The organism is Paraburkholderia dipogonis, assembly GCF_042680985.1.
Classification (GTDB): domain Bacteria; phylum Pseudomonadota; class Gammaproteobacteria; order Burkholderiales; family Burkholderiaceae; genus Paraburkholderia; species Paraburkholderia phytofirmans.
In genome coordinates this window covers 57672-114014 of sequence record NZ_JBHUFR010000013.1, presented here as the reverse complement: position 1 = coordinate 114014, position 56343 = coordinate 57672, and the positions used below count along the sequence as shown (strand labels likewise).

52 protein-coding genes and 7 pseudogenes (2 of these 59 running past the window's edge) are annotated in these 56343 nt (G+C 61.2%); 33 read left to right on the top strand and 26 right to left on the bottom strand.

The features are described 5' to 3' along the window. From ACFSNN_RS18075 to ACFSNN_RS18020, 12 genes are all read left to right on the top strand, one after another. Nucleotides 1-209, top strand: partial view of an aromatic ring-hydroxylating oxygenase subunit alpha gene (locus ACFSNN_RS18075; RefSeq protein ID WP_244322920.1) — the end only. Its footprint begins 1108 nt before the window's first position; only the last 209 of its 1317 coding nucleotides appear in the window; its start codon lies off the left edge, out of view; its stop codon occupies nt 207-209. 16 nt (nt 210-225) lie between these two features. Continuing rightward, nucleotides 226-633 (top strand): hypothetical protein, encoded by a 408-nt coding sequence (locus tag ACFSNN_RS18070; protein WP_134462633.1) that lies wholly within the window; start codon nt 226-228, stop codon nt 631-633. A 43-nt stretch (nt 634-676) separates the two neighbouring features. Then, complete coding sequence (locus tag ACFSNN_RS18065; protein WP_134462631.1) at nt 677-1081, top strand: cupin domain-containing protein; 405 nt, start codon at nt 677-679, stop codon at nt 1079-1081. 14 nt (nt 1082-1095) lie between these two features. Beyond that, complete coding sequence (locus tag ACFSNN_RS18060; RefSeq protein ID WP_134462629.1) at nt 1096-1488, top strand: cupin domain-containing protein; 393 nt, start codon at nt 1096-1098, stop codon at nt 1486-1488. Nucleotides 1489-1498: 10 nt separating this feature from the next. Next, on the top strand, nt 1499-2884 hold the full coding sequence (locus ACFSNN_RS18055) for an NAD(P)/FAD-dependent oxidoreductase (RefSeq protein WP_134462627.1): 1386 nt from the start codon (nt 1499-1501) through the stop codon (nt 2882-2884). Then, a complete protein-coding gene (locus ACFSNN_RS18050) occupies nt 2881-3528 on the top strand; it encodes a nuclear transport factor 2 family protein (RefSeq protein ID WP_244322919.1) in 648 nt (215 codons plus the stop codon). The genes ACFSNN_RS18055 and ACFSNN_RS18050 overlap by 4 nt, the downstream gene beginning before the upstream one ends. Beyond that, complete coding sequence (locus tag ACFSNN_RS18045) at nt 3525-4412, top strand: dihydroorotate dehydrogenase electron transfer subunit (RefSeq protein WP_134462625.1); 888 nt, start codon at nt 3525-3527, stop codon at nt 4410-4412. The genes ACFSNN_RS18050 and ACFSNN_RS18045 overlap by 4 nt, the downstream gene beginning before the upstream one ends. Continuing rightward, nucleotides 4406-5344 carry a dihydroorotate dehydrogenase gene (locus ACFSNN_RS18040; protein WP_134462623.1) on the top strand — a complete coding sequence of 313 codons (939 nt, stop codon included), beginning with the start codon at nt 4406-4408 and terminating at the stop codon, nt 5342-5344. Before ACFSNN_RS18045 ends, ACFSNN_RS18040 begins: the two co-directional genes overlap by 7 nt. Then, complete coding sequence (locus ACFSNN_RS18035) at nt 5341-5748, top strand: non-heme iron oxygenase ferredoxin subunit (protein ID WP_134462621.1); 408 nt, start codon at nt 5341-5343, stop codon at nt 5746-5748. The genes ACFSNN_RS18040 and ACFSNN_RS18035 overlap by 4 nt, the downstream gene beginning before the upstream one ends. 1 nt (nt 5749) lies before the next feature. Further along, nucleotides 5750-6835, top strand: coding sequence for an asparaginase (locus ACFSNN_RS18030; RefSeq protein ID WP_134462619.1), 1086 nt, complete (start codon nt 5750-5752; stop codon nt 6833-6835). Between the two features lie 56 nt (nt 6836-6891). Further along, nucleotides 6892-7593, top strand: a complete 702-nt coding sequence (locus ACFSNN_RS18025) for a hypothetical protein (RefSeq protein WP_134462617.1) — start codon at nt 6892-6894, stop codon at nt 7591-7593. Nucleotides 7594-7664: 71 nt separating this feature from the next. Next, complete coding sequence (locus ACFSNN_RS18020) at nt 7665-8369, top strand: maleate cis-trans isomerase family protein (protein ID WP_134462615.1); 705 nt, start codon at nt 7665-7667, stop codon at nt 8367-8369. 538 nt (nt 8370-8907) lie between these two features. On the opposite strand, the gene ACFSNN_RS18015 is transcribed toward ACFSNN_RS18020, so the two are convergent. After that, entirely contained in the window at nt 8908-9378 is a 471-nt protein-coding gene (locus ACFSNN_RS18015; RefSeq protein ID WP_377779184.1) for a hypothetical protein, read from the bottom strand. Between the two features lie 318 nt (nt 9379-9696). On the opposite strand from ACFSNN_RS18015, the gene ACFSNN_RS18010 reads away from it, so the two are divergent. Together ACFSNN_RS18010 and ACFSNN_RS18005 are read left to right on the top strand one after the other, a co-directional pair. After that, nucleotides 9697-10818 carry a YncE family protein gene (locus ACFSNN_RS18010; RefSeq protein ID WP_134462611.1) on the top strand — a complete coding sequence of 374 codons (1122 nt, stop codon included), beginning with the start codon at nt 9697-9699 and terminating at the stop codon, nt 10816-10818. A gap of 883 nt (nt 10819-11701) precedes the next feature. Next, nucleotides 11702-12394, top strand: a pseudogene (locus ACFSNN_RS18005) (hypothetical protein). A 533-nt stretch (nt 12395-12927) separates the two neighbouring features. Here ACFSNN_RS18005 and ACFSNN_RS18000 read toward each other — a convergent pair. From ACFSNN_RS18000 to ACFSNN_RS17970, 7 genes are all read right to left on the bottom strand, one after another. Next, nucleotides 12928-14547 (bottom strand): methyl-accepting chemotaxis protein, encoded by a 1620-nt coding sequence (locus ACFSNN_RS18000; RefSeq protein ID WP_134462607.1) that lies wholly within the window; start codon nt 14545-14547, stop codon nt 12928-12930. 111 nt (nt 14548-14658) lie between these two features. Continuing rightward, on the bottom strand, nt 14659-15786 hold the full coding sequence (locus ACFSNN_RS17995; RefSeq protein WP_134462605.1) for a porin: 1128 nt from the start codon (nt 15784-15786) through the stop codon (nt 14659-14661). A 190-nt stretch (nt 15787-15976) separates the two neighbouring features. Next, the gene (locus tag ACFSNN_RS17990; RefSeq protein ID WP_134462603.1) at nt 15977-16651 is read right to left on the bottom strand and encodes a response regulator; all 675 of its coding nucleotides are present in this window, start codon (nt 16649-16651) and stop codon (nt 15977-15979) included. 10 nt (nt 16652-16661) lie between these two features. Then, on the bottom strand, nt 16662-18032 hold the full coding sequence (locus tag ACFSNN_RS17985) for a sensor histidine kinase (protein WP_134462601.1): 1371 nt from the start codon (nt 18030-18032) through the stop codon (nt 16662-16664). A 100-nt stretch (nt 18033-18132) separates the two neighbouring features. Next, nucleotides 18133-18993 (bottom strand): ABC transporter permease, encoded by an 861-nt coding sequence (locus tag ACFSNN_RS17980; protein WP_134462599.1) that lies wholly within the window; start codon nt 18991-18993, stop codon nt 18133-18135. 27 nt (nt 18994-19020) lie between these two features. Then, nucleotides 19021-19818: an ABC transporter ATP-binding protein gene (locus ACFSNN_RS17975; RefSeq protein WP_134462597.1), complete on the bottom strand. Its 798-nt coding sequence runs from the start codon at nt 19816-19818 to the stop codon at nt 19021-19023. 92 nt (nt 19819-19910) lie between these two features. Continuing rightward, nucleotides 19911-20924, bottom strand: coding sequence for an ABC transporter substrate-binding protein (locus tag ACFSNN_RS17970; RefSeq protein WP_134462595.1), 1014 nt, complete (start codon nt 20922-20924; stop codon nt 19911-19913). Between the two features lie 438 nt (nt 20925-21362). Between ACFSNN_RS17970 and ACFSNN_RS17965 the strand changes: the two genes are divergently transcribed. The 4 genes and pseudogenes from ACFSNN_RS17965 to ACFSNN_RS41365 all read left to right on the top strand — a co-directional run. Beyond that, nucleotides 21363-21725 (top strand): DUF3579 domain-containing protein, encoded by a 363-nt coding sequence (locus tag ACFSNN_RS17965; RefSeq protein WP_134465546.1) that lies wholly within the window; start codon nt 21363-21365, stop codon nt 21723-21725. A gap of 405 nt (nt 21726-22130) precedes the next feature. Next, nucleotides 22131-22355 (top strand): response regulator, encoded by a 225-nt coding sequence (locus ACFSNN_RS17960; protein WP_134462593.1) that lies wholly within the window; start codon nt 22131-22133, stop codon nt 22353-22355. After that, a complete protein-coding gene (locus ACFSNN_RS17955; protein WP_134462591.1) occupies nt 22355-23089 on the top strand; it encodes an IS6 family transposase in 735 nt (244 codons plus the stop codon). Before ACFSNN_RS17960 ends, ACFSNN_RS17955 begins: the two co-directional genes overlap by 1 nt. Nucleotides 23090-23145: 56 nt before the next feature. Beyond that, nucleotides 23146-23244, top strand: a pseudogene (locus tag ACFSNN_RS41365) (site-specific integrase); the annotation flags it as partial. Between the two features lie 52 nt (nt 23245-23296). Here the strand turns inward: ACFSNN_RS41365 and ACFSNN_RS17950 are convergent. Both ACFSNN_RS17950 and ACFSNN_RS17945 read right to left on the bottom strand, forming a co-directional pair. After that, nucleotides 23297-24439 (bottom strand): FAD-binding oxidoreductase, encoded by a 1143-nt coding sequence (locus tag ACFSNN_RS17950; RefSeq protein ID WP_134462589.1) that lies wholly within the window; start codon nt 24437-24439, stop codon nt 23297-23299. 5 nt (nt 24440-24444) lie between these two features. Further along, entirely contained in the window at nt 24445-25707 is a 1263-nt protein-coding gene (locus ACFSNN_RS17945) for an aromatic ring-hydroxylating oxygenase subunit alpha (RefSeq protein ID WP_377689681.1), read from the bottom strand. Nucleotides 25708-25957: 250 nt separating this feature from the next. Between ACFSNN_RS17945 and ACFSNN_RS17940 the strand changes: the two genes are divergently transcribed. Both ACFSNN_RS17940 and ACFSNN_RS17935 read left to right on the top strand, forming a co-directional pair. Beyond that, nucleotides 25958-26887, top strand: coding sequence for a LysR substrate-binding domain-containing protein (locus ACFSNN_RS17940; protein WP_134462587.1), 930 nt, complete (start codon nt 25958-25960; stop codon nt 26885-26887). Between the two features lie 144 nt (nt 26888-27031). After that, a complete protein-coding gene (locus ACFSNN_RS17935) occupies nt 27032-28264 on the top strand; it encodes a M24 family metallopeptidase (protein WP_134462585.1) in 1233 nt (410 codons plus the stop codon). Nucleotides 28265-28517: 253 nt separating this feature from the next. Here the strand turns inward: ACFSNN_RS17935 and ACFSNN_RS17930 are convergent. The 3 genes and pseudogenes from ACFSNN_RS17930 to ACFSNN_RS17920 form a co-directional block, all read right to left on the bottom strand. Next, nucleotides 28518-28670: pseudogene (locus ACFSNN_RS17930) on the bottom strand (Rid family hydrolase); the annotation flags it as partial. Between the two features lie 476 nt (nt 28671-29146). Further along, entirely contained in the window at nt 29147-29536 is a 390-nt protein-coding gene (locus tag ACFSNN_RS17925) for a carboxymuconolactone decarboxylase family protein (RefSeq protein WP_134462581.1), read from the bottom strand. A 276-nt stretch (nt 29537-29812) separates the two neighbouring features. Continuing rightward, nucleotides 29813-30103, bottom strand: coding sequence for a DUF1330 domain-containing protein (locus tag ACFSNN_RS17920; RefSeq protein ID WP_134462579.1), 291 nt, complete (start codon nt 30101-30103; stop codon nt 29813-29815). A gap of 196 nt (nt 30104-30299) precedes the next feature. On the opposite strand from ACFSNN_RS17920, the gene ACFSNN_RS17915 reads away from it, so the two are divergent. The 6 genes from ACFSNN_RS17915 to ACFSNN_RS17890 all read left to right on the top strand — a co-directional run bounded on the left by ACFSNN_RS17915 (nt 30300) and on the right by ACFSNN_RS17890 (nt 36679). Next, the gene (locus tag ACFSNN_RS17915) at nt 30300-30902 is read left to right on the top strand and encodes an amino acid synthesis family protein (protein ID WP_134462577.1); all 603 of its coding nucleotides are present in this window, start codon (nt 30300-30302) and stop codon (nt 30900-30902) included. Then, nucleotides 30871-31689 (top strand): alpha/beta fold hydrolase, encoded by an 819-nt coding sequence (locus tag ACFSNN_RS17910; protein ID WP_134462575.1) that lies wholly within the window; start codon nt 30871-30873, stop codon nt 31687-31689. The genes ACFSNN_RS17915 and ACFSNN_RS17910 overlap by 32 nt, the downstream gene beginning before the upstream one ends. Then, a complete protein-coding gene (locus tag ACFSNN_RS17905; RefSeq protein WP_134462573.1) occupies nt 31690-32628 on the top strand; it encodes a flavin reductase in 939 nt (312 codons plus the stop codon). Between the two features lie 10 nt (nt 32629-32638). Next, the gene (locus ACFSNN_RS17900; protein WP_134462571.1) at nt 32639-33676 is read left to right on the top strand and encodes an LLM class flavin-dependent oxidoreductase; all 1038 of its coding nucleotides are present in this window, start codon (nt 32639-32641) and stop codon (nt 33674-33676) included. A 12-nt stretch (nt 33677-33688) separates the two neighbouring features. Further along, a complete protein-coding gene (locus ACFSNN_RS17895) occupies nt 33689-35158 on the top strand; it encodes an aldehyde dehydrogenase (RefSeq protein ID WP_134462569.1) in 1470 nt (489 codons plus the stop codon). A 105-nt stretch (nt 35159-35263) separates the two neighbouring features. Beyond that, nucleotides 35264-36679, top strand: coding sequence for a purine-cytosine permease family protein (locus ACFSNN_RS17890; RefSeq protein ID WP_244322918.1), 1416 nt, complete (start codon nt 35264-35266; stop codon nt 36677-36679). Between the two features lie 72 nt (nt 36680-36751). On the opposite strand, the gene ACFSNN_RS17885 is transcribed toward ACFSNN_RS17890, so the two are convergent. From ACFSNN_RS17885 to ACFSNN_RS17845, 9 genes and pseudogenes are all read right to left on the bottom strand, one after another. Next, complete coding sequence (locus ACFSNN_RS17885) at nt 36752-38326, bottom strand: methyl-accepting chemotaxis protein (protein WP_208949562.1); 1575 nt, start codon at nt 38324-38326, stop codon at nt 36752-36754. Nucleotides 38327-38354: 28 nt separating this feature from the next. Further along, nucleotides 38355-39674: an MFS transporter gene (locus tag ACFSNN_RS17880; RefSeq protein WP_208949561.1), complete on the bottom strand. Its 1320-nt coding sequence runs from the start codon at nt 39672-39674 to the stop codon at nt 38355-38357. A 93-nt stretch (nt 39675-39767) separates the two neighbouring features. Then, the gene (gene gabD, locus ACFSNN_RS17875; RefSeq protein WP_134462565.1) at nt 39768-41228 is read right to left on the bottom strand and encodes an NADP-dependent succinate-semialdehyde dehydrogenase; all 1461 of its coding nucleotides are present in this window, start codon (nt 41226-41228) and stop codon (nt 39768-39770) included. Between the two features lie 97 nt (nt 41229-41325). Further along, a complete protein-coding gene (locus ACFSNN_RS17870) occupies nt 41326-42033 on the bottom strand; it encodes a GntR family transcriptional regulator (protein WP_134462563.1) in 708 nt (235 codons plus the stop codon). 12 nt (nt 42034-42045) lie between these two features. After that, nucleotides 42046-43134, bottom strand: a complete 1089-nt coding sequence (locus ACFSNN_RS17865; protein ID WP_134462561.1) for an ABC transporter ATP-binding protein — start codon at nt 43132-43134, stop codon at nt 42046-42048. A gap of 28 nt (nt 43135-43162) precedes the next feature. After that, the gene (locus ACFSNN_RS17860) at nt 43163-43957 is read right to left on the bottom strand and encodes an ABC transporter permease (protein WP_134462559.1); all 795 of its coding nucleotides are present in this window, start codon (nt 43955-43957) and stop codon (nt 43163-43165) included. A gap of 1 nt (nt 43958) precedes the next feature. Continuing rightward, nucleotides 43959-44843: an ABC transporter permease gene (locus tag ACFSNN_RS17855; RefSeq protein ID WP_134462557.1), complete on the bottom strand. Its 885-nt coding sequence runs from the start codon at nt 44841-44843 to the stop codon at nt 43959-43961. A gap of 50 nt (nt 44844-44893) precedes the next feature. After that, the gene (locus ACFSNN_RS17850) at nt 44894-45925 is read right to left on the bottom strand and encodes an ABC transporter substrate-binding protein (RefSeq protein WP_134462555.1); all 1032 of its coding nucleotides are present in this window, start codon (nt 45923-45925) and stop codon (nt 44894-44896) included. Between the two features lie 132 nt (nt 45926-46057). Next, a pseudogene (locus tag ACFSNN_RS17845) lies at nt 46058-46504 on the bottom strand (flavin reductase); the annotation flags it as partial. Nucleotides 46505-46961: 457 nt separating this feature from the next. Here ACFSNN_RS17845 and ACFSNN_RS17840 point away from each other — a divergent pair. Beyond that, the gene (locus tag ACFSNN_RS17840; RefSeq protein WP_134465543.1) at nt 46962-47648 is read left to right on the top strand and encodes a GntR family transcriptional regulator; all 687 of its coding nucleotides are present in this window, start codon (nt 46962-46964) and stop codon (nt 47646-47648) included. A gap of 595 nt (nt 47649-48243) precedes the next feature. On the opposite strand, the gene ACFSNN_RS17835 is transcribed toward ACFSNN_RS17840, so the two are convergent. Beyond that, nucleotides 48244-48600, bottom strand: coding sequence for a hypothetical protein (locus ACFSNN_RS17835; protein ID WP_134462551.1), 357 nt, complete (start codon nt 48598-48600; stop codon nt 48244-48246). Nucleotides 48601-48809: 209 nt separating this feature from the next. Here ACFSNN_RS17835 and ACFSNN_RS17830 point away from each other — a divergent pair. After that, nucleotides 48810-49076 (top strand): annotated as a pseudogene (locus ACFSNN_RS17830) (IS6 family transposase); the annotation flags it as partial. Here ACFSNN_RS17830 and ACFSNN_RS17825 read toward each other — a convergent pair. After that, nucleotides 49044-49516: pseudogene (locus ACFSNN_RS17825) on the bottom strand (DDE-type integrase/transposase/recombinase); the annotation flags it as partial. The pseudogenes ACFSNN_RS17830 and ACFSNN_RS17825 overlap by 33 nt on opposite strands. A gap of 459 nt (nt 49517-49975) precedes the next feature. On the opposite strand from ACFSNN_RS17825, the gene ACFSNN_RS17820 reads away from it, so the two are divergent. The 3 genes and pseudogenes from ACFSNN_RS17820 (at nt 49976) to ACFSNN_RS17810 (ending at nt 51241) form a co-directional block, all read left to right on the top strand. Continuing rightward, a complete protein-coding gene (locus ACFSNN_RS17820) occupies nt 49976-50209 on the top strand; it encodes a type II toxin-antitoxin system Phd/YefM family antitoxin (RefSeq protein WP_134462549.1) in 234 nt (77 codons plus the stop codon). After that, nucleotides 50209-50587 (top strand): annotated as a pseudogene (locus ACFSNN_RS17815) (type II toxin-antitoxin system VapC family toxin). Before ACFSNN_RS17820 ends, ACFSNN_RS17815 begins: the two are co-directional and overlap by 1 nt. 102 nt (nt 50588-50689) lie before the next feature. After that, the gene (locus ACFSNN_RS17810; protein ID WP_377747608.1) at nt 50690-51241 is read left to right on the top strand and encodes a GIY-YIG nuclease family protein; all 552 of its coding nucleotides are present in this window, start codon (nt 50690-50692) and stop codon (nt 51239-51241) included. A 218-nt stretch (nt 51242-51459) separates the two neighbouring features. Here the strand turns inward: ACFSNN_RS17810 and ACFSNN_RS17805 are convergent, their stop codons facing one another. Next, nucleotides 51460-51927, bottom strand: coding sequence for a universal stress protein (locus ACFSNN_RS17805; protein WP_134462545.1), 468 nt, complete (start codon nt 51925-51927; stop codon nt 51460-51462). 382 nt (nt 51928-52309) lie between these two features. Between ACFSNN_RS17805 and ACFSNN_RS17800 the strand changes: the two genes are divergently transcribed. Further along, complete coding sequence (locus ACFSNN_RS17800; RefSeq protein WP_134462543.1) at nt 52310-53419, top strand: ABC transporter substrate-binding protein; 1110 nt, start codon at nt 52310-52312, stop codon at nt 53417-53419. Between the two features lie 53 nt (nt 53420-53472). Then, a complete protein-coding gene (locus ACFSNN_RS17795) occupies nt 53473-55236 on the top strand; it encodes a sensor histidine kinase (RefSeq protein WP_244322917.1) in 1764 nt (587 codons plus the stop codon). A 15-nt stretch (nt 55237-55251) separates the two neighbouring features. On the opposite strand, the gene ACFSNN_RS17790 is transcribed toward ACFSNN_RS17795, so the two are convergent. Continuing rightward, a protein-coding gene (locus ACFSNN_RS17790; RefSeq protein ID WP_134462539.1) for a lactonase family protein crosses the window boundary here: on the bottom strand, nt 55252-56343 show its 3' portion. Its footprint extends 9 nt past the window's final position; the window shows 1092 of its 1101 coding nt (coding positions 10-1101); its start codon lies beyond the right edge, outside the window; the stop codon is at nt 55252-55254.

The following is a 56343-nucleotide window of genomic DNA, read 5'->3' as shown; positions in this document are numbered from 1 at the left end:
GCCGCTTCTTCCTCGAATACATGAAGGTCGCCCTGCGCGACGTGTTGCTGGAAGACTTCAGCACGCTGGAGCGCACCCAGCGCGCCGCCGAAACCGGTGCGAAGAAATTCATGGTCCTTCAGGATAACGAACTGCTCGTTCGGCACGCGTACCACGTAGTCGAACGCATCCTGTGTGAAGGGGCCGCAAACGCCGCCGAGGCGTCCTGAATCCGGAGATATCGCAATGCAAACTGAAATTCAAGCTCAGCCGATCGCGTTTATCAAAAGAGGCGCGCCGGTCGCCCGGCCTCTCCCCGAGGGATTCGAGTCGCTCGCGCCGTTCGTCGATGTCTGGGCGCTCGAAACCGAAACCGAACGCAACGCACGCCGCCATACCGTCGGCATGGACGCGATCCTCGCATTCCGGGACGCCATCCTGCCGCAAGTCGACGACGTCGTGGCCTATCTGAACCGGTACGCGCTGACGACGCTGAACGAGCATCCGCAAGCCATGACGATGCTGCTGCTGCTCCTCTCGCTTGCGGAGATCGCCCCGGCGATCGAGTTCTATAACCAGCCGGCGGTGATCGACGGCTATGAGTCGTCGCGCTTCAAGGCGGACGAGTCGTTCGTGATGCGCCCGCTGCCGTGAACCGCATAGCGGGAGTCGACGCGCAGTAGTCAAGGAGCCGGAAATGGCGAAGTGTCGGGTGTTCGGTATAGATCACGGTTTGAAGACCGTTGTCGAAAACGGGTTGTACATGAAGACGATGATCGGCGAGACGATGAGTGTCGCCGTCATCAAGTTCGTCGAGCAGGCAGGCACGCATCTGCCGGCGAAGGCGCACGATCACGGTGAAGAAGCGTCGCTGCAAGTGCTGGGTTCGTGTTCGATTTTCGAAGTCCGGCCTGGTTCATCTGACGTCGAGCGACCCCTCGCGCAGGGCGACGCGATGATCATTCCAGGCGGCCTGAGTCACTACGGCAAGAACCGCTATGGCACAGAGGGCGTCAGCATGCGTCTGAACGTGGTCTCGCCGCCGCGCGCTGAATATAGCGCGCAGGACGACACGCCGTACTACCCGTTGGCGAATCGGTGAGCGCGGAGATGCAAATGCAAACAGTCAACCAGACCTCCGAAGGTGGCATGTACTGCACCTCGGTGAAAGCCGGCGAGCGCTGGCGCGATACGGCGGCAACTAGCGGGAGCATCCGCGCGGAAGGCGCATTGCTGTCCACCGAGTTCTCGGTGTTCGGCCCGGGCGAGATACGTGAACATCCGGCAAACAGTGTCGGCGAGGAAGTGGTGGCCATCCTCGAAGGCGAGTTCGATATCGACGCAGCCGGAGAACATTACCGCCTTGTTGCCGGAGAAGCGATCCTGATTCCGCCGCGTGAACCGCGCCGCTTTTCCTGCGCCACCGCGAAGGGCGTGCTCTATCGCGCCGCTGTGTTGCTCGACGCGAACCCGGCAAGGTCCGGCGCCGCGTCCAGACAACCCGACTGAAGGCTTCATCATGACTCACGATACTTCCGCTGCAGGCGCACCCGGGCACATCGTCATAGTCGGCGCGGGACATGCTGGAGGCCGCGTCGCGCAGCAGTTGCAGGCGCTCGGCTTTCCCGGCCGCATCACGTTGATCGGCGACGAACGTCACGCACCGTATGAACGTCCGGCCTTGTCGAAAGAGTGGCTCACGAGCAAAAGCGAACCGTGGACGGATGGCCCGGCCGCCGCCTCAACCGATGCCGCTGCGCTCTTCGGCACGCCGGCATCGTCGCTGACGCTCGCGCCTGCTGCGTTCTGGGAGCGCTCGGCGTTGCGCGATGCACGCGTCGAGCGGGTGTACGACCGCGCGCTTGCGCTGGATACGACGCAACGCCGGTTGACGCTCGCAAGCGGCGCTGAGGTCGGCTTCGACCGTCTGGTAGTCGCCAGCGGCGGGCAGCCTCGCGACGGCGGGATCGTGGGCGCCGGCCTGCCTGGCGTGCATAGGCTGCGCACGATCGACGACAGTCTGTCGCTACGGCGCGCGCTGCGAGCAAGCCGCGGGCTGGTCATCATCGGTGCGGGCGTTATCGGCATGGAAGTCGCGTCGTCGGCGCTCGATCTCGGTGTGCCAGTCACGGTGCTCGAAGCTGGCGACCGTGTGCTCGCGCGCTGCCTGCCGCCCGTCATGTCCGATTGGCTATTGCGCGAGCATCGTGCACGCGGCGTGCGGGTCGAACCGGGTGTTGCAGTCGACGCAATCGTCGCGAATGCAGACGCCGCGGACAATCCGAACCATGCCATCGCGCAGCTTCGCTACGTGGTGCGATGCAGACGAACCGGCCCAATCACAGAAACCTTCGACGTAGCCGCCGACACGGTGCTGATCGCGATCGGCGTCGACTGCTCGCCGGCCTTTCTAGCGGGCACGGGGCTCGCCGGGCGGCACGGCGTCGACGTCGACGAATGCTGCCGCAGCCCTCGCGCACCCTGGCTCTACGCCGCCGGCGACGTCGCGCACGTGTTGGGCCACGCAGGCGAAGGCTCTGCTCCCGGCGGATTGCGGCAGGAAACGTGGCGCAATGCGGAGAACCAGGCGCTCGCGGTGGCCGAGGCGCTCGTCGGCCGTCCGCGTCCGTATCGCCAAACACCGTGGATGTGGACCGACCAGCTCGGCTACAACATTCAGGTGGTCGGTCAGACCGATGCGCGCGACGAAGTCGTGTTGCGCGGCGAACCGGGCGCGGGTCCCGCGCTGGCGTTCAGTTTGCGCGACGGCAAGGTGGTCGCGGGTGTGCTCGTCAATGCAGGACGCGAGCGGCGCTTTCTCGAGAAGCTCATCGGAAACGGAACGCCGGTGGACCCGATGCGTCTTGCCGATGCGCAAGTGACGTTGCGAGAGCTGACCTCATGAGCGCGATATCGATGTGGGATCTCGGCGTGACCGCCGCGGGCGATGGGCGCTCGGCGCGCGCCGAAATCACCACCGCTGCGCTGGCCGAACGCGTGGCCCGGCTCGAAGCGATCGAGGCGATCCGCACGCTGAAGGCACATTACGGCGCATTGGCCGACGCCAAGTACACCGCCGACTATCGAAAGATCGACGCCGACGCGCTCGCCCAAGTTGCTCGTGAGCAGGCGGCATGCTTCACCGAAGACGCCGTCTGGGCCGGCGGCAACGGCTTCGGCGGCGATCTGGTGGGCCGCGAAGCGATTGCTCGCTGGTTCCTGGCGTCGCCGTGGCGCTACGCCATTCACTACTACGTGAGCGAAGCGTTGCGTGTCGACGCCACGGCTGGCGAGGCGGAAGCGACCTGGCGTCTGATGCAGGTCGCGCTGCGCGACGGCGACGACGCCGATGCACACGCGGTCTGGCTCGGCGCGGTGACCACGGAGCGTTACCGGCGCGATCTAGCCAGTGGCCGCTGGCTGATCAGTTACATGACATTTACCGATCTGCAGATGATGACGCTCGCCGACACACCGCTGCCGATTGCCCGAAACTTCGCGGGACTCGACGCCATTCGCGCGGCTCGCACACTGGACATTCCCCAATGACCGAAGCCCTCTTGCCGTATTGCGCTACACACGATGCGTCAGACGCACCAACAGCCGCAGACTGCGGCGGCGCGGCGCGGGATATCGCCGAACATGCCTGCCAGGTGCTGGTCAACCAGCCCGTCAACGCCGAATACCGGCACATGGTCGTCAGGGCGCCGGCCGGCGCGTCGCTCGCTCAGCCCGGCCAGTTCTTTCACCTCGCCTGCCCGCCGGGTGCGTCCGGAAGCACTTTCCTGCGCCGGCCAATGAGCGTCTACGGCGCGGACCCGGTGCGGCGGACCGTCGAATTCCTCTACAAGGTGCAAGGCGCCGGCACGCAAGGTCTCGCCACTTTGCAACCGGGCGACACGCTGGACGCGCTCGGGCCGCTCGGCAGCGGCTTCTCGTTACCCGACTGCACGCAGCATCTGTTGTTGCTCGCGCGCGGCGTCGGTCTTGCCACGCTGTCGCCGCTTGCAGCGCATGCGGTTGCGCGCGGCGCGCGGGTCACGGCCGTGCTCAGCGCGCGCAGCAAAGCGCTGGTGATGTCGGCGCAGCGTTGGCGTGCGGCCGGTGCAACAGTCCACATCGTCACGGACGAAGACGGCGACAGCGACCCGCTGCAACTCGAAGCGTACTTGCGCGACCAGCATGCGAAACAACCGTTCGACTTCCTCTCGACCTGCGGTTCGAACCGCCTGCTCGTGTTGCTGCAAAAACTGGGTAACGAATGGGACGTGGCGGGCCAAACCGCGATCGAGCAGCACATGGGTTGCGGCATGGGTTCGTGTTACGCGTGCGTGCGGCCGTTTCGCGAAAGCGCCGGCTCCGACCGCCTGACGTTCCGGCGCGTGTGCTGGGACGGCCCCGTCTTCGATCTGCAGGAAACCACGTCATGGTAGATCTCAGCGTCAAGGTGGGCAGCCTCACGCTCGCCAATCCCATCATGCCCGCCTCCGGCACGTTTGCCGACGGCAACGCGCGCGTGTTCGATCTCAACTGTCTTGGCGCGATCGTCACGAAGACGATTACCGCGGACATCCGCGAGGGCGTGCCGCCGCCGCGCGTCGCCGAATTCAAGGATGCGACGCTGTTCTCGATCGGCATTCCGAGCAAGGGCGTGGATTACTTCGTCGACACCACCGTGCCGTTTTATCGTCAGTACTCTCCGCCTATCGTCGGCAGCATTTCGGCAAACTCCGTTGAAGAGTTCGGTCAACTGGCAAGACGGCTCGGCACGAGCGGTATCGCGGCGATCGAAGCGAACGTGTCGTGTCCGAACCTGAAAAAGAATGGCAAGGCATTCGGCATGGACCCGGAAGCCACCTTTCAGGTCATCCGCGCGATGAAATCGAGCACCCCTATTCCGGTATGGGTCAAGATGACGCCGAACGCGGGCAACATCGTGGAAGTGGCGCTCGCCGCACAAGCCGCCGGGGCCGACGCACTGGTCTGCTGCAATGCGATTCTCGCGATGGCGATCGACGTCGACACATTCAAGCCGCGCGTCGCCAACGTCATGGGCGGACTGACCGGCGCAGCCACCAAACCGATCCTGCTGCGCATGGCGTATCAATGCGCCGAGGCCGTCGAGATTCCGGTCATTGGCTGCGGCGGGATTAGCACGGCGGACGACGCCATCGAATTCATGCTTGCCGGCTGCACGGCGGTGCAGATCGGCACCGCCAACTTCGTCACGCCCAACGCGATGCCGCGCGCGATAGAGGGCTTGCGCGCGTTCTGCGAACGGCGCGGCATCGCTCGGATCAGCGACGTGATCGGCGCGATGAAGCAGCACGACGTGATCAATCTGCAAAAGGAGTACGCGCTATGAAAGTGATTCCGATCGCGTCCGTGTGCGGACGCTCGCTGTCTGCGCCGGAAGCCGCCGTCGCATTCGCCGCGGGCGGTGCGGAAGTCGCCGACGCATGGCATCTGGTCGGCGCCGTGGATGTCTGCTTCGACGGCAAGGACTGTCATGGCGTGACGATTGCGTCGGTGAAAGTGGGCCTGTTTCGCGTCGGCGGCGAAATCTATGCGCTCGATGATATTTGCACGCACGGCAACGCACTGCTGAGCGAAGGTTTTCTCGACGAACACCAGATCGAGTGTCCGCTGCATGCAGGCCTCGTCGACATACGCACGGGTAAGGGCACCGCGTCGCCGATCGTGCGTGATACGCGCCGGCATGACGTGCGCGTGGACGACGGCAATCTGTACGTGCGGCTGAGTCACTGACATGATCCAACGTTCCTCGCATGAAGCAGCCCGACAACCCGACGCTGCGCCAAGAATTGCGGTGATCGGCACCGGCGGCACCTTCGCCATGCACGCGCGCGATCCATTCGACTGGATCGAGTATTCGGAGAGCGGTGTCGTGCATTCCATCGATACGTTGCTCGATACGCTCGGCGAACTCGCACCCGATGTCGAACTGCTGCCGGTTACGTTCCGCGCGCTCGGCAGTGTCGCGATCAAACCCGACGACTGGGTCGAACTGGCACGCCTGATTCATCGCACGGCGCAGAATGATCCGTCGATCACTGGATTTGTCGTCACGCATGGCACCGCCACGCTCGAAGAAACCGCGTGGTTCCTGCAACTCGTTCATGGCATTGACGTGCCGGTCATCGTGACCGGCGCGCAGCGTCCGGCGAACACCGCGGGCAGCGACGTGCTGGTGAATCTGCGCGCCGCCATCGCTGCCGCTCGCGATCCGCTGAGCGCGGAACACGGCGTGCTGGTCGCCATGGACAACTGGCTGTTCTCGCCGCGCGACGTCACCAAGGCGGCCAGCTTCGAGCTGGGCGCGTTCGAGTCGCCGGGCTTCGGGCCGGTTGCGCGCGTCGAAGCGGATGCACGCATTACGTGGCGACGCGGCGCGTGGCCCCGGCGTGCGGCTGCGAACGCCGCGCCCTGGTTCGATCGTGCAATCGTCGAGTCGAACGAGGCCATGACCATGCCACGCGTCGATATCGCGATGTCCTACGCGGGGGCAGACGGCGTTGCGGTCGATGCGCTCGTCGCCGCCGGCAGTGTGGGCCTGGTGAGTGCCGGGCTTGTTCCCGGACGTCCGGCGGCGGCCGAGATTGCCGCGTACCGGCACGCTGTCGAAGCGGGCGTGGTGGTGGTCCAGTCGAGCCGCGCCGCGCGGGGCGTCGTGCCTTCCCAAGCGTTTCTCCAACGCGACGGCATCGTCGCGGGTGGCGATCTCGCGCCCGTCAAAGTCCGGATTGCGTTGATGCTTGCGCTAACCTTGTCTGACCATGCCGCAAACCATGCTGAACGTCGCGAACGGATCCAGAGCATATTGCAGACTTTATAGCGTGAAGCCCTGCACGGTAAAACCTCTCATCGCTCCGCTCGCATAAAGGCCCTTACATGCGCTTCTCCTACCTCCTCACGTTCATCCACCCCGAACCGAACGCCCGGATCGCCGATGACGATCTTGCCGTCATCACCTCGATTGCCATCACGATTCCGGCGCTGTCGCGTGCGCGTCTTTACACGCCTGAATCGGCGGACGACTACTACACCAGCGACGGTCCGTCGCCGATCTTCGCGATGCAGCTCGATTACGAAAGCCTGTTCGACCTCGAAGCCGCGATTGCAGAGAACGGCCGTTTGCAGTCGCTCGCGAAGGCAACGCTTGCGAGCCTCCAAGGCTGCCGCGTCGAACAGCAGGCCATGGTGCGCCGGCCGTTTCCCGTGGCCGATCCCGTCGCGCGCGTGGTAGACGGCGTGCTGCCGTGCCAGTTCCTCGTTCACTATCCTGGCGAGGCCCTTGATCTCGACGAGTGGCTCAACTACTACCTGTCGCATCATCCGCAGATCATGTTCGATTTCCCGGGTGTGCGCGAGATCGAGATTTTCACGCGGATCGACTGGCTCGACGCGATGCCCTGGACGCGTGTCCACTATATGCAGCGAAACAAGCTGATGTTCGACAGCGCCGCGGCCATCACCGAGGCGATGCATTCGCCGGTGCGCCACAGAATGCGAAAGGACTTCGAAGCATTTCCGCCGTTCGAAGGCAGCAACGTCCATCATCCGATGCTGGCTCGCACCTATACCTTTGACTGAGGCGTCGCCGAAGTGCGAACACGCGCGTACTCTGACAGGCGAATGCGGAGCACGCACTGGAGAACTTTTTTATGAGCATCGGTTTCGGTTTTCTCGCACGAATTGGTCATCTGTATCCGTCAGGCGGGCTGTGTGACTTCGAGATTCAGGCGATGGCGCCCGAAGGCGTGCAGTTCGTCACGACCCGCTTGCCGTTTAGCGACACGTCGATCGATTCGGACCGGAGTTTGATCGCCGATCTCGAGTTGCATGCGTCACTGGTTGCCGATGCGCGGGTCGATCTGATCGCGCTCAACTGCACGGCAGCGGGTGTGGTGAGCGGTCCGGAGCAGATCAACGAGCGCATTCGCGCCGCCACCGGCATTCGTGCGGTGACGACAATCGAAGCCGTGCTGGCGGCCTGCAAGGTGCTGCAGGCTCGCCGGATCGCTCTTCTCACGCCCTACTCTGACGACGTGGTGGCCGCAGAAATCGCATTCTTCGCCGAGCGCGGCATCGAGGTCGTATCGCATGCCAGCCGGCCTTGCCGCACGCCATTCGAGCAGGCCATGCTCGATCCGCAAACGTGGGTCGAACTCGCATCGGAACTGCCCGTTGCATACGATGCTCTGTTGATCAGCTGCGCAGGCGTGCGCGTGAGCACCGTGATCGAGCCGATCGAACAGATGGTCGGCCGGCCCGTCATCACGAGTAACGCGGCATTGCTGTGGCATTGTCTGAGAACGCTCGGAATCGAACAGCGATGTGCTGGTTATGGATGCCTGATGCGTCGCTAGGCACTTATGCATTTTTTGCACCCGCGCCCTCTACTTTGCATCCCACGCGGTTCGCCTAATGTAGATGAGTCATCTGCCAACGTCGGTATGAGGCGTCGCGCAGCTTGCGAGCACATAGCCATAGCGGTCATTGTCAACCAGCGCGTCGCTGATTACCGCCGACCGCTATACGCTGTACGCCTTGGAGAATGGCCCGCCGAACACCACGCTTGCACAAGTAAAGTTGTTAGCATTCCTGCCAGTGGATGGATTGCCGCAACCCCTTACTGGACAATCGTTTCCGCAGACTTTGAAGCCCCACCCACTGGAAGCGAGCGGCACCAGTTTCCCAACAAAACGGCCACATTTTGTGGCATAAGTTCGGCAATACAACACGAGGCGGGTAATGACGCGGGCCCGCGCCGGTCCGTCACTGATCAGCCACAGCCGGCGAACGCTTGAAGAAGCGTACCTGCGTCCTTCGCATAGTTCGGGTCCGCCCAAGCGGTGATATGGTTCGCTGACATACCCCAAAGACCAGCGGCGCTCAATAGTGCACTCAGGTGCATTGGTGGCGCACCTCTCTAATGATCCCAGGATTGACTTCTCCTCCGCAGTCGGTCAGCGTCTGAAGCAGGACTTTCGCTCCAGAAGCGCTCTCGGCGAAGGCTGCAGAGAAGATGGCAGTCGTTGCGTCAAACCCGGGAACCTGCATATCAATACCCGCTCCGGCCAGGAGCTTGCTGATCTCGATAAATGTGCCAACACTGAAGTCGCCCGACCGCCGAATTTCTTCGAGAACCTCTGCGGCCTGCGACTCCTCCTTTCGGTGTACAAGCTCTTTTAGCACGGCCGCACAAGGGTCAATGTTGCACCGAAGAGAAAAACGCGCGTGCCAGGCGCGATCGACAATGTCTTTAGTGATGCCCTCAGCCAATCGCCTGTGTGACCTAATATGTGTGGCTAACTGCACTCCACCACGACGCCCAGAGCCGGCAAAAAATTCGCAGCGCGAGATTGCAGCCGGCATGTGACCGCCGCGCCTACGGAAGTTTCAGATTCATTACGGGTATAGCGTCCGCGTAATGCAGACCATAAATAAGTTTTACTTTTCGATTTTCCGTCGCGCCGCCATTGTGTAAGCCAGACAGCCAGTCTGTCGCCACAATTCATACGCTGCGCAACCGAATCCATGAAAAATGTGGTTGTTTCTTCAGATGCCAATTTCTTATGATTCCTTAAGAAATGGCTCCTTGATAATGGTTGTTCTCAAGTTGGATAGATTTCAAAACGCGGCCCGATCAACGCACCAACGGTCTGGCCGATAAACAGAAAAGGAGACGAATCGATGAAAAAGCGCTTGATGACCTTGATGTTGCTCACTGCGACTGCATTGGCCGCCTGCGGGGGCGGAGATAACGTCAGTGCACCGACACCGCCAAAGCTGCTGACGAACATCGCCGTGCCCAATGCTTCCAGCCCACCATTTAGTTTCGACATCGGTTACGTCGAGGGCGGCAAGTACTTCCTTACCGACCGTAATAACAAAGCAGTCGACGTCGTCGACACCAGATCGAATACGTTGATCGCACAGATCCCAGGGCCATTCGTCGGCGCCGGCGCCACAACCAATGAGTCCGGCCCCGACGGAATTGTGGGCATTACCGGCACGAACACGATCTATGTGGGCGACGTCGACTCAGTCAAGGTGATCGATACAGCCGCGCAAAAGACAGTCAACACAATCGCCGTCAGCAATTCCGGATCGCGCGTCGACGAGGGCTGCTACGATCCTGACGATCATCTCGTCATGTATGCGAGCCCCGGAGACTCGCCGCCGTTCGTCACGTTCATCTCCACGCTGACGCAAACGGCGGTGGTAAAGCGTCCTTTCAACGGTTCGTCTGGGCTCGAAGCGTGCACATATGATCCGGCCTCGAAAAGCTTTTTGATCAACAATGACGGGACCTCCGCCAATCCTGACGGCGAGCTCGACGTTATCACTGCCAGTTCCGTGGTAGCAGGCAGTCCTACTGTCAGCAAGTCGTTTCCACTAGGGAAATGCGGCCCATCGGGGATCGTCCTTGGCCCGAATAACGACGTGCTCATTGGGTGCGATCCGCCGGCAGGCGACCCGCTAATCACGCTCATCCTCGACCGTGCGAATGGCGCAATACAAGCCAGCCTGCCATTTGGCGGAGTAGACCAGGTCAATTACGATCCAGCATCCAACCGCTACTTCCTGCCGGCTCGGCACTACGTCACCAGCGGTACCGCTGCAGCCTCGGGATTTAGCCCGCAGATGGGCGTAGTCGATGGCGCGTCACGGCAGTTGCTCTTTAAGATTCCGGTGGGAACAGGGGCGCATTCTGTCGCCATCGACAGCACACTTGGGCAGGTGTATGTGCCGTTCCAGCCCGGCGCGGCAGGATTCCCCAACGGCGGTATCTCCGTGTTCTCGACCCGCTAGTCTGCCGAACCGGGTTATGGTTCGACGGCCTGGACTGGATAACGGTCGCCACTGAGACGATTCGACAAAGTCGGAGGGTGCTCCACCGGCGCTCCACGATCCGGTAGTTACGGGTCTGGAGCGCCGGCTAACGCCGACTGTCATTGTCGCTGGGACGGTCGCTCGCAGGCACGTCCTCCATGGCTCACTCTGGACGAGTTCCGCCCGGCGCGCGAAGAACTTTTCGGCGATTACACGTCGTGAAGCAGCTGAGTCATTCCGGTAAGTCCGGGCGTCAACTCGGCCAACGCGATCTACACCTATCCCTTGTTCACCATCACGCCGCACGAAAGCACCGCTTCAGTCGTGTGCGTGCGTGACTCTCACACCCATCCGTGGAAGTTGTCATTTTACGAGCCGCCCGCTCTGCGCCTATCCGCAATCGCTATCGATCGGCCAGATGAAGCTGCACATGCAACAGGACAAACCAGCGGTACGCACGTGGGGCGCGATGTAGACGACAGCGGCACGGCGCGCCCTCGATCAGAACCTCCCGCGCACGGACGACGCCAACAAAGGCTTTACCTGCGTCCTTGCGGGCCTAGCCGTAGCCATGACGAGCGTCTGGCTACCAAAGAGTTCGAAGGCCGTGGCGAGCACAACCTGACCTGTTGCGTGTAATGCGAGCGAAAGAAGCAGCGTGACCGCGAGCGTCAGCAGTTCAGCGACGAGATCCGACGAGACCGAAAGTTGGCTCCGCCTCGATCCGCACGCGCATCAGTCAATCTTCGGGCGCCACGGGACCCTACCTTCTCACAGACGGCGGCGGTGACACGGCCGAGCCAGACGCACGCGAAAGCGTCGGGCGCGGCGTTTGCTTCCATGTCCTTACGATGTGAACCCGATGAACGACGACGAACTGATCGAGCCCGAAACCGCTGTCAGCGATGCCGTCGAGCGGTCGTGGATCAGCCGTCTGGGTCCCGGACTGATCACAGGCGCCGCGGACGACGATCCCTCGGGCATCCGCACGTATTCTCAGACCGGCGCGCAGTCCGGATTCAACCTGCTATGAACGATCCTGCTTACATATCCATTGATGACCGCCATCCAGCTGGCGAGCGCGCGCATAATCCGGCATGGCTGCTGTACAGCGCGGTCGTCCTGCTCATACTCGCCAATAAATCAACATCGCCGCCGACCTGTCGGCGATGCGCGGCAATCGGATTGCTGCTGCGGGGGCCGCAGCAGTTCTATGTTGTCGTGCTCGGTGTCTTCTCCGCCGTCCGATGGCGCAGCCGGTCTTGCGTTGCATCTCACGATCGTGCGTCAATTCTATGCGGTGATCGCACTGGCGATCGTCGGTGGCGTGGCCATCACGGTCATGCACTTCGACCCGATCCGCGCACTGTACTGGAGCTCGGTGATCAACGGCGTTGCTGCCGTGCCGATCACGATCACGATCATCATGATGCTGATGGCTCGAAGCCGGCGTGTGATGGGACAGTCCGCTGTCACCGGCCTGCTGGCCTGGGGAGGATGGCTGGCCACGCTCGCCATGGCGATCGCGGCCCTGGGAGTCTTCGTGCCGGCATAAGAAATGTCTGCCGCTTCGCCACCGTGCGATGACCACTTACGGTGCCTGGACGGAGGACTGGTCCCATCCATGGCGAACGGTGGTATTGCGGCAAGCCGGCCGCAAACCGGCGCTTCTGGATCCCGCAGTCCCTCCGGTAGACGGCAACGGCCCCGATCGCGTTTTCAGTTGGCCACCCGGTGGCCTCGCATCCATGCCCAGCCGACCACTGTCGCGCCGAACGAGCCGTCCGTAGCCGGCAGGCGGCGGGCCCATGAACATCATTCGGTTCGGTGCGGTACGTCGTTGGGAAAAGGATACGGTGCATGCGGGCCCGGCCATTCCGGAGCAGGCGGTCCGGTGAATGCGTTGCACCCTGCGAAGCTCGCCAGAAGCAGGCATGCGAGCAAACCAGCCCCGAGGCGCCACACGGTTGTTCGAGCGTCCATCCCGCCCTCCTGGAACAGCACATTGGTTGGACCAGCGACTGAGCCATGGGGTTCGCCGCATAGCCCTGAGACCACCGCGCCTCACAGTGTTCGATAGGTCCATGCTCAGGTGATGGACAGTTCTGACTCCACCCAGTCCCGACTGCGGTGTCCCTCGCTCTGCGGCTCCCGAGACTCATGCATCCGGAACACGGCAACTGCATCATCGAGCGCGCCCGCCTGGTCTCCGAGCGACGCCGCCGCGGCAGCGGCCTGCTCGACCAGCGCGGCGTTCTGCTGGGTGACGTTGTCCATCTGCATCACCGCGCGGGTGATCTGCTCGATGCCGCGCGACTGTTCCTCCGACGCCACGCTGATTTCGCGCACGATACGGGTTACGTTGCGCGCAGCACTGACTATTTCTGCCATGGTGGCCCCGGCGTGGGTCGCGAGTTCGGCTCCATTCTGAACCTTTGCGACCGAGCCACTGATCAGTTCCCTGATCTCTTTCGCCGCTGCCGCCGAGCGTTGTGCCAGTGCACGGACTTCGCCTGCCACTACCGCGAATCCACGTCCTTCGTCGCCAGCCCGGGCGGCTTCGACGGCGGCATTCAGAGCGAGTATGTTGGTCTGGAATGCGATACCTTCGATCGCGCCAATGATATCGACGATCCTGCCCGATCCAGACGCCATCTCCGCGATCACCTCGATGACCTGCTCGACGACTCCGCCGCCTCGCACAGCCGATTGCGACGCGTTGTCGGCGAGCGTGCTGGCTTCCCGTGCATTATCGGCGTTCCGCCTGACCGTCGCAGTCAACTGCTCCATGCTCGACGCCGTTTCCTCCAGCGTCGCCGCCTGCTGTTCGGTGCGCGTCGACAGGTCGGCATTGCCGCTGGCGATTTCACGCACGCCGTGTGCGATCGCCGCCGTCCCGTAACGAACCCGGCCGACGGCAACAGCGAGACTCTCCTGCATACCTGCAAGCGCTCCCATCAAGCGGCCCATTTCATTCGTGCGCAGGCTGGCGATCCGCCCCGTGAGGTCGCCGGCCGCGATCCGCTCGAAGTGCTGGATCGCCGCGTTGATCGGCCTCACGATCGACGCTGTCACCATAATGCGCGCGAACAGGCCAAGTACGATCGCGACAAGCCCGATGGCTCCAAACACCCAGCACAGCAGATGAAAATGCTCCTGAGCCTGATTGAAGCGCGCCTTCTGCTGCTGCACCTGAACATTCTCCAGCGCGAACTGGGCGTTTCTATAGTCGCTGAACACCGCCTCGGGCGCCTGGCGCTCCGTGGTCCGGAAAGTAATGAAATCGTTCTGGTCGAGCGCTGCGACTTCAGGAGCCAGCACCTGTTTCATCAACTGCTCGCGCCTGGCGCGCAGTGCGTCGGCCAGCCCCTTCTCCGCGCCGTCCGGTGGCGTCTGCGTCAAATAAGCCGCCAGTTCGCGATCGCTGTCCGCCAGCCGGGCGTGTATGCGGGCGAGCAAAGTGTCGGTGGGTTTTCCCTGCGCGACGAGCGTTTCGTAGGTGCCAAGATCGACCCGCATCTGCAGAATTGCTTCACCGCTCGCAGCGAGGTGGCGCAAGGCGACCGTCTCTTCGATGTACATCTTTTCGAGCGCCGCGTTGGCCGTCTTCAGACCCGCGACCGATGTGGCGATCACGAACACCAACGCGGCCGTATAGCCGGCGATCGTGACTGTCAGGGCGGTGCGGATAGTGGTGTTTGTGAACATGGTAGTCGTCCTCGACCCGCGGAACAGAAAAAAGCGGCGAACGGATTTATCCGCCGCCGCCAACAGGAGCACATTTTCGTCAATGAATCAGCCGGGAGCGGCCCGTCAAGATCAGAAGCGGGTGCGCACGCCTGTCGTGAGTTCGAGCTGATTGGTCGCGCCGAAAGTCGATCCCACGGTGTAGCCGCCGTGCAGCCTCATGTAATCGCCGGCCAGATACAATTCGGTGCGCTTGGACAGGTGATAGAACACCGAACCGTACAGCGTTTCCTTGAAGCCATTGTGGAGACCGGACGTCGGATCGAAAGCGCCAATGTTCGCGTTCGGGATATCGCCATCGCTGTTGTACGCGGCGTTCTTCACGCGCATCTGCTGATAGCCGAGCTGGTAGTCGAGCGGACCCTTCGGCGACAGTTTGAGCGACACGGTCCACGCATTATCCTGGCGCTGACCGAGCGCGCCCTGATTGCCGAGGTACCGGAAATAGCCTGCGTTGGCGCGCAGAATGCCGAAGTTATAGTTGCCACCCACCGACCACGTCTGGTTCGTAAAGCCAACGCGGTTGACATGATTATAGAAGCCCGATACGTCGAACACTCCACCGTTATACCCGAGCGCTGCCTGGTAGTTGGAGTTGGAGCTGAAACTGGTCGAGTTGCCAAATGCGTAACCGGCGCTCGCAAAGATCCCATTGCTGAAGAGCTTCTTCCAGGCGACACCGTTGTTGTAACGCGTGCCCGTCGCGCTGGCCGCATAGAAAATCATCTGCTTGAAGTTGTTCGAGTTCGTCCAGCCGCCCTCTTCCGTGGTCAATCGCGCGCTGCCGTAGGGGTCGCCATAGATCGCCGACGCATCGCGCGCGATGGTGTTCTGGAAACCCGCCGTGATCTTGCCGAACGTGTCGTTCTCGATACCGACCCATGCGTCGCGGTCGAAGATCTGGCCCGGATCTTCCATCTGGCCGTTGGCTACGACGAATTCACTCTCGAGCCGGAAAATGATCTTCGACCCTCCGCCGATGTCCTCGGCGCCTCGCAGACCCCAGCGGCTGCCGCTGAACCACGGCTCACCGTCGTTGCCCATGCCGATGACGTGATTACCGTTCGCATCCGCGTGCGTTCTGTAGGTCGGGAAGCTCAGGTCCATCAGGCCATAAAGCTGGACACTCGACTGCGCGTGCACGGCAGTCGCGCCAAATGCACTGGCTGCGACAGCCACCGTAAGATACTTTTTCTTCAAGATCGTCTCCTCTGATTGCTGCGTTGAAAATCTGATTGTTCTGCTCGCGGCTGCTGCAGTTCGTCTGTCGGATATCCGATCAGTATGCGAATGAACGCAATCCTAGTTACCTCAATCCTTCACGCTCCTTTCCCGTATCTTTTGTACAACTAAGTGCATTTACTGATATACGGGACAGCGCTCCGGTCCATTATTCGGAACCCCGCTGCCGGAGGATGTAGCCCAGACCTCGCAGCGTCATGATCTGGGCGCTGGACGTCGCAAGATGTTTGCGCAAGCGGTGAATGTAGATGTCGATGGCGTCCGCACTCGGCTCGTCGTCCAGACTGAACACGCTTTCCATCAGCATCGCTTTCGAGACGGTCTTGCCCTGTCGCAACATCAGCGTTTCGAGGACGGTGTGCTCGCGGCGCCGCAACGTGAGCGGTGTGTCGTTGTGAACAAACTCCCGCGTATCCGATATGTACTGCAGGTCGCCGCAGGCGAGGCACGAAGACATGCCACCGGATTGGCGGCGGATCAGCGCCTTGATACGCGCGACCAGCTCGCGTGATTCGAACGGCTTGACGACATAGTCGTCGGCACCCGCACTGAAACAATCGAGCTTGTCTTCGGTCGAACCATGCGCCGTCAGCATGAGCACCGGCACGGTGTCGCCGCGGCGACGCAGTCGGGCCAGAACCTCCCGGCCGTCCATCCGCGGCAAGCGGAGATCGAGCAGCACCGCGTCATAGCGTTGCGTCGTGAGCATTCCATCCGCACATTCACCGTCGGGTGCACAGTCGACGGCGAAGTTCTGCTGGCGCAACAGGTTGACAATCCAGTGCGCAAGCTCAGCGTTGTCTTCCACCAGTAGCAGTTTCATCGCATTTTCCTCAATCACGCCACTTCGGCAAGCGGACCGTGACGACGAGGCCGACATGTCCCGAGTGCGGGCTCAATGCGACTGTTCCACCGTGCGAGTGTGCGATTTCGCGCACGATCGATAGGCCCAGCCCCGTTCCGTCCGCGCCGGTCGCTCCGCGATAGAAACGTTCAAACACATGAGCACGCGCCTCGGTCGGAATGCCGGGGCCGTTATCGATCACCTGCAGCACAACTTCGTCGCCCTCCTCCCGGCACGTGGCGGTAACCCTTCCGCCCTCCTGCGTGTAACGGATCGCGTTATCGACCAGATTCGTCACCAGCGCCATCAACAGGGTCGCACTGCCAGGGACGTTCGCCATTCCGGCAAGCTCCGCGCCGAGGTCGATCCGACGCCGCTGGCCGGCGACCACGAGCTCTTCGAGTACGCACGAGACGACAGTGACCATGTCGACCCTGACCGGTGTGTGGGCAGGCGATGACGACTCGGCTTGCGCCAGCAGTAGCAGCTGGTTGGTCATTTCGGTCATCTTCCCACTGCTGCGACGTATTCCCGCCAACGCATCTGTGAGCAGCGGTCCGCAATGGACGCACGGGCGGGCGCACTCGATCTGTGCTCCGAGCAGCGCAAGGGGAGTACGCAGCTGGTGCGCTGCGTCCGCAATGAATTTGCGCTGTGTCGTCGCATGCAGTTTCAGGCGCGCGACGCACTGATTGATCGCGTCGACGACAGGACGCAACTCGGAAGGCAGGCGCCCAATGCGCACAGGCACGAGCTGCAATGCGTCGCGATCGGCGACGTCATCCTTCAGTCTGATAAGCGGGCCCAACTCGAAGGTCAGCCCAAGCAGGACAAGTGCTGCCACGAGCGCCAGCATCAGGCCCTGCCTGACCAACTGGGGACGCCACAGGTTTCCGATCATGACCCGGTACGAGGCCTGCGTCTTTCCTACAATAACCGTAACCCGCTCGGTTGCGCCGGAGTCGTACAGTTCCCGCTCGTAGGCGACCGCGCGAATGGGCCGGCCATCAAGCGTCGTGTCGTAAAACGCTGGGCCCGGCGGTGTCGGCGCAGGAAGGGCCAGTTCAGGATTGCCGCCCAGCAGACCGGTACGACCTTTGACAATCCGGTAGAACACCTGATCCTGGTCGGGCGACTCGAACATCTCAAGCGCCGCGGGCGGAATCCTGGCAACCAGCACCCCGTTTTCCCAGTCGACTTCCTCGGCGATGATGCGCGCAGACGCGAGCAATGCGTTGTCCTGCAGAAGGCCAGCGGTCTCGCGGGCCGCGTCATATGCCATCGAGCCGGTGACGATTACGAACAGGCCGACCGGCACCAGTAGCCACCCAAGCAGGCGTGTACGCAGGCTTTGCATCATCGTCAACTCCCGGGCACATTACGCGTGCCGTGACTGCAATCAGCACGGACGGCTTCCTTCCCCTGTCTGATCGCAGGCGCGGCCCTCCGCCTTCTGACGCTCAGAACGCAGCAGGTCTCCACTTCAGCAGGCGCTTTTCCAGCGTGGTCAGCAAATAGTCCGCAGTGAGTGCGACCACAGCGAGCACAATCATCGCTGCAAAAACCCCACTGGCGTTGAATGCTCCCTGCGCGGTCGAGATCAGTAGGCCAATGCCCTGTTTCGAGCCGAGAAACTCGCCAACCACCGCGCCAACCAGGGCAAAACCAAAGCTCACGTGCAGGCTGGCGAGAATCCACGAAAGTGCGGAAGGAATGACGACTGAGGTGGTCAACTGACGCTTGGATGCCCCCAGGATCTGCGCATTCGCGATCATGTAGCGGTCGGCCTCCCGTACACCCTGAAAGGCATTGCCGAACACGACGAAAAAGACCATCACGACGGCCAGTGCCACCTTCGATGCCATGCCAAGGCCGAGCGCAATCACAAAGACTGACCCAAGCACAACGCGCGGTATCGAATTCGCGATCTGGATGTAGAGGCTGAACACGTCGGAGAGCAGCTTGTTGCGACCCAGCACGACGCCGCAGACGATGCCGCCAACTGAACCGATCAGAAACCCAAGAAATGTTTCCTCGAGCGTGACCCAGACCTGAACGAGCAGCGGGCCCTGTGACGTGCCGTTTACAAACCAGTCGACGATCTGCCCGAAGATCAGCGAGGGCATCGAGAAGAAGAATGGATCGATCCATTTCGTCCGCCCGCCGATCTCCCATCCGCCGAGCACGACCACCAGGACCAGCACACGCAAGCCGACGATCAGCGCATGGCGCTGGCGCAGCCGCCGCTGTGCAATTCGCTCAACTGCGGCCAGCGAGGCGGCGTCGATTCCTGCTTCCGCGATGTATTCAGGGGTGCCCATGATTGTCTTTTTGAACCAGAGTTTGTGTCATGCGATCCGAACTTCTTCACGCAGGTCGTGCCAGATATCGCGCGAAATCTCGATAAAGCGTGGGTCGTAGCGAACTTCCGAGGTAACGCGTGGACGTGGCAGATCGATGTCATACACCTTCTTCAATGTCGCAGGCCGCGCGCTCAGCACGAACACCCGGTCGGCCAGCGCAATCGCTTCTTCGAGATCATGGGTGACGAACACCACCGAACCCGCATTCGCCGACCACAACTGCAGCAGTTCGTCCTGCATCAGGGTGCGCGTCTGCATGTCGAGCGCGGAGAACGGCTCGTCCATCAGCAGGATCTCAGGCTTGTTGATGAAGGTCTGTGCGAGTGCGACGCGCTTGCGCATGCCGCCCGACAGTTGATGCGGATAGTGCCTGCCGAACTTTTCGAGCCCGACGCGTCGCAGCCATGCGTTCGCCTCGTCGTGTGCAGCGGACTTCGAGCGGCCGCGATACAGCGGCCCGGCCGCCACGTTGTCAAGCACCGAGCGCCACGGGAACACCGCATCGGCCTGAAACACGAAGCCAATGCGCGGATCGATGCCATCAACCGGTGCGCCCATCACACGCACTTCGCCGGTGGTCGGCTTGAGCAGTCCGGTAATCATGCTGAGCGTCGTTGATTTCCCGCAGCCGGTCGGGCCGACAATCGCGACGAATTCGCCACGCGCCACCGACATGCTGAAGTTGCGCAACGCGACTGTGGCCTTACCATCCGGGCTAACGAAACGGCAGGATACCGAACTGAATTCGATCGCGGGTACGTCCCTGTCAACGGCATGGTTCATCAGGTCCATCCATTTAAATAATATGAGGCGCGAAGGAAAGCCGCCAGCGCAACGGGCACGGACGGAGTCTGTTGCGCCCTCGTGCCCGCCGATTATTTCGAATTGACAAACTCGTTGGTGTAAGTTTTCGTCAACTCCACATGCTTGCCCTTGACCGACGGATTGAACGCCGACAGCACCTTGAGCACGGTTGCCGGACCATCGGCCGGCATCTTTCCATCCACCGTGTACATGGGCAAGGACGCCCTCAGCGCGCTCACGTAGAGAGGCTTGTCTTTCTGGTAGTCGGCGGGCATCTTCGCCGCGATTTCCTCGGCATTGTGCGTGTGAATGAACTGCATCGTACGCACGAAAGCATGGGCGAGCTTCGTGGCTTCTGCCTTGTGCGAATCGGCCCATGCGGCCTGCACATACAGACTCGAGGCGGGATAGGTGCCGCCGAGTGCCGCCCGCGTGCCCTCGACCGAGCGCATGTCGACGAGCACCTTGGCATCGCCTGATTTCAGCAACGCCGACACCGTAGGCTCCGTCGTCATGCCAGCGTCGATACGGCTCTGCTTGACGGCCGCGATGAAACTCGCGTCGGCACCCACCGGCAGCATCGTGTATTCGGTCGACTGGATGCCGTGCTGGCCAGCGAGGTATTGCGTGAGGAAGCTCGTCGACGAACCCAGGCCCGTCACACCGAGCGTCTTGCCCTTGACATCGGCCATCGATTTGACCGTGTCTGCCGCCTTGGTCGAGACCATTTCGACCTCGCCCGGCACTTGACCGAACACGACAATCGCCTTGACGTCCTTGCCTTTTGTCTGCAGATCGATCGTGTGGTCGTAGAAGCCGACGACACCCTGCACGGCACCGGCTAGCAGTTCGTTTTCTGCGTCGACGCCGGCCGGCTGCGACAGCAGTTCAACGTCGAGCCCCTCGTCCTTGAAGTAGCCGAGCTCTTCAGTCAGGCGCGCCGGCAGGTAGATCAGCTTGGTGATGCCCCCGACCATGATCGTGATTTTGCCGCTATCCGCTGCTGCCGCGTGCTGCGAAGCAAGGCTGAACAGCAGGCTGGAGGCAAACGCAATATGGCGAAACGCGCTGAGATTCGGTCGCATCGATAGTCTCCGTTATTTTCGGCAGCGGGATGCTGTCTATATGCATCGATGGTGTGATTATGGGAGCACGAATCCTTCTCACGGCTTTCACGGAAAAGCCATTTTTTTAGGGGATTTCCATGAGACGGGCTGTCGCCGCGCACGAAAGCCCGGCCACATTACGATGTGCTTCGATCCGTTCCCGCCTGATTCTGGCGTGACTGATGTCATCGTGGAAAACCCGCACCGAAAATCGCCACTGGTGAAAGCCGGTAGAAGGAATCAGGTTCGTAGAATCGCCTCATTGATATGGAAACTTCTGTTCTGCATCAGATGAACGGCGCACGCGGAGGAATGATTTTCGAAACCTGCGCTCACACGTCGAACTCAGTGCCGGACGAATTGCTGGAAGCTACATCCCCCCAACTTGACGGCTCGCGTGTCGATGATTCCGCCAACATGACTGACGATGGCATTCACCATTACGTGATCCGCGGCGTGACATCGCAACACAAGCTATTCCGGCCCGGCGATTGGGCCGAACGCCTGACCGGTGTCATCACGCTATTCGTCGGGGAACGCGCTCCGGGGATTCATATAACCTGCACGCGATTCGCCATGCCAGTTGTGGAGCACGACGTTAAATGCCTGCGCGTCGCGCACGAGTTGCAACGCGTCTGCCCGGACGCATTTGATTTTGTGATGCGGTTCGCCAGGGACAACGACCTTGCAGTCGAGACCTGTCGTGTTCACGCTACCCCAACTAAGGTGAGGTCTACAGCGCGGCCGGATGGTTTCACAAAACAAGGAACGATGATGTGAAGGCGCCGGGGCTTTCTGCTGTCGTTAGCGGCGCTCAGGGTTACATGCAGGATGCGCTGAGGAGACCGTTGATGGAGACACTCGCTGACGTGCGTTACACCTATGCGTGCACTGCGTGTGGGCACCGTGCCACGGTGTTACCGCAGGATGCCTCGCATGCGCAGGCGCTGGCCATCTGCGGACGATGCGACGGGCAGGTGTGGCTGAGCGTTGGGGAAACAGCGGACCCGGCCGCAGGCGGCGGGTTTGTCCCGTGGCGGGACAAACCGTGATAGCGCGGCCTGAAGGTGTGCGACAACAGGTCGAGTCGCGCGGACGCCGCGAGGGCGCCGTCATCTTGCAGACCAACCGCCTGTGCGGACACCCGACCCCATCAGATCCGCCACGGGTTTGAGGTAGATTGCCATGATTTGTGTTCGGATTGCGCATGACCATCCTGTCGTGCGGGCCGGCCTCAGGCACTTCATCGGGACAACGACGGATATCGTGGTGCCTGCGGAGGCAGCGCGAGGCGCCGCGGTACAAGAATTATTGCGCACCCGCGACTTCGATCTGCTGCTCCTCAATATGTCAATGCCCGGTATCTTCGGGGCACTGTCACGTTGCCGACGGTCGAGTAAGATCGCGTGATGAAGAATGCAAAATCGCTTTATCACTGTCATCGCTTTCCAGCGGCGGTCATCGGTTGCGCGGTACGCTGGTATTTCAGGTTTTGGCTGAGCCTGCGTGATATCGAAGAGCTGTTGTTCGAGCGTGGGGTTATCGTCAGCTACGAAACGGTCCGACGCGGGTGCGATAAGTCCGGTGTGTGCTTCGCACACCGTGTGAAAGCGACGCGTCGCAAACCCGGAACCACATGGCATCTTGACGAAGTGTTTGTGACGTTGCGCGGTGAGCCTTACCTCTTGTGGCGCGCCGTCGATCAACATGGTGCTGAACTCGATATCCTGCTACAGAAGCGCCGCGACAAGGCAGCAGCGAAGCGGGCTTTCACGCGCGTGATTGCCTCGTGTGGCGAGGCACCGCGCAGGATCGTGACCGATCAGTTGCGCAGCTATCCGGCAGCGAAAGCCGAGATTCACGAACTGGCTCACGTCAAGCACGTCTTCGTGAAAGCCAGCGCGCGGGTCAGTAAGCGGGCCGAAAACAGTCATCAGCCGACGCGCGAACGAGAGCGACGTATGCGTGGCTTCCGCGATCCTGAACGGACGCAGGCTTGCTTATCAAACTTCGGTCCGATCCGCCAGCACTTCGCGCTCAAGCGACACTTGCTACTCGCCTCACTCCATCGCAAACAGCTTGCCGCACGCTTTGCGGCCTGGAATCGTTTCACTGAGGCCACCCAAATTCCGTCTGTTTTCTGAGCGAGCGTGTTTCCTCTCCGCTATTACAGCGTGGACAATTTAATGTGACAGCGCCGCTGCGCGTCACCGGCAAAGGCGGCAAGCTCGCGCGGGTGGCGCTTCCGCCGCTCGCGTGGGACGCACTTGCCCGCTATCTGGCGAAATGTCGCTTTCCGCGGCAGTCTGGCAGGGCTTTATCTGCCCTCCTCACCCTATCCTCCCGCTCCGCTACAGATCCAGAACCAAATCGGAGGTCGGCTTGCTGCAACACATCAGTCGAAGCCCTCTATCAATCTCGCGCGGCCGGATACCGCCGTTGTGCTTCATCTCGACTGTGCCTTCGAGCAGCCTGGTCTTGCAGGTCCCGCAGATCCCCTGACTACAAGACGATGGCAACGGTACACCCGCTTTGCGCGCGGCCGCGAGCACAGTTTCTGACGGCTCCATCGTGAAGGTCTTGCCGGAGCGCGCAAGACGTACAGTAAAGGACGACGTTTGCTCGTCCGGGCGTTGTTCCGGCGCAGCTTCGACGGCCTCGACGGTCTCTGCGACGTTAAAGCTTTCCTGATGATAACGGTCCGGATCATGTTGTCCGTCAAGCAGCAGCTTCCTGACGGCGTTCATATAACCGGCAGGGCCGCATGTGAAAACCTCCCGCTCCCGATAGTCGAGTACGCGCGCTTTCAACAGATCGAGACTCAGGCGTCCGATGGGACCTTGCCAGTTACCTTCCTCGCCTTGCGATTCGCAGATATGGATGACTCGAAAAGCACTGGACATCTTCTCGAGCGCTGCCAGCTCGCTCGCAAAAATGATGTCTTCGGGCGTTCGCGCGCTATGCACGAACACCACATCGCGATTCTGTCCGAGGTCGAACGCCGCGCGTGTCATCGCCATCAATGGCGTGACGCCAGAACCCGCCGAGAGATACAGTGCCTTCTGTGACGGGCCGGCTGACGGCGTAAAGATACCCGCCGGACCGAACGCAGGCAACGTTTTCCCGGCTACCATGTTTGCGTGCAACCAGTTCGACATCACCCCGCCCGGTGTCCGCTTGACCGTGATCGATAATGTGTACGGCCGGGTCGGTGGCGACGAGATCGTATAGCAGCGGCTGACTGCCTGGCCTTCGATCTCTGCGCCGATCGTGATGAACTGCCCCGGCTCGAACGAGAATGGTTGCCCTGCTTCGCTCGCAAACACGAAAGTGCGGACGTCACGGGTTTCGTCAGTTACCCGACAGCAAACCAGCGTTCGCTGCTCGTAGCTCGGCCACTGCGCATCCGCGCGTTCCCATGTAGACGACAGACTAAAGCGATCGGACACTTCGGGGCTCTGTTGAAGGATGCAGGGTTCGAGGACGCTTTCCATATCGCTCAGACACCGTGTTCTTTCAGACGCGCGTTGTACCAGCGCGAGAATTCGTCTAGTGGCGCTTCCGTGAACTGCGAAAACGGCCCCGGGCGGTAGGCGGGATCCTGGGTACCGTTGTGCGTATTCGCGACCAGCTCGGCGTCCTGGGTGGTCGTGGCAATCCAGACTTCCGTCAGTCGCTTGAGGTCGTAGTCGACGCCTTCAACGGCATCTTCGTGGACGAGCCAGAGTGTGCGCACGAGCGTCTTGTCAGTCGCAAGCGGCAGGATATAGGCGATCACCGCGTGGTCGCTCATGACGTGCGTCCACGAATGGTGACCCCACATGTGCACGTCACCCAGATCCCGGCGCTGCAGGCCACCTAACAACTTCGTGCAGGCGACTTTCGTATCCATGGTCTGCGATTCATTGGCGCCGGCAATCACCAGCCGCTGCGTGCGGAAGTTGGTATGCACACTCTCATCGAGCGACTCGAAGCGTTCGCAGATCCATCCGTCCTGCTCCCATGCGGCCTGGCTGGCCGCATTTCGCTTGACGTACTCGTCGTACCCTTTCAGGGCATCCTCGCTCTGGCCGTCCGGACAGAAGCCGAAGTCCTCAGCCAGAAACGAATTCGTGAGTTCTGGATGCGTGGCCGCGCAGTGATAACACTCGCGGTTGTTCTCCATCACCAGCTTCCAGTTGCCGTTCTCGACGATCTCCAGCTCGTGTGCGATCTTCGTGCGCGTCAGATCGTACGGCGCAAAGCGCGGTGTCATCACCTTCTCGAGTTTCGAAAAGTCCTCTGGCGGCTCATCGGCGAGGCAGACGAAGACGTGTGCGCCGACCGTCTTCAGATGAACCGGAATCAGGCTGTGACAGGCAGGATCGAAATCCTGCCCCATGTGGGACATGTGACGCAGACTGCCGTCCAGATCGTACGTCCACTGGTGGTACGGACACACAAGCATGCCGACAGTCGCCTTGCCCGGCTGCTTCATGATGCGTGAGCCACGATGACGGCACACATTGCGGTAGGCGCGAATGTTTTCATCATCGTCCCGGACAATGATGATTGAAGCCTTGCCGATGTCGACCGTATGGACATCCCCCGGTTCCGGCACATCAGCCGTTACGCCAACGAGAATCCAAAGCTTGTGGAAGAACACCTCGACATCGGTTTCGAAGACGTCATGGCGGCCAAACAGTTCGCCGGGCATGCCGTGACCGGGCTGCCGGCTATCCAGGAGTTCGCGATGAGTCTTGATGGGGATGACGGTCGACATGAGTGCCTCTTTAATTGGTCTTCGCCGCAACGTTATGTGCAGCATTACGTTGAGTATTGGATCGCCAATACTGACCGTCAATGCGCTTTATTTACCCCCAGACATTCCTTTAAGTCATGCGAAAATATCGACGGGATCGATCGCACGCTGCAGGGCGATTTAACGCATGGTCGATGTTTCAATCGGCATATAGCCAGCTGCGCATCCCGGCGCCTGACTGTCACAACAACATCAGAATCAGAGACAACGGATGAAGACGTCCAGAGGAACGAAGGGTTACCGCAGAATCGTCCCGTCGCTTACCGCGCTGGTTGAATTCGAGGCGGTGGGTCGCCTCGGCAGTTTCACGTTTGCGGCGACTGAACTCGGTGTGACCCAATCGGCCGTCAGCCGACAGATCCGATTCCTGGAGGAAACCCTGAATGTCCGGCTTTTCCAGCGCGGACACCGCTCCATCAAGCTGACCGTAGAGGGCGAAGCGCTGTACCAGGTGGTTGCTGAATCCATGCAAAAGATTGCTGGCGTGTTTGACCGTCTATCCACGACAGGCGTCGAACAGAGCGAGCTCGTGCTCGCCTCCACGGCCGCGTTCTCCCAGTTCCGTCTGCTCCCTCGCCTCGCCAATCTGAAGAGACTCGATCCGCCACTCCAGTTACGCCTCACCACGCAAATGTTTACGGCTGACTTGCGCCATGTCGAAGTCGACGCCGCTGTCCGCTACGGCAATGGTCAATGGACTGACGGCACGTCAACGTTACTGTTCGATGTCGATATTTTCCCGGTCTGTTCGCCACGGTTTCTGGAAGAAAACGGAGTACCGACGTCACTCGAACAACTCGCGTCCATGGCACTCGTTGAATCCGATTCGACGGCCGAAGGCTGGATGGACTGGACTGAATGGTTCCGCGCGGTCGGTTGTCGTCCGTCACGGCTGAACAAGGTATTGCGATGCAGCCTATATACAGACGCTGTGCAGGCAGCCCGTTATGGACAGGGCATCGCGCTTGGCTGGAGCCGGCTGGTCGATGACCTGCTCATGACGGGCGAACTCGTGCGGATCGAGGTCGCCACCTTCACGCCCACCGAATGTTACTTCCTCGTCGTCCCGCACGGCCGCACGATCTCGCCGGTCATTACGCAACTCATCGAGTGGCTGCGCGGCGACCCAGCGACCCGATAGCGGGACGCAGCATGACATATCTTCAGCGCTTGCGTGCTGACGCGGACGGATGACTTAAACTCATGCGAGCAGGAAAATAAAGGCCGTTGACCGGCTTTATCGACGTTCTGATACTGCCTGCAGATTATGTCAGGAGAACAGCCAATGTCGGGGATTTCCACGCTTCACGCCGCAACACCTGAGACGGACGAGAGCCCGGTCGGCTTGCCGCCAGGTCTGCTTGATCGTGTACGTCACTACCGGCTGGAACGCGTACGCCGCCAGCTTCGTACGAGCCGGGTACCCGCAATCGTCCTGTATGACCCTGTCAACATCCGGTACGCCACTGACACATCGAACATGCAGATCTGGACTGGCCGCAATCCGACGCGCTACGTCATGGTCTTCGCGGACGGCCCGGTAATCGGCTTCGAATTCCATAACTGTGAGCATGTGTGGGACAACGTGTCCGTCAAAGCGGAAATCCGGAGCGCAGTATGCTGGAACTATTTCAACGCCGGTCCCGAAGCCGCAGCGAACGCCAGGCGATGGTCGCGCGAAATTGCGGATCTGCTGCGTCAACACGCGCCATCAGAGCATCGCGTCGCAGTCGACCGGCTCGACCCCGAAGGTCTGGATGCCTTGCGCGAACAAGGCGTTCAGGTCGTTGATGGGCAAGCGATCATGGAGCTGGCACGGACCATCAAATCCGACGACGAACTCGCCGTCATGCAGGCAGCGATCAACATGTGCGAACTCGGCATTCAGCGCATGCACGACTTGTTGCAGCCAGGCATGACCGAACAGGAACTATGGGCACATCTGCACTTTGAGAACATCAAGCTCGGCGGCGAATGGATCGAGACGCGCCTGCTGGCATCAGGCAATCGGACAAATCCATGGATGCAGGAATGTAGTCCAAAGGTCATGCGCAACGGTGAACTCATCGCGTTCGATACGGATCTCGTGGGGCCGTTCGGTTACTGCGCCGACATTTCGCGCACATGGACGGTCGGGCACGTCCGCCCAACCGATGACCAGCGGCGCCTTTACGCCGCGGCTCACGAGCAGTTGCATACGAACATGCACCTCATCAAGCCAGGCATGACGTTCAACGAATTCGCCGAGCGCAGTTGGACCATGCCGGCGAAGTTCTTCGAGAACCGGTATAGCTGCCTGGCCCATGGAATCGGCATGGTCGACGAGTATCCGTCGATCTCGTACTTCCAGGACCACGGTTATAACGGTATGTTCGAAGCGGGCATGACGCTCTGCATTGAAAGCTACATCGGCGACGAGGGCGGCAACGAGGGCGTGAAGCTCGAACAGCAGGTGCATCTGACAGAAAACGGTTGCGTGCCCCTTTCGACATTCCCCTTCGAGACCGAATGGCTCTGATCGGTACCCGCACAGTCGCGGCCTCGTTAGAAGCCGCGACTGCCCCCATCGCACGATCGCTATCCGCCTTACACCGATCCGATATCCGTCTCTAAGCGGTCCATCACTTCAGCCGACACGTCTACATCGTGCGCTCCGATATGGCTGGTCGGAGTACGTGCTCGCGCCCGCGCGAGTCGGTCGATCTATGCCGACAGAAGCTCCGCCACCTCTTGCATCAGCGAGTCGGGCGCATCGCAATCGACATGTGCATCTAGACAGCCGCGACGATCACGACCTCAATCAACTTCTCTCGCTGGGCCAGCGTCGCCCCCACCGTAGCACGAGGTGGCGTATGCCCTAGCGTTACCCAAGCATCCCACACTTCATTCATCGCCGCGGCTTGCGACATGTCGGATAGGAAGATGCTCGGCGCGGGCAACCGGCGACTCACTGCCGTTGACAAGCGCTAAAACCCGGACGGTGCCTTCGAAACGTCAGGCACGTTTCAAGAGCCCCTGCTGATCAATGGCATGTCTTCCAGGCGTTCACTTTGGAACCCAAGCAAATGATACGCAATACCTATTAAATTCCGATCATTTCTTTAATTTCAAATCTGGCGAGCCCATCTTAATGGTGGGCTCGGGGTACCGTTGGTTCAAGTAGATTTGTTCTCGGAATGCATAAATTTGCACCACCGCTCCGCATCGCGCCCGCCATCTCTTTTACAGTGCGCCATGCCATAGACTTCTACGGCGTTTTCGGATGCTAGTACCGATTGCACCATGCTGGCGGCAGACACGTCATCGTCTTCGCCGAAGGTCAAGCAGTGTTAACTTCGTCATCGTATGGCGGCGCAACCTCTGTGACAGACGCCACATGGGCCGGCCACCTTACCGGTGTTTACTTCAGCGCCCCTTCGGCGACCAGCACTTCGTGGGCTGCTTTGAACGCGCTGAGGCCACTCGGGATGCCCGAATAAGCCGTTGCATGAAGGAGCGCCGCCTTGATTTCGTCAACGGTCACGCCGTTGTTGAGCGCACCCTTCACGTGCAACTTGAGTTCGTTCGTGTGACCGGTTGCAGTCAACATCACCAGATTGAGCAGGCTGCGTGTCTTTCGATCGAGCGTGTCGTCACCCCATACCCACCCCCAGGCCCAAGCAGTGGTTGCGCGCTGGAAGGACATCATAAAGGCGTCGGCCTTCTCCATCGACGCATCCACATATTCGGCGCCGAGGACTTCGCGGCGAATCGGCAATCCTTTTTCAAACAACGCATCGTCTTCTTTCATGATTTGTCTCCTGTGATATGTGAACGTTTCAAATTTGGCAGATTAACCAGGCATCCATGCCTGCGTGCACATTGCGCCTGGAAGCGGTGGCAAGACGGGCGGACGCGACCCCATACCCGGCGGCGAGAGAACTGCCGTCCGTGAATAGTTGGCGATACCGTTCGAGCGTCCAGGCCAGAGCAGACGGGATCGGCCACGGGAATTGCCGAACGCTTTTCACGTACCGCCGCCGATCGCAGTCCAATTGTCCTGGACACGATTGCCGTGCAACCGGAATCAGGCGTTGCATCCCTCGACGACCACCACCTGCGCGACGCAATGCCCGTCCCGCTTGAGCTTGGCCGACTGATATTCGGACGAGTTATAACAATCCAGCGCAGTTTGCAGGTCCTTGAACTGGATCACCACGTGGCGCTCAGCCGATGCCCCTTCGAGCGTTTCCGACACGCCTCCGCGCGCCAGAAAAACCGCGCCAAATTTCTTGAACGCCAGCGGCGCGATGTCCGTGTAGTCCTTGTATTTCACAGGATCAAGCACGGTGACGTGGGCAATCCAGTAAGCAGTCATTTCTATCCTCCTTTGCATGTTCATCGACCGACGGCCGGTCCGTCGAGGATTCGACGCGGGGGCCGCCATGCACCAAATTCCGCTGCCGGCCCCGTTTCACGGGCCTCTAGACTCACCCTAAGGGTTAATACGCATGGTACGCCGTATCATGGCATACCAAAATTCTCCCATCATTAACCGAACTTGGGAAGTTGCAATGAGCCTGATTCGCAAATCCATCCTTCATGTCGAGCACATCTTCGTGGACGGAGCCAAAGCAGCGGCCAAGCCGCTGAAAATGATCGGCGCGGCCGCCGTCATCAAGAACCCGTGGGCAGGCCGCGGATTCGTCGAAGACCTGTCGCCGGAAATCCGCGAACTCGGGCCGCAACTGAGCGAGCACCTGACCAAGCTCATCCTGGACGAAGCCGGGTCGGGCGAAGCGGTCGAGGCATTCGGCAAGTGCGCGATCGTCGGCGTCGACGGCGAACTCGAGCATGCGTCCGCGCTGATCCACACGCTCCATTTCGGCAACATCTATCGTTCCGCGGTCGGCGCGAAGTCCTATCTCGCGTTCAACAACACGCGCGGACCAGCGAATGCCCCACTCCTGATTCCGATGATGGACAAGAACGACGAAGGCCGCCGTTCCCACTACCTGACGCTGCAATTCGCGATCCCCGACGCGCCCGCAGCCGATGAACTCGTCATCGCAATCGGTGGCGCAACGGGCGGCCGCCCGCATCACCGCATTGGCGACCGCTACAAAGATCTCGCAGAGCTCGGAAATGACGCCAATAACCCTGCCGCTGTCAAATAAGCGCGTCGCGCACTATCTCGAACGGGGAACCGGCGAGCCGCTGGTTCTCATTCACGGCGTGGGCATGCAGGCGGAGGCCTGGTATCCGCAGATCGATGAACTGTCGTCCGACTTCAGGGTGATTTCCGTCGACATGCCGGGCCACGGCAAGAGCACTGCTCTGGACGCGAACGCCGGATTGCAGGATTTCGTGGATTGGGCGATCGAGTTCATCGAAGCGCTCGACGCCGGTCCCGTCAATCTCGCGGGCCATTCGATGGGTTCGCTGATTGCCGCCGGCGTGGCCGTCACGCGTCCAGATCTGATCCGGCGCGTCGCTGTTCTGAACGGTGTGTATCGACGCACGGCGCAAGCCCGCGCTGCGGTGTTGCAACGTGCAGCCGAACTGCGCTCGGGCGCCATCGATGTCGAGACGCCGCTGAAGCGCTGGTTCAATGCGGAGGAAGCGCAACGCATCGCCGCGCAAAAGGTCGAGTCCTGGCTGCGCTCCGTCGATCTCGAAGGTTACGCCACGGCGTACACGGCCTTCGCGAACGGCGACGAAGTGTACGCCGACGGCTGGCACACGATTGCCTGCCCCGCCCTCGTGCTCACGGGTTCGGACGACCCGAATTCGACGCCGGACATGGCGTGGCAGATGGCCGGCGCTGCCCGGAATGGCCATGCCGTGGTGATCGCAAATGAGCGACACATGGTCAACCTGACCGCTCCCAGGGAAGTCAACTGTGCACTGCGGGCCTGGTTACAAACCGAGCCGGTGCACGAAACAGTCAAGCCGGAGGCGTAGATGAGCGAGCAACCCACGAGCCAGCAACCCGCCCAGATCAATACCCGCGAACTGCGCGACGCGTTCGGCGCCTTCATGACGGGCGTCACGATCGTCACCACGGCGCGCGACGATGGTCAGCCGCTTGGCTTTACCGCCAATTCGTTTTCTTCCGTTTCACTGGATCCCGCCTTGCTGCTGGTCAGTGTTGCGAAGACGTCGGGCAACTATCAGACGTTCTCCGCCACGGGACATTTCGCGATCAACATCCTCGCGGAAAGCCAGAAGGATTTGTCCAATACCTTCGCGCGCCCGAGCGATGATCGCTTCGCCGATGTGAGCTGGCAGATGAGCGCCAATCGCAACCCGCTGATCGGCGACGTCAGCGCATGGTTCGACTGCACGACGCACGCGGTAATCGACGCGGGCGATCACGCGCTCATCATTGGCAAGGTCGAGGCATTTCATTCCGCGGGCTACGCTGGCCTTGGCTACTACCGTGGCGGCTATTTCACGCCCGCCAAAGTATCCGCCGAAGTCATCGCGGGTCCGAAGGTTATCGTCAGCGCGATCATCGCGCGCGACGACAAGGTCTTGCTGACGCGCGCCGCGGACAACAAGTGGGGCCTGCCCTCGAAGCAGATCGGCACGGAAGGCGCCGACAAGGCGCTCGCCGATATCTTCACGAAGTACCAGCCGGACGCATCGGCCAGTTTCATCTATTCGGTCTACAACAACACCGAAACTTCCTACCAGTACATTTCGTTTCTCTGCAGCGCGCCGGATGAGGCCGCCGTCTCGGGCGAGTTCGTGAGCCTCGACGACATCGAGCCGGACCAGTTCCAGGACGGCGCGCTCGCCAGCATGCTGGAGCGCTACCGCAAGGAAAGCCAGTTGAAGAGCTACGGCATGTACTACGGCGACCACAGTCAGGGCACGGTCCGCCCGCTTCTTTCCTGAAAGGTATCCAATGCGTTTTTCCCTTTTTGCTCACATGGAGCGCGTCTCCGATCAGACGAGCCAGAAGCAGCTCTACGACGAGATGGTCGAGTTGTGCCAGATCGCGGACCGTGGCGGCATGCATGCCGTCTGGACGGGCGAGCACCACGCCATGGACTTCACGATCGCGCCCAATCCGTTCCTCAATCTCGTGGATCTGGCCAGCAAGACGAAGCACGTCAGACTTGGCACGGGCACGGTGATCGCGCCGTTCTGGCACCCCATCAAGCTCGCCGGCGAAGCCGCGATGACCGACATCATCACGAATGGCCGGCTCGAACTCGGCATCGCGCGCGGCGCCTATTCGTTCGAGTACGAGCGCCTGATGCCGGGCCTTGATGCGTGGGGTGCGGGCCAAAGAATGCGCGAGCTCATCCCCGCAGTGAAGAAGCTGTGGGAAGGCGACTACGCGCACGAGGGTGAATTCTGGAAGTTCCCGTCGACGACGTCCTCCCCGATGCCGCTGCAGCAACCGCATCCGCCCATCTGGGTCGCTGCGCGCGATCCGAACAGCCACGAATTCGCCGTCGCCAACGGCTGCAACGTGCAGGTTACGCCGCTGCATCTCGGCGATGAGGAAGTCGAGAAGCTGGTCGGCCACTTCAACGCCGCGTGCGAGAAGTTCAGCGACGTGCCGCGTCCGCAGATCATGCTGCTGCGTCATACCTACGTCGCGAGCAGCGAGGGCGACGCGCAAGTGGCCGCCGACGAAGTAAACGTGTTCTACAACTATTTCGGCGCGTGGTTCAAGAACGAGCGTCCCGTCAGCCGCGGTCTGATCAAGACATTGAGCCAGGAAGAGATCGAAGCTCACCCGTTCTACACGCCGGCAGCGATGCGCAAGAACAACGTCATCGGTACGCCCGAAGAAGTGATCGCGCGCCTGAAAGCGTACGAGGCACTCGGCTTCGACGAGTACTCCTTCTGGATCGACACAGGCATGAGCTTCGAGCGCAAGAAAGCGTCGCTCGAACGGATGATCAACGACGTGATGCCTGCCTTTAAGTGAGGTTCTGATTCCATGAGTTTTGATTTTCAGCTGTATATCGACGGTCAGTTCGAGCCAGGTGCCGCAACGTTTGGCAGCGTGGATCCGGCCACCGGGCAGGTCTGGGCGCTGATGCCCGAAGCCCGCACGGACGAAGTGAACCGCGCCGTGGCGGCGGCCAGCCGCGCGCTCAGCGACGCCGCGTGGGCCGGTCTGACCGCATCGGCGCGAGGAAAGTTGCTCTACAAGCTCGCGGATCTTCTCGAGAAAGCTGCGCCGCGGCTCGCTGAAATCGAAACTCGCGATACGGGCAAGATCATCCGCGAGACGTCGAGCCAGATCGCCTATGTCGCGGAGTACTACCGCTATTACGCCGGTATAGCCGACAAGATCGAAGGCAGCCACGTCCCCGTCGACAAGCCCGACATGCAGGTCTGGCTCGACCGGCAACCCGTGGGCGTGGTGGCTGCCATCGTTCCGTGGAATAGCCAGTTGTTCCTCTCCGCCGTGAAGCTCGGCCCGGCGCTCGCTGCCGGTTGCACGGTCGTGCTCAAGGCGTCCGAGGAAGCGCCCGGACCGCTGCTCGAATTCGCCCGGCTCGTGCATGAAGCGGGATTTCCGGCGGGCGTCGTGAACGTCATCACCGGTTTCGGCCCGGAATGCGGCGCGGTGTTGAGCAGCCATCCCGACGTGGACAAGGTCGCGTTCACGGGCGGTCCCGACACCGCGCGGCATATCGTCAGGAACACGTCGAACAATCTCGCCAAGGTTTCGCTGGAACTGGGCGGCAAGTCGCCGTTCATCGTTTTCGCCGATACCGATATCCAGAGCGCGGTCAATGCGCAGGTCGCCGCCATCTTCGCCGCGAGTGGCCAGAGCTGCGTCGCCGGTTCGCGGCTGCTGGTCGAGGCGTCGGTGAAGGATCGGTTCCTTGCGTTGCTGGTGGAGCGCGTCTCGCGCATTCGCGTCGGCTTGCCGGGCGAGATGGAGACGGAATACGGTCCGCTGTGCACGGAGCGTCAACGCCGGCACATCGAGTCCGTCGTGGAAAGCTCCGTGCGTCAGGGCGCGAAAGTGCTCGCAGGCGGGAAGGCGCTCGAAAGAGCCGGCTACTACTACGCGCCCACGATTCTCGATTGTACGGGCGTCGCGAACGCGGACAGCATCACGACGGAACTCTTCGGGCCGGTGCTGTCGGTCGATACCTTCGCAACCGAACAGGAAGCGATCGACAAGGCGAACAGCACGGCTTACGGTCTCGCAGCCGGGATTTTCACCACCAATCTCACGCGAGCCCATCGCGTTTCGAAGCGCGTCCAGTCGGGCATCGTCTGGATCAACACTTATCGGGCGGTGTCGCCGCTCGTGCCGTTCGGCGGCTTCGGATTATCGGGGCATGGCCGCGAAGGCGGATTCAGCGCTGCGCTCGAATACACGACGACGAAGTCCGTGTGGCTTCGCACGTCGGACGAACCGATCAGCGATCCGTTCGTGATGCGCTAAACGAGCGCGTGTTCATTGCAGTATCGATTCAAGGCCGTAAAGGCTGTGCTTCGTCACGCCCGTAACGAACGTGACGCGGCGCAGCCTGGCAATAAAGATGGAGACATGATGACAAACCCGTCGAACGACAACAGCGTTCTGACCATCGAAAGCAACTCGATCGAGTATGTTTCCCCTGAGAACCGGCACGGTAAGCCCGCCGATCTTTTCACACTGTGGTTCTGCACGAATGTCGCGCCGCTCGCGGTTATTTCCGGCGCCACCTCCGTACTGGTCTTTCATCTGGATCTGATCAGCGCCATTCTCGCCATTGTGGCGGGGCAGTTCTTCGGCGCCATTTTTCACGCCCTCACCTCCGCGCAGGGACCGCTCGTTGGTGTTCCGCAAATGATCCAGAGCCGCGCGCAATTCGGCCGCTATGGATCGCTACTCGTAGTGGGTTTTACCACGCTGATCTACCTCGGGTTCTTCGTCTCGAACATCATTCTCGCGGGCAAGACGCTCAACGCGGCTATTCCGGTCGTGCCCGTTCACATCGCGACGGTGCTTGGCGCGATTCTGGCGACGCTGGTCGGCGTGATCGGCTATCACTTCATCCATCGCTTCAACAAGGTCGGCGCGTGGTTCATGGGCGGCGCGCTCCTGATCGGCCTGATCCTGATGGCGCCGGGCGTCGACGCCCACGTGCTTCAGCGGGGTCACTTCGACCTTTCAGGCTGGTTTGCGATGTTCGGACTCTGCGCGGTGTGGCAAATCAGTTTCGCGCCGTACACATCCGACTATTCGCGCTATCTGCCAACATCCACGGGCTTCGCCAGAACGTTTGCGTTTACCTATTTCGGCACCTCACTGGGGACGATTTTCGCGTTCGTGTTCGGCGTCGTGGCCGTGAGTACCGGGCAGGCCACCGACGCAATGCAGGCGATTCGCACACAAACGGGCCTGTTCGGCTATGTGCTGATTTTCCTCTTCCTCGTCAACATCATCGGCCATAACGGCATGAATCTGTACGGCGCCGTGCTGTCGTTCATCACCGCCGCGCAAACGTTCCGTCCGCACTGGGTGCCCGGCCGCAAGATTCGTGTCGTGGTCTCGACGGTCGTGCTGGTGGCTTCCACCGCTACCGCGTTGTGGGCGTCGAGCAACTTCATCGCGCTCTTCCTCAATGCGATTTTCGCGATGCGCATCGTGCTTGCGCCGTGGATTGCGATCAACCTCGTCGACTTCTATCTCGTCAGCAACCGGCACTATCACGTTGCGGAAATCGTCAGCAGCAACGGCGGCGTGTACGGCTCGTTCAACGCCAAGGCGATCGCGCTGTACGTCTTCGGCATCGCGATTCAGGTGCCGTTCATGGAAGAGAGCTTCTTTCACGGCCCGCTGGCTTCGATTCTCGGCGGCGCCGACGTGTCGTGGATGGCCGGTCTCGTTGCGACGGCGCTGGCGTATTACCTGCTCTCGTCGAACGATCGCTCGCGCGCTCCGCGCCGCTCTCCGGCCGGCGCCACGGCTTCCGAGTAAGCGCGGCCGTCCCGTCGCGAACTTCAGCCGGCTCGTCGTCGAGACGCGCCGGCTGAAGTTCGACGCCGCGGATTATGCGCGTTGCTCGACCCGCTCCGCGACGACGAACACCGACACGGCGTGTTTCAGATCCTTCGCGTGGTCCTCAAGCGACTGTGCCGCCGCGGCAGCCTGCTCGACAAGCGCCGCGTTCTGCTGCGTGACCTTGTCCATCAGATTCACGGCCTGATTCACCTGCTCGATGCCCCGGCTCTGTTCGTCGGATGCCGCTGCGATCTCGCTCACGATGTCGGCCACCTGTTTGATCGCGAGCTTCACTTCCGTCATCGTGCTGCCTGCGTCTTGCGCCTGTCGCGCCCCGCTCTGGATCGTCTCCACCGACGTGCCGATGAGTTCCTTGATTTCGCGCGCCGCCGTTGCCGAGCGCTGCGCGAGCGCGCGCACCTCGTTCGCCACGACGGCGAAACCGCGGCCCTGATCGCCAGCCCGCGCAGCTTCGACGGCCGCATTCAGGGCCAGGATGTTGGTCTGGAAAGCGATGCCTTCAATCACGCCGGTGATGTCGGAGATCTCATCCGAACTGCCGCTGATGCGGCCGATCACCTCGACCATGCCGCGCACCGCTTCGTTGCCGGTGTCGGCGATGCCGGATGCACGGGTCGCCAGCATGCTCGCCTGCCGTGCGTTGTCCGCATTCTGGCGCACGGTTTCCGTCAGCTGCGTCATGCTGGCCGCCGTCTCCTCCAGCGAGCTCGCCTGCTCTTCGGTGCGCGACGACAGATCGAGATTGCCGGCGGCGATCTCGCTGGACGCGGAAGCAATGCGATCAGCGCTGGAGCGGACGCCGCCCACGATGCTCGCGAGACTCTCGTTCATCGTCTTCATCGCGAGCATCAGTTGCCCCGTTTCGTCCGCCGATGTCGCCTCGATGCGGTTCGTCAGATCGCCATCGGCGACGCAGCTTGCCACCGACACGGCCTCTTTCAACGGCCGCGAAATGGAGCGAGACAGCCATCGCCCCGCGAGAATCGACGCGAGCACGGCGATCAGCGACGCGCTGAGCACGCTGACGTAAATCGACGTGCGCAAGGTATCGAGTTGTGCACGATTCGCCAGCATGCGCTGTTGTTCGTAGCTTTCCAGCTTTCCAACCGCCGCAATCAGCTTTTCGGTTCCCAGATACGAACCGAAGCTCTCGGTCAACGCAGAGAGATCGGCCACGCCCACCGAGAAGGCGTCCACCTTCCTGCGCATATCCACCAGCGGGTCGACGACTGCTTTTAGCCACGCATCGTATGCCTGCTGGCCTTCCCGGGCCAGTGACGTGCCCTCGGGTGTCGCATCCATTTGGCCGATCTTCGTCAGCTTCCTGTCGAAGTCGCTCCGGTGATCGACGATCCATTGCCCATGCGAGGCCTTCCCGTTCAGGTTGTTCGCCAGCACCGCCCAGATGATGTTCAGATAGTCGCCCGTGCCGTCCTTCAACAGCAGCAAGATCTGCTCCGATGCTTCGATCTCTTTCTGCTTCTGGTCGATGGCCCGGACGCTGTAAAGACAGATGCATGTGCTGACGATAAAAGCAAAAATCGCGCTTGAAAACGCGACTGAAATCTTGTTCCCGATGGGCAGGTCTTTTATGGTTTTCATGTTGAAGCGTGCAGATTATGGTTGTAGATCAATCCGGAGAAAGGCCCGCGCGTTGGCGCGGCACCATCAATACAGCAATGGCCGCCGCGAGCCCCGCCGCGGCAAACACATAAAAGTTCCACGCAAGCGAAACGCCCCGCTGCGCCAAAACGCCACCGATCAAGGGTCCTGCGATCGCTCCGAAGCGCCCGATGCCGAGCGCCCAGCCGATTCCCGTCGCACGATTGCGCGGCGGGTAATACCGCGTGATGTACGCGCCCAGCAGCATCGTGTTGCCGATCGCGCCGACGCCCGCGATACCGACCAGCACATACGTGAGCACCACGTCATGCGCCACCGGCAATGCACACAGGCTGGCACCCGCCAGCAGGTAAAGCGCGCTGACCACACGCTTCGAACCGACACGGTCCGCTAACGCGCCGCCGAAGAGCGAGCCCACCGCGGCGGCAAGATTGAGCGTCATGAGGAGCGCGAGGCTGGACCCGAGCGGATAGCCCGCCCGGCGCATCAGTTGCGGCAGCCACGTGCTCAGGCCGTACAGCAGGAGCAGGCCCATGAACATCGCGAGCCAGAATGCCAGCGTGGCGAAGACGAAGTCACGATCGAACAGCGAACGCACCGGCGCGTGAGCCGGTTGTCGAATATCACGCTGTTGTTCTTCGGGTTCGCCCTCGAGCGCTGCGTGGCGAATTCGCAGCGCGTGCGCCAGCGACCGCGCCTCGGAAAAGCGTTTGCGCGCGATCAGGAAATCGAGCGACTCCGGCAAGGAGCGACCTACCGCGAACACGAGCAGCAGAGGGAGCGCGCCGAGACCGAACAGCCATCGCCAGCCGTGCGTGGGGAGCCAGGCAATCGCGAGCAGCGCGACGAGAATGCCGCCGAGCGAATAGCCGGTGTAAATCAACGCGTAGTTGAACGAGCGGCGATGCGGTGGAGAGTATTCGACGGTCAGCGCCGCGGCCGTCGGCACGACGCCACCCAGCCCCAAGCCGCCAATGACACGCGCGACGACAAATGCCATGGGCGTCGGCGCGAGCGCGGCGGCGCCCATCATCGCCGAGAACAGCGCCACGCTGCCGAGCAACACCCGGCGCCGGCCAATCAGGTCGCTTACCGTACCGGCAAACATCGCGCCGATCATCATCCCCGCCAGCGAGCAGCTCGCGATTGCGCCCAGCTGGAATGACGAGAGCGACCAGTTCGTGCCATGCGTCAGCATGGGCAGCACGGCACCGTAAATCGCAACGTCGTAACCTTCGGCGAGGATCATCGCCAGACAGATCGCGACGACGCGTATCGTCACCGGCAACGGTATGTTCACCGAGCCGGCTTCAGTCTGATTCGACACCGCGCCGTGCAAACGGGGCGCGCCTCTTTCATCGTTTCCAGATGACCACGTACTCATATTCGAGCGTCCCCTTTTGCACTGCGCGATGTCAGGTCAAACCGCCATGCACAGATACTTGATGACGACGTAGTCGTCGATGCCATAGTGCGAGCCTTCGCGTCCCATGCCCGATTGCTTCACGCCACCGAACGGCGCGACCTCGTTCGAGATGAGCCCCGTGTTCACGCCGACCATGCCGTACTCCAGTGCTTCCGCGACCTTCCAGACGCGTGCGAAGTCGCGGCTGTAGAAGTACGCGGCGAGGCCGAACTCGGTGTCGTTGGCGAAGCGGATCACTTCGTCGTCACTGCTGAATCTGAAAAGCGGCGCGAGCGGGCCGAACGTTTCGTCCTTCGCGACTGTCATCGCCGGCGTCACGTCCCGAAGCACCGTCGGTTCGAAAAAGCCGTGGCCGAGCGCATGGCGTTTGCCGCCCGCGACGACGGACGCCCCTTTCGAAAGCGCATCGGCGATATGCGCTTCGACCTTCTGCACGGCCGCCTCGTTGATCAGAGGGCCTTGCGTGACATCGGGCTCGGTGCCGCGTCCGACCTTCAGACGGCTGACAGCGGCAGCAAGCTTTTCCGCGAACTGGTCATATACGGCGTCGTGTACATAGAAGCGGTTCGTGCAAACGCACGTTTGCCCGCTGTTGCGATACTTCGATGCGATTGCGCCTTGCACGGCCGCATCGATATCGGCGTCGTCGAACACAATGAACGGCGCATTGCCGCCGAGTTCGAGCGACACTTTCTTGACTGTCGCGGCGCACTGGCTCATCAGCACGCGGCCTACCTGGGTCGACCCCGTGAACGACAGTTTGCGCACGACAGGATTCGAAGTCAGCTCGCCGCCGATCGCTTTCGGGTCGCCCGTCAGCACGCTGAAAACGCCAGCCGGCACGCCCGCGCGTTCAGCCAGCACCGCCAGCGCCAAGGCGGAGAACGGGGTCGCCTCGGCGGGCTTGACGACGATCGTGCAGCCCGCTGCAAGCGCGGGGCCAACCTTGCGCGTGATCATCGCGGCCGGAAAGTTCCAGGGCGTGATGGCGGCACACACACCGATCGGTTCCTTCGCCACGACGATGCGCTTGTCGGTCGCGGGCGTCGGAATCGTGTCGCCGTAAACGCGCTTGCCCTCTTCGGCAAACCATTCGAAGAAGGACGCTGCATAGCCGATTTCACCTTTCGACTCGGCAAGCGACTTGCCTTGCTCGGTCGACAGGATCAGCGCGAGATCGTCGGCGTTTTCCAGCATCAGATCGTGCCACTTGCGCAAAATCGCACTGCGCTCCTTCGCGGTTTTCTTGCGCCACGCGGGCCATGCCGCGTTTGCCGCGTCGATCGCCTGACGCGTTTCCACGGCGCCCATCAAAGGAACGTTGCCGACGATCGTGCCCGTCGCGGGATCGCACACCTCGAACGTCTCCGCGCTCAGCGCGTCCTGCCATTCTCCGTTGACATAAGCCTGTTGCCGAAGCAGCAGCGGATCCTTCAACCGGGTTCCCAATTCCATAGTCCTTCCTACAAGAGTGACAAAAAATGTCGTGCAATGCGATGCCAGCCGGACGCTCGATGCCGCGCTCCTGCGCAATGCGCGGACGCAACCTGCATCAGCCCGCGAGTTTCAGGAGTAGCTGTTCCTGTCCGTCGAGCAGCAGGTTCTGCGCGATTTCGAGCACGCGGCGGATGTGGTTGATGGCGGCGCTGCGTGCGGCGATTTCGTCCCTCGCCCTTATCGCGTCCAGAACCTGACGCATTTCCATGACCGCCTGGCTGCCCCGGTCGTTGGATGAGATCGTCAACGCTCGCAGACGGTTGATTCTTGCCGTCAGCGACTGCACGATTTCCCACGCGACGTGTTTGTGCCCCGCCGTGAACATGCGCTCGTAAAAGGCCGTTGTGAGCGCCCGCACCTCGCGATAGTCCTGCTCATGAAAAGCGCGTTCGATGCGATCGATCAACGCCTCCAGTTCGTCGATCGTCTGTGCGTCGGCGTGCCGGGCACAGGCTGACGCCGCCTCGCCCTCCAGCAGGCCGCGGATTTCGTAGATTTCGATTGCCGTATCCAGATCGAGCACGGCGACGATGGGCCCCTGATTCGGCAGGGTATCGACGAGCCCTTCCGTCTCCAGATGGCGCAGTACCTCGCGCACGACGGTGCGGCTCACGCCGAGTTCGGCACATAGCGTCCGCTCGACCAGCCGGTCGCCCGGCTGGAAGCGCGCGTCGAGAATCGCGCTGCGCATTTTCTCGAGTGCGAGCTCTCGGAGCGTCGTCGTGCGGCGCTCGACTTTCAATGACGATGTCGGTTCGTCCATCGCTATGTCCGGTCAAGCCTGCGCGAACAGCCGCACGTCGCGCGAGTCCCACTGGACCCAAGCCTGCGTGCCGATGACGATCCCGCTGTCCCGATGATCGCCGGCGGGCATCCGCACCGACATCTCCTGTTCCCACGGCGTCATCACCGAATAGTGCATCGCGTCGCCGAGATACGTGATGTCCCGCACTTTCACGGGCAAGCCTGCGGCGCTTTTCTCCGCCTCGGCGGCCCGAAGGCGGATCTGCTCGGGGCGTACCATCAGCGTGCCGTCACCGCCGATGGGAAGCGCTGCATCGCTGGCGGCCGTGACCGGATGTCCGCTCGGAAAAACGGCGCTCGCCTGGGCGGCATCGCGCGCCGTGATGCGCACCGGCAGAAAATTCGAATTGCCGATGAAGTTGGCGACGAAGCGCGATGACGGATTGGCATACAGCTCTTCACCGGTTCCGCATTGTTCGATACAGCCCTTGTTGAACACGGCGATGCGATCGGAAAGACGCAACGCCTCTTCCTGGTCGTGCGTCACATAGAGGATCGTAACGCCCGTTTCCTGGTGAATGCGGCGCAGTTCGAGCTGGATTTCCTCGCGCAGCTTCTTGTCGAGCGCGGAGAGCGGTTCGTCCATCAGCAGCACGGGCGGGTCATACGCCAACGCGCGCGCGATCGCCACGCGCTGCTGCTGGCCACCCGACAACTGCGCGGGCATCCGGTCGCGAAACTCCGACAGATGAACCAGTGCGAGCATCTGCTCGACCTTCTTCGTGATGTCGGCCTCGCGAAGGCGGCGAACCCGCAATGGAAACGCAATGTTTTGCCCGACCGTCAGATGCGGAAACAGCGTATAGCGCTGGAACACCATGCCGATATGGCGCTTGTTCGGCGCAACCGAAAGCAGCGGCTTGCCGTCGAGCAGCACGCGGCCCTCGGTCGGTTCCTGAAAGCCCGCCACGATATACAGCGTCGTGCTCTTGCCCGAACCGGATGGCCCAAGAAACGTCATGAACTCGCCCTTGCGCACGTCGAGAGAAACGTTATCGATCGCGACGACGTCGTCGTAGGTCTTGCGCAGGCGCTGGATTTGCAGGAATGCGGATGTCATGGCTGATTCACCTCACGGGTTACGTCGATTAGCGTGCGCGGCGCAGCATGGCGCCCGCCAGCATCAATACGGTCGTCAAGCCGACCAGCAGCGAAGACGCCGCCGCCACCACGGGCGTCAGGTCCTGCCGCAGCGTGGCCCAGATGCGCACGGGCAGCGTCTGCAAGGTCGGGCTCGACATGAAGATCGACACCACCACTTCGTCCCACGACGCGAGGAACGAGAAGATCGCGGCGGCGAACAGGCCCAGCCGGATCGCGGGCAATGTGACGCGCAGCTTCACTTCCAGCGGCGATGCGCCGCAGATCAGCGCCGCGTCTTCGAGCGCCGTGTCGAAGCTCGACAGCGAGTTGCTGATCGAGATGATCGAAAACGGCAGCGCGATGATCAGATGGCCAATCACGAAGCCGGTCATCGTGCCGTTCAGGCCGATGCGCAGGAAGAACGCATACAGCGCGACGGCGAGTACCACGACCGGCAGCACCATCGGTGTGAGAAAGAACGCCTGCACGGCGTTGAGCCCGCGAAAGCGGCCGCGCACGAGCGCCAGCGAAGCGAGAAAGCCGATCAGCACCGACAGCACCGTGACGATGACCGCGAGCTTCGCGCTGGTGAGCAGCGAATCGATCCAGCCGGCGTCGGTGAAGAGTTGGCGATACCACTCCAGCGTCCAGCCTGGCGGCGGAAAGATCAGCCACTGCGAATCGCCGAACGACAGCGCGACGATGAACACGATGGGCAGCAGGAGAAAGAGCGCAACGGCGGCGCCGATGGCAAGCAGCATGTAGCGCAGCGCGCCCAGGCGATCGAAATCGAGCAACATGTCAGCGGCCTCCCGGATTGGCGCGCGCACTGCCCGTGAAGCGCAGTTGCAGCGTGTACAGCGTGAGCGTCACGGCGAGCAGCACGAAGGCGGCCGCGCCGGCGAGTCCCCAGTTCAGCAGTTGCTGCACGAGTTGCGCAATCAGTTCAGCCAGCATCATGTATTGCGCGCCGCCCAGCAGCGCCGGTGTCACGAAATAGCCGAGCGCCATCACGAACACCATCAGCGCGCCCGAGGCGATACCCGGCATGGCGAGCGGCACCAGCACGCGCCAGAACGCCTGCCAGCGCGTCGCGCCGCAGATCGCGGCGGCCCGCAGCGTCGACGGGTCGATGCCGCGCAGTGTCGCGTGCAGCGGCATCACCAAGAACGGCAGCATGATGTAGGTCATGCCGATGGTCACGCCGATCAGGTTGTTCACGAGCGGCAGCGGCTCGCTGATCACGCCGAGCGCCATCAGCATGCGGTTGATCGGGCCGGTCGCCTGAAGCAGCACCATCCAGGCGAACGTACGCGCCAGCAGGTTGGTCCACATCGACAGCAGCATCACCGAAAACAGCAGCGAACTCAGCCTGCGCGGCGCGATGGCCAGCAGCCACGCAGTCGGGAAGCCGATCGCGAGCGTCGCCGCTGTCACGACCGTCGCCACCAGAAACGTATTGCCGAACACGCGCAGATAGGTGGTCGAGCCGAGCAGTTGCGCGTAGTTGCCCAGTCCCGGCGTCGGCTCGAGCACGCTGCGCAACAGCAGCGACAGCACCGGCAGCAGGAAGAAGATCACGAGCAGCAACAGCGCGGGCACGAGCAGGCGGATGCTGCGCCAGTCGCGCCGCCGGCGCGTGGCCGTCGCGGGCGGATGCGCGACGGTACTCAGAACATCAGGCATAGTGTCTCCCATCTACTCCGGTTGCTATACGACGCTCACGTGCCGCGCGCTTATTTCGACTGCCACGCATACCAGCGCTTGGCGATCGCATCGCGGTTCTCGGCCCAGTACTTCATGTCGAGATTGATCTGCGAGGACTTGTACTGATCCGGCAGCGTCTTCGCGATGGCCGGCGACATCAATGCGGCCGACTTCACGTTGATCGGCGCGTAGCCGGTATCGGTCGCGAACTTCGCCTGCGCCTGAGCGCTCGTCGCGGCGGCCAGATACTTCATGGCTTCGGCCTTGTGCTTCGCGCCCTTCGGAATCACCAGCATGTCGGCGGCCGTCAGGTTCTGGTTCCATGAAATGCCGACCGGCACGCCGGTCTGTTCGAGCGCATGCAGGCGTCCGTTCCAGAACATGCCGATCGGCGCTTCGCCCGACGCGAGCAGCTGCTGCGATTGCGCGCCGCCGCTCCACCAGACGATATCGCCCTTGATGGTGTCGAGCTTCTTGAAGGCGCGGTCGAGGTCGAGCGGATAGAGCTTGTTGGGCGCCACGCCGTCGGCGAGCAGCGCGATTTCGAGCACACCGGGCGCCGACCATTTATAGAACGTGCGCTTGCCGGGAAATTTCTTCGTGTCGAACAGATCGGCCCAGTTTTGCGGCTGCGCACCCGTGTACTTCGACTTGTTGTAGCCGAGCACGAACGAGTAGTAGAAGCTGCCGACAGCATCCGGCGTGGAAAAGCGCGGATCGAGTTCGTCCTTCTTCACGACGGAATAGTCGATCGGCTCGATCAGTCCGGCCTTCTGCGCGGCATATGCGAAATCGCCTTCGACATCCACCACATCCCAGTTCACGTTGCCGCTGTCGACCATTGCCTTGAGCTTGCCGTAGTCGGTCGGGCCGTCCATCAGCACGTTGACGCCGGTCGCCTGCGTGAACGGCTGCGCCCAGTTCTTCTGTTGCGACGATTGCGTGGTGCCGCCCCAGCTCGTGAAAACGATGGGGTCCGCGGCCAACGCCGAGGCCGACGTGAAAGCTGTCGCGCACAGCGCGATCAGCGGAGCGGTCTTCAGAGTGCGTGTAAGGGTCATGTCTGTCTCCTTGGATTCGATGCGGTAGCGCTGCATTAATGCTTGTGGTCAATCGGAACCGTCTTTGCTCAGGCGAGCAGCGAAAACGTCGGCGGCTTGCCTGTTTTCTCTCTTTTCGTGGGCGTGGTTGGGTCAATGCGCTGACGCGAGCGCCTGGACGGTTCCCACGTCTGCGTCGCCGGCATAAATGCCGAAAGCGTCTTCGCCGCGTTCGCGCACATAGCGCCGAAGCATGGAACGCACGGCGTCGTCGCGCAGTTCGCTCCATGGAATGCGCGATAACGGGACGATGTGAATCGACATGTCCATCATCGCCGCGAGGCTGCTGTCCACGCGGCCTCGATAAACGACGCTGACGCTCGCCGCCGGTCCGTCGCCCGACTCGAAGACCGCGAAGATGAAGTCGAGATGCGCCTTCAGGCCGAGCTTCGCCAGCACACCGCGCAGGCTTCCCGCATCGCTTTCGGGTTGGAGCCTGACGCCCGTCGGAAGCTGCAAGCCGTCCTTCGTCTCCAGTAACACCAGACCGTCGCGGTGTTCGAGAATTGCGCCGACCTGGGCGCGCGCGCCCGTCGCCGCATGAAAAGGCTGTTCGAAGGTCTGCTCAGACATGGTGTTCTCCAGCGCCCGGTTTGCTTGTACTGTGTTTGCAGCGTGATTCAGTCGAAAGAAGCCCGCACGTGCCAGCGGCTTGATCGCCGTCCGGTTCCGTCAAATCGTCTTTGACAGGATTATGGTATTCCATAGTATCGACATCGCTAACACGTTTATATTATGGAATACCATAATCTGAAGCGGAGTTTTTGGTAGGATGCTGGCCATACCTGTCGCTCTTTTTCACTCTGAATCCCGAAGCTGCGACGGGATGGCCGTTCGGCTGCCACTAGCCGCCGCTGGCGCGCCGCGAGTGAGAGCCGGCGCGCCCGAGCGTCGCCGGCCTATGACTAACCTTCACGGATGGGAGACAATATGGCTACGTATGTTGTGCGTCGGGCCAGACGTTGGCCTGGTTATCCGTCGACCACCTTTTCTCGATATGTCAGATCTTAAAGTTGTCCGTGAAACCAAAACCCTTCGCGAGCTGACCCTGGACAAGCTGCGCGACGCGATCGTGCGAGGCTACTTTCCGCCTGGCGCACGGTTGGTCGAGCGCACGCTATGCGACGAGTTGGGTGTGAGCCGGACGATCGTGCGCGAGGTGTTGCGACACCTTGAGACGGAAGGACTCGTCGACGTAGCCGCCCGGCAGGGGCCGGTCGTCGCACGACTGAACCGTGCCCAGGTTAGCGAGATTTACGAACTGCGCGGTCTGTTGGAGGCCAACGCCGCACGCGCGTGCGCGGAGCGGTCCACTCCCGAACTCGTGAAGCAACTGCGGGAAATCCGCAATAAAATCGAAGCAGCGTTCAAGGCTGAAGATCTCTCCGCCGTGCTGGTCTACACGGAGCACTTCTACGATGCGCTGTTCGAAGGCGCGCAACGGACTGTCTCGCTTGCGGTGGTCAAGACACTGAACGCGCGGATCAATCGCTTGCGCGCGCTCACGATCGCCACGCCGGGGCGCAGTACCGAGTCGAATCACGAAATGAACAAAATGCTCGACGCGATCGAGCGACGCGACGGCGATGCAGCGTTTTCCGCCTCCATAGCGCATATCAGGCGCACGGCGGAACTCGCGCTTTCAGCCCTCGCCCACCGAAGCGAAGGTGAGTTGGAAACGTGACGCAACTGCCTGACGGGACGCGTGTCCAGGCTGGACGCTGACCTCAATGCGCGGTCTAAGTCGCACGCGGCTCGTACCGCAGTCGAGCCATACGGACAGCCGCTCGTGCCTCGTGCGGTGCCGCGCGCAGGGTTCTGTCAGCTTTTTGGTGCGCCTCGATAAGACATTCGAAAGGCGCGGCTTCCGTCTCGACGCCCTCGGAAATCATCTCCAGCTCATAGTCACAATTCGGTGTTGAGGTGAGCAAGGAACGCCTGAACCACAGGTTCACAGGTTCATTGCGCTTGAAGAACATACACTGTCCTGCTCCGTAAAGCTCACTTGGCTCGCGTTGGTTCAAGTAAATTTGTTCCCGTTTTGCAAGCAATTTTGATCCCCACCCTCTACGTTAGCGACCAGGCGTGGGCTTTCCGGTGCGTCGTAACAGTCGGTCAGCGGCTCAGTGAGCAGCCCCGTACACTCTACGCTACAGGACAACGCTGATAACCGTTGAGCACGGCCATGCCGAGGCGGTCATCATCGCGCCGCGGTGTTGCCGCACGCTCATCGTCAGGAAAGGCCAGCAGTTCGAAGCGCCGGGCTCGCAGTGAGCAGCTCATGTCGAGGCATTTTTGTTGGCCTCCACGCCGTAATTCTGTTTCTCGGTCCAGCCGGTTCGTGGCGAAACGCCTGCAGAAGGCCGCCGGCCCTTCGAGTTTTTGACCCACCGGATCAGCGACAAACCATCGTCGGTTTCGCGCAGGCGGGTGCAATATTTTGGGTCATCTCGTAGCCCTGGCTGAAGCCCATGATCAATGTTATCCAACCACTGCGAAACAGGGCTTTGTGCCGCCTCAACTTCCCAGTCGGCCGCCTTTTCGAGTAAGTTCGAGAGCACTGAATCGTGAACCCACTCGCAACACGATGCAATCTGCCGATCGGTATAAAGGTATCCCTTGGTTGATAACTTCAAACCCTTTGCATATCGCACGAGCCCCGCAGCGTGCATTTGCTGAGCCAATCCAACGAAACGCGACAGGTTTTAAGTTGAGTTGCGGCCGATTTTCCCCGGAGCCTGACGTTCCCAGAATCCTAGGCACGCCTGGTGCTGGTGACAAAAGAAGGCCGAGCCGCTGAAAAGGCGCTGTCAGGTTGCTGGAGATGTGGCGGTAGGATAAACCGATGAAGAAGACGAAATCGCTTTATCACGGCCACCGTTTCCCTGCTGTCGTCATCAGCTGCGCCGTTCGCTGGTACTTCCGGTTTAGTCTGAGCCTGCGCGACATCGAGGAGTTGTTGCTCGAGCGTGGCGTCGTGGTCACGTACGAAACGATCCGGTGCTGGTGCGACAAGTTTGGCGCTGGATTCGCTCAGTGCGCCAAGGCGGCGCGGCGCAAGCCAGGCAGCACCTGGCATTTAGACGAGATGTTCGTGACGCTGCGCGGTGACGGTCCAATCATGCCATGTGTCGAGGCGTTCTTTGTTATGGCGCGATGATGTGCAGCGTTCATCTGATGTCTTGGAAGCGCGAAGTGCTGACAGATCGGGCCGAAGCGTGAAAGAAAAGCTTGCGTGCGACGCGCATCGCGAAAGCCACATATCTGGCGTTCGCGCCTACGGGTTGGCTGGTGGCTATTCTCGGCTCGGTTGTTCACGCGTGCAGCCGCTTTGACGAATACGTGCTTCACCTGCGCGAGCTCAGGAATATCAGCCTTTGCGGCTGGATAACTACGCAGTTGGTCGGTAACGATTTTGCGCGGCACCGGGTTTGAACGCAGCACCCGCCGAAAGAAGCGCTTCGCCGCGGCCTTGTCGCGACGCTTTTGCACCAGCACGTCAAGTTCGGCACCATGCTCGTCGACCGCGCGCCACAACAGAAACGGCTCTCCGCCGCAAATCGAGACAGTTATCTTATAAGGATAACTACGCGTGTGCCGAATAGTTGGCCTACAGCCATCAACTTAACAACGCCTCAGTTACTCATGCGATTCCTTGAGTCAACTGTTCCGCAAGCTGCATACGCAAGCCGCGATCGAGGGGGCGAGCGCATGTCTGGACGCCGAACTTTTGGCGTGCGCCTGTATCGACTCGGCCACGATCTTCGGCACATCAACGAGCTACTTGGACACGAGACACTTACGGCGACAAAGCGATTGATTGACGCCGATCCTGTTCGTCTAGGTGTGATCGTCGCGGGGGTACGGCCGTTGAAGAACTGGACGGTTGGGAGGGGGCGCTCGGGGGCGCCAAAGGAAGGGCCGACAGGCCCTTTTTTCTTGCGAGGACTGTTCGAAGGTTGCATTTCTAAGTTAGCTAGGCTAAACCAAGCCCACATTGATGGAGGTGCTATGCAAACCGTAAATATTCATGAGGCGAAGTCGCAGCTTTCGCGCCTCATTGAGGCTGCTGTCAGTGGCGAAGAAGTTGTTATCGCGAAGGCAGGAACCCCGGTGGTGCGCCTCGTATCGTTCGAAACGAAGCCCAAACTTCGCTTCGGTCTGATGAAGGGGAAGATCAAGATCGCTGAGGATTTCAACGCGCCTTTGCCTGACGATGTTTTAGCGACATTTGAGGGTCGGTGATGCGCCTGTTGATTGATACGCGCATTTTCCTGTGGGCCATGAGCGGCGACAAGCAACTCACAAAGAAGGCCGAGGCCATCATGTTGAGCGCAGAAACCGTTTTCGTCAGTGCCGCTAGCCTTTGGGAAATCGCAATCAAGTCCGGAATCGGGAAGCTGGACGCAGACGTGAACGAGTTGGCAGCCCGCATTGAAGAAGCGGGCTTCCGCGAACTGCCTGTAACAGCCGCACACGCTGCGGCAGTTCGCGATCCTGCCCGATATTCATCGCGATCCGTTTGACCGGTTACTAGTTGCTCAGGCTATTACCGAGCCGTTGCGGCTGCTAACTGACGATGACACCGTTGGGAAGTACTCCGAGCTTGTAATCACGATCTAGATTATGACCAACCGGAAAACGGGCGAGGTCGCCAGACATTTTCTCCGCCGCAAGCAAAAAAACTAGAAGCGACGCAGCTTGGAAAACCGTGGGTACTTTTATGTGCTGGCAAACAGCGCTATGCCAGCACTAATTAAAATCGGTAGGACTGCGCGGTCTCCTGCCGAAAGAGCGCTGGAATTGTCAGGTGCAACTAGGCTTCCGACACCGTTCATTGTCGTGTACCAACAAATGTTTGCCGACTGTGCCGCAGCCGAGCAGTTAGTTCATACACACTTGGCACAGCGCGGCTTCCGCGTTTCCGAGAACAGAGAATTTTTCAACGTACCGCCTAACGAAGCTGTGCGCGCTATATCTCGCGCCCCAGGAGCAGTCGATGAGCCGGACCACGCTCATTCCTCTGCCGCTCCCGACCGAGAATCGGCAATCGAACGGCATACATCGGTATGGCGGGCGACCTTCGATGACGCCGTGGGCTCTTACTACGGACTGGGCGACATTCTCTTGGACCACGCACACGCGTTTGCGCTGTTCCGCCAGGCCGCAGCGCTGGGAGGGCTGCCTACTGCCGCCCTTACAGCAGGACGCCGCCGAGAAAGCCCGCCCCGAATTGACGAAGCACCCACTCAACGACTAGGAAAATTCGGCGCATGAGCGCCCCGGACACTGGCCGGCGGCCTGCGAAGGGGAGCATCAATTGTCTTACCGAGTTCATGTCATTTGGGAAGGTAATCTGATACAAATTTTCGGACCGGTCAGGATCACCCGTATCGGTTACGGCCTGCGCCTGCAACTGCGCCGGGCTCAGTGCGGTACGCGCTATCTGCGTGACCTTGCCCGCGTATGCTCCGAATTTCTGATACGGGAAAGCCTCATGTCCCGACGACCGCCTCGTCTGCATCAGTCTCCGGACCCATGGCCACCAGCACGCTACAACTGACATGGTCCAGCAACCGGCCATCGTTCCTGCCACCCCACCAGCGCGCCAGCCGGCTGGTATGACGATGGCCGACGACGATCAGATCAACCTTCAGGTCGTTCGCAAAGAACGGAATCTGGTCCAGTGGATCACCCAGGGCAAAGTGTCCGGTCGCCCGAATTCCATGCGCGCCGAGTCTTTTCAGTCCTTCGTCCAGCAAACTTCTGGCTGATTCGGTAACGACATCGGCCGGAATGGCGGAGGTAATGTCGGTCCCTTGCGCCCAGATGGCATTATTGATGACAGAGAGCACGTGAACTTCAGCTGCGAGATCCTGGGCCAGTGCGGCGCCGTCCTTTAACGCGTGCTGTCCTTCGCGAGTTCCGTCGTAGCACAGAAGAATACATCGGAAAGCCGACATGTGAACTCCCCCGGCGCTGCATTCAAGACAACGCATTAATCTGCTTCGAAAACGTCGATGCATCACCCTGGAGTAATGGTTGCGTAGCGGTCGAGCGACCACATCACACCCTAATTATATGTCATTTTGTGATATATATTCGCTAACAGCGGAGCGGCTATGCACGGGCAGCCATTGCAAAAAAAGCCGTTCAGCCCACGGTCGCGAGACTCGCGGAATGTCGCGTGGATATGCAACCGCACCTGCGTAATCACGCCGTCACGAAGTCGAATCCAGGGTTGAATATTGCCAATGCCGGAGTGGCACGTAAAATAGCGCTCCCATGTCAACCTCGTACCCCTGCGCACTAGCGCGCCGCAGCGGCAACTGAGCGTATTGTCTTATGAATCGTCGGCAAGCGTTGCTCACCTGTGCGTATGCTGGCCTGACCGGGGTGAGCACACCCGTGTTTGCGTCAAAGCGCCCGCCTCGCGTGGTGTTTCTGAACCCTGGCGAGGCTGTGCAACGTGGCACCGGACAGCATTGGCAACTGGTCTCCCGGTTCATGGACGTGGCGGCGCAAACCTTCGACATGCAACTGGAGATTCTGTACGCGGAACGTGACCATCTGCTGATGCAGCGCCAGGCGGAGGAAGTCGCGCAACGCGCAGATGCGCCGGACTATGTGATTATCGTCAACGAAAAGATGGCCGCGCAGCGGATGCTAAGGACGCTGGCGCGCTCGTCAGCGCGGGTGCTGCTCATTCACAATGACCTGACACCTGACCAGCGTCGCGCGGTCGGCAATGAGCGGCAACTGATCCCGAACTGGATCGGCACGGTGACCGCGGACGCGGAGCGCGGCGGCTTCCGGTTAATGCAATTTCTTTATCGACAACTCGGGCAGAACGGCGCGCAGGTAATCGGCATTACGGGAGACCCCAGCACGCCGGTGTCTCTGGAGCGCGCCGCTGGTGTCGACGATTTCCTGCTTCACGCTTCGAATGCGCGCACGTGCCAACTGGTTTTCAGCGACTGGAGCTATGACGACAGCAATCAGAAAGCACGCGTGTTGCTCGCCCGCTATCCGGAGGCCAATGTGATCTGGGCCGCCAACGACGCAATGGCACTCGGGGCGCTGGACGCCGTCAAGGCGCGCCATGCGCGCGTTCTCGTGGGTGGCATGGGTGCCCTGCAGGAAGCACTGGACAGGGTGGCCGACGGCGGGCTGGCGGCCATGATGGCAGGCGACTACTTCCTTGGCGCATGGGCGATGGTTCTGCTGCACGATTATCATCAGGGCAAGGACTTTGCCGCGAATGGAGGTGTGCGGCAGAAGCTCGACTTTCTGACCGTGATCTACCGCGAGAATGCTGCCCGATACGCTGATGTGGTTTTCCGTAGCGGGGCGACGCTTGACTTTGCCCGTTACTCGAAAACCCGCTCTCCGCGTCCGGGCCCCTACGACTTCAATCTCCAGTATCTTCTGGACGCCGCGTCCGGGGTCTCGTGATGCGTCTGCCCCGAACGCTTACGTTACGCTCGCCCAGTTTGCACACCAAGCTGATGCTCGCGCTCGCCGTGCTGGTGGCGATCGTGGCCGGCACCTCCGCGTATGCGCTGGTTGCGCATGAACGGCAGCGCCGGCTCGTCGAACTGGAGGAGCGCGCCACCCGCATCGCCGACCTGTTCAGCCGCTCGCTCGCCCAGCCTTTGTGGAACGTCGATCTCCGCGCGATCGACGGCCAACTCGCCGCGCTCGCGCCGAATCCCGAGGTTGCCCGGTTCACCGTCACGGCAGTGGGCTACGGTATGGTGGCCACCGCGGGGAGGGCTGCGCAGCCCGGCCCTGGCGACAGCGTGGTGCGTGTCCGGGCAATCGAATACGTGCCGCCCGGCGACGCGCCGAAGGAAAAAATCGGCGAGGTTCGGGTCGTCCTCACAAAAGCGGTGGCGGAACAGGACATCAGCCGCGCCCGCCGGGCCATTCTCGCCATGATCACGGCCGTCGTCGCGGTGCTCTACGCCGCGACCTTCCTGTTGCTCAAACGGATGGTGCGCAGCCCGATCAATCGTCTCGAGGAGATGGTCGACCGGATCGCGAGCGGCGACCTTCGCGCGCGCTGTATCGTTGAATCGGGCGACGAGCTGGGCCGGCTCGCGTTGCGCGTGAACGTCATGGCCGAGCGTCTTCAGGAATCGACGGTGTCACTGCGCGCCAGTGAACGGAAATACCGCAGCATCGTCGAGAATGCGCTTGAGGGTATCTTCCTGCTCGATCAGAACGGGCACCTGAATGAAACCAATCCGGCAATGGCGCAACTGCTCGGATATCGCAATGTGCCCGACCTGATCGAGGCCGCCGCTGGCGCCCCCCACAAACAGCCGTTCTCGCCCGAACAGACTGCGAATCTGTTCGAAATCCTGCGCATACGCGGCGAGATCGTCGGACTCGAGTTGCAGCTGAAGCGTCTCGACGATACCCCCATCTGGGTTCAGTTGAACGCCCGTGGCGTGACGGGCGACGACGGCAGCCTGAGCGGACTCGAAGGCCTGCTGACTGACATGACGGCCCGCAAGCATGCCGTGGAAAGCCTTCGGCGCCATCGCGACCAACTCGAACTGGAAGTCGCGGTACGCACGCGGACCGAGCTGGAACTGCTGGCGTCGCGCGAGCAGTTGCAGCAATTGTCCGCCCATCTGGAAGCCATTCGCGAGGAGGAAAGGAAGCACATCGCGATGGAGGTTCACGACGAACTGGGCCAGTTGCTGACCGCGTTAAAAATGGACGTGTCGTTACTGAGGATGCATCTGGCGGCCGGTTCCGCAGCCATGCAGAAAGCCGAGGAGATGCGCGATCTGGTCGAGCGCACCATTCAGATCGTGCGCAACGTGGCCAGCCACCTTCGGCCGGTCGCGCTGAACTTCGGTCTCGCATCCGCGCTGGAATGGCTCGCCGGCGACTTCACGCAGCACACTCACATTCCTTGCCACTTCCATAACTCGGGTTCCGAACCGAGCTTGACCGATTTTCGCGCGACCGCCCTGTTCCGTATCGTGCAGGAGTCGCTGACCAACGTCGCCCGTCATGCCGGTGCATCGCGCGTCGATGTGACGCTGGCCAACACCGAAACCGGTATTGAGCTGACCGTTAGCGATAACGGTCGGGGTTTTGACATGGTTGCCGCCCGGGCCGGATACTCCTACGGCCTGCAGGGCATGGCGGAGCGCGCCCGGTTGATCGATGCGAAGCTGCTGATCGAGAGCGAGCCCGATTCCGGCTCTGTCGTGCGTCTGTTCGTTCAGGATGACGCCGTCATTGCCAGGTAATCCGAAGCCCGAGTCTCAACGGCTGTTGCTTCCGTCAAACTCGACGAGTTCGATCCAGTTCGCCCCCCTACCGACCGGGTACTGCCCGATCGCATTCAAGGCGCCCGTCTTGCGCTCGATGCGATAGACACTCAGCGTCGTTGACAATTGCCCAACCGCCAGCAAATAGTTGCCCGAAGGATCAATATTGAATCCACGCGGTTGCTTTTCGGTCGCGTAAGTACCGATGCGCGTGAGCTTGCCGGATGTCGCGTCGACCCTGTATGCCGCGAGCGTGCTCGACGTGCGCTCCGACGCATAAAGGAATCGTCCGTCCGGCGTCAGGTGGAGATCCGCGCCCCATGGCTTGTCACCAATAAAATTGGGCGGCAGGATAGAGACCGTCTGAACGGGTTTGACGGTGTCGTGAGTTCGATCGAAGGCGAGCACATGCAGCTTGCCGTCGAGCTCATCTATCAGGTAGGTAAATCGCTGATCCGCCGAGAACACAAAGTGCCGCGGTCCCGATTTCGGCGGCAACGAATACGCGGGCGTGGCCTCCCCAGTCAACTGCCCGGTCGATGCGTCGAACTTCATGCGCAGCCAGGCATCCGAGCCGAGCACTGACGCGAACACGTAGCGGTTGTCGGGCGCACTTCGGATCGCGTGAGCCATGGGGCCTGTGTTCACGGTCTGCAGCACGGCGCCGACGACGCCGTCTGCGCCGATCCGGTTCACCGCGAGGAGGTTGCCGCCATACGACGCGGAAAAGAGATAGCGGCCGGTCGCGTCGGTCGAGACATATGCCATGCTATCCGCGAGCGACGTTTTGCCGAGTTCGATCAGCCGGCCGTCCAGCGGATTGACCGCGAAGCTCACCACGCGATAAGGCTTCGAGCGCAACCCGGCGTAGAGCCGCAGATGGTCGGGAGAAAACGTCATCGGCATCACGGTTCCGCCGACAGGCACCGTCTCCACCGGCGCAAGCGCGCCATTCGACTTGTCGAGACTGAAGACCGAGATATCGTGGCTATCCGCATTCGATACGTACGCGTACGTTGCGGCCTGCGCGATGCAGGACACGGCAGCACCGGCCAACACGATTGCACCTGCACCCAGAATGCCTTT

What these genes read in the sequence shown, in the direction of transcription:
- ACFSNN_RS18070 (WP_134462633.1), top strand. Translation starts at nt 226, where the DNA reads ATGCAAACTGAAATTCAAGCTCAGCCGATCGCGTTTATCAAAAGAGGC.
- ACFSNN_RS18065 (WP_134462631.1), top strand. Translation starts at nt 677, where the DNA reads ATGGCGAAGTGTCGGGTGTTCGGTATAGATCACGGTTTGAAGACCGTT.
- ACFSNN_RS18060 (WP_134462629.1), top strand. Translation starts at nt 1,096, where the DNA reads ATGCAAACAGTCAACCAGACCTCCGAAGGTGGCATGTACTGCACCTCG.
- ACFSNN_RS18055 (WP_134462627.1), top strand. Translation starts at nt 1,499, where the DNA reads ATGACTCACGATACTTCCGCTGCAGGCGCACCCGGGCACATCGTCATA.
- ACFSNN_RS18050 (WP_244322919.1), top strand. Translation starts at nt 2,881, where the DNA reads ATGAGCGCGATATCGATGTGGGATCTCGGCGTGACCGCCGCGGGCGAT.
- ACFSNN_RS18045 (WP_134462625.1), top strand. Translation starts at nt 3,525, where the DNA reads ATGACCGAAGCCCTCTTGCCGTATTGCGCTACACACGATGCGTCAGAC.
- ACFSNN_RS18040 (WP_134462623.1), top strand. Translation starts at nt 4,406, where the DNA reads ATGGTAGATCTCAGCGTCAAGGTGGGCAGCCTCACGCTCGCCAATCCC.
- ACFSNN_RS18035 (WP_134462621.1), top strand. Translation starts at nt 5,341, where the DNA reads ATGAAAGTGATTCCGATCGCGTCCGTGTGCGGACGCTCGCTGTCTGCG.
- ACFSNN_RS18030 (WP_134462619.1), top strand. Translation starts at nt 5,750, where the DNA reads ATGATCCAACGTTCCTCGCATGAAGCAGCCCGACAACCCGACGCTGCG.
- ACFSNN_RS18025 (WP_134462617.1), top strand. Translation starts at nt 6,892, where the DNA reads ATGCGCTTCTCCTACCTCCTCACGTTCATCCACCCCGAACCGAACGCC.
- ACFSNN_RS18020 (WP_134462615.1), top strand. Translation starts at nt 7,665, where the DNA reads ATGAGCATCGGTTTCGGTTTTCTCGCACGAATTGGTCATCTGTATCCG.
- ACFSNN_RS18015 (WP_377779184.1), bottom strand. Translation starts at nt 9,378, where the DNA reads ATGCCGGCTGCAATCTCGCGCTGCGAATTTTTTGCCGGCTCTGGGCGT.
- ACFSNN_RS18010 (WP_134462611.1), top strand. Translation starts at nt 9,697, where the DNA reads ATGAAAAAGCGCTTGATGACCTTGATGTTGCTCACTGCGACTGCATTG.
- ACFSNN_RS18000 (WP_134462607.1), bottom strand. Translation starts at nt 14,547, where the DNA reads ATGTTCACAAACACCACTATCCGCACCGCCCTGACAGTCACGATCGCC.
- ACFSNN_RS17990 (WP_134462603.1), bottom strand. Translation starts at nt 16,651, where the DNA reads ATGAAACTGCTACTGGTGGAAGACAACGCTGAGCTTGCGCACTGGATT.
- ACFSNN_RS17985 (WP_134462601.1), bottom strand. Translation starts at nt 18,032, where the DNA reads ATGATGCAAAGCCTGCGTACACGCCTGCTTGGGTGGCTACTGGTGCCG.
- ACFSNN_RS17980 (WP_134462599.1), bottom strand. Translation starts at nt 18,993, where the DNA reads ATGGGCACCCCTGAATACATCGCGGAAGCAGGAATCGACGCCGCCTCG.
- ACFSNN_RS17975 (WP_134462597.1), bottom strand. Translation starts at nt 19,818, where the DNA reads ATGAACCATGCCGTTGACAGGGACGTACCCGCGATCGAATTCAGTTCG.
- ACFSNN_RS17970 (WP_134462595.1), bottom strand. Translation starts at nt 20,924, where the DNA reads ATGCGACCGAATCTCAGCGCGTTTCGCCATATTGCGTTTGCCTCCAGC.
- ACFSNN_RS17965 (WP_134465546.1), top strand. Translation starts at nt 21,363, where the DNA reads ATGACTGACGATGGCATTCACCATTACGTGATCCGCGGCGTGACATCG.
- ACFSNN_RS17960 (WP_134462593.1), top strand. Translation starts at nt 22,131, where the DNA reads ATGATTTGTGTTCGGATTGCGCATGACCATCCTGTCGTGCGGGCCGGC.
- ACFSNN_RS17955 (WP_134462591.1), top strand. Translation starts at nt 22,355, where the DNA reads ATGAAGAATGCAAAATCGCTTTATCACTGTCATCGCTTTCCAGCGGCG.
- ACFSNN_RS17950 (WP_134462589.1), bottom strand. Translation starts at nt 24,439, where the DNA reads ATGGAAAGCGTCCTCGAACCCTGCATCCTTCAACAGAGCCCCGAAGTG.
- ACFSNN_RS17945 (WP_377689681.1), bottom strand. Translation starts at nt 25,707, where the DNA reads ATGTCGACCGTCATCCCCATCAAGACTCATCGCGAACTCCTGGATAGC.
- ACFSNN_RS17940 (WP_134462587.1), top strand. Translation starts at nt 25,958, where the DNA reads ATGAAGACGTCCAGAGGAACGAAGGGTTACCGCAGAATCGTCCCGTCG.
- ACFSNN_RS17935 (WP_134462585.1), top strand. Translation starts at nt 27,032, where the DNA reads ATGTCGGGGATTTCCACGCTTCACGCCGCAACACCTGAGACGGACGAG.
- ACFSNN_RS17925 (WP_134462581.1), bottom strand. Translation starts at nt 29,536, where the DNA reads ATGAAAGAAGACGATGCGTTGTTTGAAAAAGGATTGCCGATTCGCCGC.
- ACFSNN_RS17920 (WP_134462579.1), bottom strand. Translation starts at nt 30,103, where the DNA reads ATGACTGCTTACTGGATTGCCCACGTCACCGTGCTTGATCCTGTGAAA.
- ACFSNN_RS17915 (WP_134462577.1), top strand. Translation starts at nt 30,300, where the DNA reads ATGAGCCTGATTCGCAAATCCATCCTTCATGTCGAGCACATCTTCGTG.
- ACFSNN_RS17910 (WP_134462575.1), top strand. Translation starts at nt 30,871, where the DNA reads ATGACGCCAATAACCCTGCCGCTGTCAAATAAGCGCGTCGCGCACTAT.
- ACFSNN_RS17905 (WP_134462573.1), top strand. Translation starts at nt 31,690, where the DNA reads ATGAGCGAGCAACCCACGAGCCAGCAACCCGCCCAGATCAATACCCGC.
- ACFSNN_RS17900 (WP_134462571.1), top strand. Translation starts at nt 32,639, where the DNA reads ATGCGTTTTTCCCTTTTTGCTCACATGGAGCGCGTCTCCGATCAGACG.
- ACFSNN_RS17895 (WP_134462569.1), top strand. Translation starts at nt 33,689, where the DNA reads ATGAGTTTTGATTTTCAGCTGTATATCGACGGTCAGTTCGAGCCAGGT.
- ACFSNN_RS17890 (WP_244322918.1), top strand. Translation starts at nt 35,264, where the DNA reads ATGATGACAAACCCGTCGAACGACAACAGCGTTCTGACCATCGAAAGC.
- ACFSNN_RS17885 (WP_208949562.1), bottom strand. Translation starts at nt 38,326, where the DNA reads ATGAAAACCATAAAAGACCTGCCCATCGGGAACAAGATTTCAGTCGCG.
- gabD (WP_134462565.1), bottom strand. Translation starts at nt 41,228, where the DNA reads ATGGAATTGGGAACCCGGTTGAAGGATCCGCTGCTGCTTCGGCAACAG.
- ACFSNN_RS17870 (WP_134462563.1), bottom strand. Translation starts at nt 42,033, where the DNA reads ATGGACGAACCGACATCGTCATTGAAAGTCGAGCGCCGCACGACGACG.
- ACFSNN_RS17865 (WP_134462561.1), bottom strand. Translation starts at nt 43,134, where the DNA reads ATGACATCCGCATTCCTGCAAATCCAGCGCCTGCGCAAGACCTACGAC.
- ACFSNN_RS17860 (WP_134462559.1), bottom strand. Translation starts at nt 43,957, where the DNA reads ATGTTGCTCGATTTCGATCGCCTGGGCGCGCTGCGCTACATGCTGCTT.
- ACFSNN_RS17855 (WP_134462557.1), bottom strand. Translation starts at nt 44,843, where the DNA reads ATGCCTGATGTTCTGAGTACCGTCGCGCATCCGCCCGCGACGGCCACG.
- ACFSNN_RS17850 (WP_134462555.1), bottom strand. Translation starts at nt 45,925, where the DNA reads ATGACCCTTACACGCACTCTGAAGACCGCTCCGCTGATCGCGCTGTGC.
- ACFSNN_RS17840 (WP_134465543.1), top strand. Translation starts at nt 46,962, where the DNA reads ATGTCAGATCTTAAAGTTGTCCGTGAAACCAAAACCCTTCGCGAGCTG.
- ACFSNN_RS17820 (WP_134462549.1), top strand. Translation starts at nt 49,976, where the DNA reads ATGCAAACCGTAAATATTCATGAGGCGAAGTCGCAGCTTTCGCGCCTC.
- ACFSNN_RS17805 (WP_134462545.1), bottom strand. Translation starts at nt 51,927, where the DNA reads ATGTCGGCTTTCCGATGTATTCTTCTGTGCTACGACGGAACTCGCGAA.
- ACFSNN_RS17800 (WP_134462543.1), top strand. Translation starts at nt 52,310, where the DNA reads ATGAATCGTCGGCAAGCGTTGCTCACCTGTGCGTATGCTGGCCTGACC.
- ACFSNN_RS17795 (WP_244322917.1), top strand. Translation starts at nt 53,473, where the DNA reads ATGCTCGCGCTCGCCGTGCTGGTGGCGATCGTGGCCGGCACCTCCGCG.